At 72.0% G+C, this 55426-nt stretch carries 51 protein-coding genes, 2 tRNA genes, 1 pseudogene and 1 riboswitch (1 of these 55 cut by a window edge); of the genes and pseudogenes, 26 read left to right on the top strand and 28 right to left on the bottom strand.

The genetic code is table 11. The annotated features are described in order from the left end of the window. The first annotated feature begins 97 nt into the window (after nt 1–97). Nucleotides 98–583 (top strand): ester cyclase, encoded by a 486-nt coding sequence (locus tag ACIGWZ_RS14470; RefSeq protein ID WP_400064247.1) that lies wholly within the window; start codon nt 98–100, stop codon nt 581–583. A gap of 59 nt (nt 584–642) precedes the next feature. Here the strand turns inward: ACIGWZ_RS14470 and ACIGWZ_RS14465 are convergent, their stop codons facing one another. Then, complete coding sequence (locus ACIGWZ_RS14465) at nt 643–2004, bottom strand: MDR family MFS transporter (protein ID WP_400064245.1); 1362 nt, start codon at nt 2002–2004, stop codon at nt 643–645. A gap of 209 nt (nt 2005–2213) precedes the next feature. On the opposite strand from ACIGWZ_RS14465, the gene ACIGWZ_RS14460 reads away from it, so the two are divergent. Then, the gene (locus ACIGWZ_RS14460; RefSeq protein WP_400064243.1) at nt 2214–2975 is read left to right on the top strand and encodes a phosphoglyceromutase; all 762 of its coding nucleotides are present in this window, start codon (nt 2214–2216) and stop codon (nt 2973–2975) included. A 29-nt stretch (nt 2976–3004) separates the two neighbouring features. On the opposite strand, the gene ACIGWZ_RS14455 is transcribed toward ACIGWZ_RS14460, so the two are convergent. After that, on the bottom strand, nt 3005–3214 hold the full coding sequence (locus tag ACIGWZ_RS14455) for a hypothetical protein (RefSeq protein WP_400064241.1): 210 nt from the start codon (nt 3212–3214) through the stop codon (nt 3005–3007). A 485-nt stretch (nt 3215–3699) separates the two neighbouring features. Further along, complete coding sequence (phoU, locus tag ACIGWZ_RS14450; RefSeq protein ID WP_400064239.1) at nt 3700–4377, bottom strand: phosphate signaling complex protein PhoU; 678 nt, start codon at nt 4375–4377, stop codon at nt 3700–3702. Nucleotides 4378–4853: 476 nt separating this feature from the next. Here phoU and ACIGWZ_RS14445 point away from each other — a divergent pair, with 476 nt between their 5' ends. Beyond that, nucleotides 4854–6125, top strand: coding sequence for a sensor histidine kinase (locus ACIGWZ_RS14445; RefSeq protein WP_400064237.1), 1272 nt, complete (start codon nt 4854–4856; stop codon nt 6123–6125). Then, a complete protein-coding gene (locus tag ACIGWZ_RS14440; protein ID WP_006603892.1) occupies nt 6122–6802 on the top strand; it encodes a response regulator transcription factor in 681 nt (226 codons plus the stop codon). Before ACIGWZ_RS14445 ends, ACIGWZ_RS14440 begins: the two co-directional genes overlap by 4 nt. A 171-nt stretch (nt 6803–6973) precedes the next feature. On the opposite strand, the gene ACIGWZ_RS14435 is transcribed toward ACIGWZ_RS14440, so the two are convergent. Beyond that, on the bottom strand, nt 6974–7630 hold the full coding sequence (locus ACIGWZ_RS14435; protein ID WP_400064235.1) for a DUF461 domain-containing protein: 657 nt from the start codon (nt 7628–7630) through the stop codon (nt 6974–6976). Between the two features lie 1202 nt (nt 7631–8832). Between ACIGWZ_RS14435 and ACIGWZ_RS14430 the strand changes: the two genes are divergently transcribed. The 7 genes from ACIGWZ_RS14430 to ACIGWZ_RS14400 all read left to right on the top strand — a co-directional run bounded on the left by ACIGWZ_RS14430 (nt 8833) and on the right by ACIGWZ_RS14400 (nt 16030). Beyond that, on the top strand, nt 8833–9315 hold the full coding sequence (locus ACIGWZ_RS14430) for a CarD family transcriptional regulator (RefSeq protein ID WP_003953493.1): 483 nt from the start codon (nt 8833–8835) through the stop codon (nt 9313–9315). A gap of 423 nt (nt 9316–9738) precedes the next feature. Further along, nucleotides 9739–10485, top strand: a complete 747-nt coding sequence (gene ispD / locus ACIGWZ_RS14425) for a 2-C-methyl-D-erythritol 4-phosphate cytidylyltransferase (protein WP_400064233.1) — start codon at nt 9739–9741, stop codon at nt 10483–10485. Continuing rightward, nucleotides 10472–11005: a 2-C-methyl-D-erythritol 2,4-cyclodiphosphate synthase gene (gene ispF, locus ACIGWZ_RS14420; RefSeq protein WP_400064231.1), complete on the top strand. Its 534-nt coding sequence runs from the start codon at nt 10472–10474 to the stop codon at nt 11003–11005. Before ispD ends, ispF begins: the two co-directional genes overlap by 14 nt. A 195-nt stretch (nt 11006–11200) precedes the next feature. After that, nucleotides 11201–11605, top strand: coding sequence for a PPOX class F420-dependent oxidoreductase (locus tag ACIGWZ_RS14415; RefSeq protein WP_400064229.1), 405 nt, complete (start codon nt 11201–11203; stop codon nt 11603–11605). A gap of 134 nt (nt 11606–11739) precedes the next feature. Further along, complete coding sequence (cysS, locus tag ACIGWZ_RS14410; protein WP_400064227.1) at nt 11740–13131, top strand: cysteine--tRNA ligase; 1392 nt, start codon at nt 11740–11742, stop codon at nt 13129–13131. 152 nt (nt 13132–13283) lie between these two features. After that, the gene (gene rlmB, locus ACIGWZ_RS14405; RefSeq protein WP_400064225.1) at nt 13284–14234 is read left to right on the top strand and encodes a 23S rRNA (guanosine(2251)-2'-O)-methyltransferase RlmB; all 951 of its coding nucleotides are present in this window, start codon (nt 13284–13286) and stop codon (nt 14232–14234) included. 164 nt (nt 14235–14398) lie between these two features. After that, complete coding sequence (locus tag ACIGWZ_RS14400; RefSeq protein ID WP_400064223.1) at nt 14399–16030, top strand: DoxX family protein; 1632 nt, start codon at nt 14399–14401, stop codon at nt 16028–16030. 177 nt (nt 16031–16207) lie between these two features. On the opposite strand, the gene ACIGWZ_RS14395 is transcribed toward ACIGWZ_RS14400, so the two are convergent. From ACIGWZ_RS14395 to ACIGWZ_RS14385, 3 genes are all read right to left on the bottom strand, one after another. Beyond that, nucleotides 16208–16936, bottom strand: coding sequence for an NDP-sugar synthase (locus ACIGWZ_RS14395; RefSeq protein WP_400064221.1), 729 nt, complete (start codon nt 16934–16936; stop codon nt 16208–16210). Between the two features lie 30 nt (nt 16937–16966). After that, nucleotides 16967–17392: a hypothetical protein gene (locus ACIGWZ_RS14390; protein ID WP_400064219.1), complete on the bottom strand. Its 426-nt coding sequence runs from the start codon at nt 17390–17392 to the stop codon at nt 16967–16969. Nucleotides 17393–17657: 265 nt separating this feature from the next. Beyond that, on the bottom strand, nt 17658–18794 hold the full coding sequence (locus ACIGWZ_RS14385) for an ABC transporter ATP-binding protein (protein WP_400064217.1): 1137 nt from the start codon (nt 18792–18794) through the stop codon (nt 17658–17660). 206 nt (nt 18795–19000) lie between these two features. Here ACIGWZ_RS14385 and ACIGWZ_RS14380 point away from each other — a divergent pair. Further along, a tRNA-Thr gene (locus ACIGWZ_RS14380) sits at nt 19001–19074 on the top strand. 68 nt (nt 19075–19142) lie between these two features. Here the strand turns inward: ACIGWZ_RS14380 and xerC are convergent. Continuing rightward, a pseudogene (gene xerC, locus ACIGWZ_RS14375) lies at nt 19143–20158 on the bottom strand (tyrosine recombinase XerC). 119 nt (nt 20159–20277) lie between these two features. On the opposite strand from xerC, the gene ACIGWZ_RS14370 reads away from it, so the two are divergent. Then, complete coding sequence (locus tag ACIGWZ_RS14370; RefSeq protein ID WP_400064215.1) at nt 20278–20499, top strand: hypothetical protein; 222 nt, start codon at nt 20278–20280, stop codon at nt 20497–20499. Between the two features lie 350 nt (nt 20500–20849). Next, a tRNA-Tyr gene (locus ACIGWZ_RS14365) sits at nt 20850–20933 on the top strand. A gap of 155 nt (nt 20934–21088) precedes the next feature. Here ACIGWZ_RS14365 and ACIGWZ_RS14360 read toward each other — a convergent pair. The 8 genes from ACIGWZ_RS14360 to ACIGWZ_RS14325 all read right to left on the bottom strand — a co-directional run bounded on the left by ACIGWZ_RS14360 (nt 21089) and on the right by ACIGWZ_RS14325 (nt 30213). Continuing rightward, nucleotides 21089–22339 carry a beta-ketoacyl-[acyl-carrier-protein] synthase family protein gene (locus tag ACIGWZ_RS14360; RefSeq protein ID WP_400064212.1) on the bottom strand — a complete coding sequence of 417 codons (1251 nt, stop codon included), beginning with the start codon at nt 22337–22339 and terminating at the stop codon, nt 21089–21091. Next, on the bottom strand, nt 22336–22605 hold the full coding sequence (locus ACIGWZ_RS14355) for an acyl carrier protein (protein WP_400064211.1): 270 nt from the start codon (nt 22603–22605) through the stop codon (nt 22336–22338). The genes ACIGWZ_RS14360 and ACIGWZ_RS14355 overlap by 4 nt, the downstream gene beginning before the upstream one ends. Further along, nucleotides 22578–23678, bottom strand: a complete 1101-nt coding sequence (locus ACIGWZ_RS14350) for a beta-ketoacyl-ACP synthase III (RefSeq protein ID WP_400064209.1) — start codon at nt 23676–23678, stop codon at nt 22578–22580. The genes ACIGWZ_RS14355 and ACIGWZ_RS14350 overlap by 28 nt, the downstream gene beginning before the upstream one ends. A gap of 29 nt (nt 23679–23707) precedes the next feature. Next, a complete protein-coding gene (locus ACIGWZ_RS14345) occupies nt 23708–24598 on the bottom strand; it encodes an SDR family NAD(P)-dependent oxidoreductase (protein ID WP_400064208.1) in 891 nt (296 codons plus the stop codon). Further along, complete coding sequence (locus ACIGWZ_RS14340) at nt 24595–25701, bottom strand: 3-oxoacyl-ACP synthase III family protein (RefSeq protein WP_400064206.1); 1107 nt, start codon at nt 25699–25701, stop codon at nt 24595–24597. Before ACIGWZ_RS14340 ends, ACIGWZ_RS14345 begins: the two co-directional genes overlap by 4 nt. Then, nucleotides 25698–27569 carry an acyl-CoA dehydrogenase gene (locus ACIGWZ_RS14335; protein ID WP_400064204.1) on the bottom strand — a complete coding sequence of 624 codons (1872 nt, stop codon included), beginning with the start codon at nt 27567–27569 and terminating at the stop codon, nt 25698–25700. The genes ACIGWZ_RS14340 and ACIGWZ_RS14335 overlap by 4 nt, the downstream gene beginning before the upstream one ends. After that, nucleotides 27566–28621: an ACP S-malonyltransferase gene (locus ACIGWZ_RS14330; RefSeq protein WP_400064202.1), complete on the bottom strand. Its 1056-nt coding sequence runs from the start codon at nt 28619–28621 to the stop codon at nt 27566–27568. Before ACIGWZ_RS14330 ends, ACIGWZ_RS14335 begins: the two co-directional genes overlap by 4 nt. A gap of 170 nt (nt 28622–28791) precedes the next feature. Then, nucleotides 28792–30213 carry a hypothetical protein gene (locus ACIGWZ_RS14325; RefSeq protein ID WP_400064200.1) on the bottom strand — a complete coding sequence of 474 codons (1422 nt, stop codon included), beginning with the start codon at nt 30211–30213 and terminating at the stop codon, nt 28792–28794. A gap of 653 nt (nt 30214–30866) precedes the next feature. On the opposite strand from ACIGWZ_RS14325, the gene ACIGWZ_RS14320 reads away from it, so the two are divergent. Together ACIGWZ_RS14320 and ACIGWZ_RS14315 are read left to right on the top strand one after the other, a co-directional pair. After that, nucleotides 30867–32243 carry a hypothetical protein gene (locus ACIGWZ_RS14320; protein ID WP_400064198.1) on the top strand — a complete coding sequence of 459 codons (1377 nt, stop codon included), beginning with the start codon at nt 30867–30869 and terminating at the stop codon, nt 32241–32243. Between the two features lie 447 nt (nt 32244–32690). Next, nucleotides 32691–33794, top strand: a complete 1104-nt coding sequence (locus ACIGWZ_RS14315; protein ID WP_400064459.1) for an aminopeptidase P family protein — start codon at nt 32691–32693, stop codon at nt 33792–33794. A gap of 187 nt (nt 33795–33981) precedes the next feature. On the opposite strand, the gene ACIGWZ_RS14310 is transcribed toward ACIGWZ_RS14315, so the two are convergent. After that, nucleotides 33982–34995 (bottom strand): zinc-binding dehydrogenase, encoded by a 1014-nt coding sequence (locus tag ACIGWZ_RS14310; protein ID WP_400064196.1) that lies wholly within the window; start codon nt 34993–34995, stop codon nt 33982–33984. Nucleotides 34996–35237: 242 nt separating this feature from the next. Here ACIGWZ_RS14310 and ACIGWZ_RS14305 point away from each other — a divergent pair, with 242 nt between their 5' ends. Continuing rightward, nucleotides 35238–35882 (top strand): pentapeptide repeat-containing protein, encoded by a 645-nt coding sequence (locus ACIGWZ_RS14305; RefSeq protein ID WP_400064457.1) that lies wholly within the window; start codon nt 35238–35240, stop codon nt 35880–35882. Between the two features lie 27 nt (nt 35883–35909). On the opposite strand, the gene ACIGWZ_RS14300 is transcribed toward ACIGWZ_RS14305, so the two are convergent. The 3 genes from ACIGWZ_RS14300 to ACIGWZ_RS14290 all read right to left on the bottom strand — a co-directional run bounded on the left by ACIGWZ_RS14300 (nt 35910) and on the right by ACIGWZ_RS14290 (nt 38431). Further along, nucleotides 35910–36407, bottom strand: a complete 498-nt coding sequence (locus ACIGWZ_RS14300; protein ID WP_400064194.1) for a hypothetical protein — start codon at nt 36405–36407, stop codon at nt 35910–35912. A gap of 144 nt (nt 36408–36551) precedes the next feature. Further along, the gene (locus ACIGWZ_RS14295) at nt 36552–37256 is read right to left on the bottom strand and encodes a response regulator (RefSeq protein ID WP_400064192.1); all 705 of its coding nucleotides are present in this window, start codon (nt 37254–37256) and stop codon (nt 36552–36554) included. Continuing rightward, nucleotides 37253–38431, bottom strand: a complete 1179-nt coding sequence (locus ACIGWZ_RS14290) for a sensor histidine kinase (RefSeq protein ID WP_400064455.1) — start codon at nt 38429–38431, stop codon at nt 37253–37255. Before ACIGWZ_RS14290 ends, ACIGWZ_RS14295 begins: the two co-directional genes overlap by 4 nt. Before the next feature lie 288 nt (nt 38432–38719). On the opposite strand from ACIGWZ_RS14290, the gene ACIGWZ_RS14285 reads away from it, so the two are divergent. Further along, on the top strand, nt 38720–39301 hold the full coding sequence (locus tag ACIGWZ_RS14285) for a heme-binding protein (protein ID WP_400064191.1): 582 nt from the start codon (nt 38720–38722) through the stop codon (nt 39299–39301). Between the two features lie 134 nt (nt 39302–39435). On the opposite strand, the gene map is transcribed toward ACIGWZ_RS14285, so the two are convergent. Next, nucleotides 39436–40203, bottom strand: coding sequence for a type I methionyl aminopeptidase (gene map / locus ACIGWZ_RS14280; protein WP_400064453.1), 768 nt, complete (start codon nt 40201–40203; stop codon nt 39436–39438). A gap of 138 nt (nt 40204–40341) precedes the next feature. Here map and ACIGWZ_RS14275 point away from each other — a divergent pair, with 138 nt between their 5' ends. Then, a complete protein-coding gene (locus ACIGWZ_RS14275) occupies nt 40342–40623 on the top strand; it encodes a helix-turn-helix domain-containing protein (RefSeq protein WP_400064189.1) in 282 nt (93 codons plus the stop codon). Between the two features lie 133 nt (nt 40624–40756). On the opposite strand, the gene ACIGWZ_RS14270 is transcribed toward ACIGWZ_RS14275, so the two are convergent. Then, the gene (locus tag ACIGWZ_RS14270) at nt 40757–41332 is read right to left on the bottom strand and encodes a TerD family protein (RefSeq protein WP_400064187.1); all 576 of its coding nucleotides are present in this window, start codon (nt 41330–41332) and stop codon (nt 40757–40759) included. A 204-nt stretch (nt 41333–41536) separates the two neighbouring features. On the opposite strand from ACIGWZ_RS14270, the gene arfB reads away from it, so the two are divergent. Continuing rightward, entirely contained in the window at nt 41537–41965 is a 429-nt protein-coding gene (arfB, locus tag ACIGWZ_RS14265) for an alternative ribosome rescue aminoacyl-tRNA hydrolase ArfB (RefSeq protein ID WP_400064185.1), read from the top strand. A 134-nt stretch (nt 41966–42099) separates the two neighbouring features. Here arfB and ACIGWZ_RS14260 read toward each other — a convergent pair whose 3' ends face one another. Further along, entirely contained in the window at nt 42100–42717 is a 618-nt protein-coding gene (locus tag ACIGWZ_RS14260) for a flavin reductase family protein (protein ID WP_400064183.1), read from the bottom strand. Between the two features lie 411 nt (nt 42718–43128). On the opposite strand from ACIGWZ_RS14260, the gene cdgB reads away from it, so the two are divergent. Both cdgB and ACIGWZ_RS14250 read left to right on the top strand, forming a co-directional pair. Continuing rightward, nucleotides 43129–44781 carry a diguanylate cyclase CdgB gene (gene cdgB, locus ACIGWZ_RS14255; protein WP_400064181.1) on the top strand — a complete coding sequence of 551 codons (1653 nt, stop codon included), beginning with the start codon at nt 43129–43131 and terminating at the stop codon, nt 44779–44781. A gap of 332 nt (nt 44782–45113) precedes the next feature. Beyond that, nucleotides 45114–46031, top strand: coding sequence for a carbohydrate-binding protein (locus tag ACIGWZ_RS14250; RefSeq protein ID WP_400064179.1), 918 nt, complete (start codon nt 45114–45116; stop codon nt 46029–46031). Nucleotides 46032–46071: 40 nt separating this feature from the next. On the opposite strand, the gene ACIGWZ_RS14245 is transcribed toward ACIGWZ_RS14250, so the two are convergent. The 3 genes from ACIGWZ_RS14245 to ACIGWZ_RS14235 all read right to left on the bottom strand — a co-directional run bounded on the left by ACIGWZ_RS14245 (nt 46072) and on the right by ACIGWZ_RS14235 (nt 49414). Continuing rightward, nucleotides 46072–47001 carry a 1-phosphofructokinase family hexose kinase gene (locus tag ACIGWZ_RS14245; RefSeq protein ID WP_400064177.1) on the bottom strand — a complete coding sequence of 310 codons (930 nt, stop codon included), beginning with the start codon at nt 46999–47001 and terminating at the stop codon, nt 46072–46074. 257 nt (nt 47002–47258) lie between these two features. Further along, a complete protein-coding gene (gene nagA, locus ACIGWZ_RS14240) occupies nt 47259–48482 on the bottom strand; it encodes an N-acetylglucosamine-6-phosphate deacetylase (RefSeq protein WP_400064175.1) in 1224 nt (407 codons plus the stop codon). Next, nucleotides 48482–49414 carry an ROK family protein gene (locus ACIGWZ_RS14235; RefSeq protein WP_400064173.1) on the bottom strand — a complete coding sequence of 311 codons (933 nt, stop codon included), beginning with the start codon at nt 49412–49414 and terminating at the stop codon, nt 48482–48484. The genes nagA and ACIGWZ_RS14235 overlap by 1 nt, the downstream gene beginning before the upstream one ends. Before the next feature lie 307 nt (nt 49415–49721). Here ACIGWZ_RS14235 and ACIGWZ_RS14230 point away from each other — a divergent pair, with 307 nt between their 5' ends. The 3 genes from ACIGWZ_RS14230 to otsB all read left to right on the top strand — a co-directional run bounded on the left by ACIGWZ_RS14230 (nt 49722) and on the right by otsB (nt 52293). Further along, entirely contained in the window at nt 49722–50948 is a 1227-nt protein-coding gene (locus ACIGWZ_RS14230; protein WP_400064171.1) for an extracellular solute-binding protein, read from the top strand. Nucleotides 50949–51015: 67 nt separating this feature from the next. Further along, entirely contained in the window at nt 51016–51339 is a 324-nt protein-coding gene (locus ACIGWZ_RS14225; RefSeq protein ID WP_400064451.1) for a DUF3263 domain-containing protein, read from the top strand. A 78-nt stretch (nt 51340–51417) separates the two neighbouring features. Beyond that, nucleotides 51418–52293 carry a trehalose-phosphatase gene (gene otsB, locus ACIGWZ_RS14220; protein ID WP_400064169.1) on the top strand — a complete coding sequence of 292 codons (876 nt, stop codon included), beginning with the start codon at nt 51418–51420 and terminating at the stop codon, nt 52291–52293. A 7-nt stretch (nt 52294–52300) separates the two neighbouring features. Here the strand turns inward: otsB and ACIGWZ_RS14215 are convergent, their stop codons facing one another. After that, nucleotides 52301–53806 (bottom strand): trehalose-6-phosphate synthase, encoded by a 1506-nt coding sequence (locus ACIGWZ_RS14215; RefSeq protein WP_400064167.1) that lies wholly within the window; start codon nt 53804–53806, stop codon nt 52301–52303. 63 nt (nt 53807–53869) lie between these two features. Further along, complete coding sequence (locus ACIGWZ_RS14210; RefSeq protein ID WP_400064166.1) at nt 53870–54832, bottom strand: glucosyl-3-phosphoglycerate synthase; 963 nt, start codon at nt 54830–54832, stop codon at nt 53870–53872. 183 nt (nt 54833–55015) lie between these two features. Then, a riboswitch (SAM riboswitch) is annotated at nt 55016–55172 on the top strand. Nucleotides 55173–55189: 17 nt separating this feature from the next. Here ACIGWZ_RS14210 and thrC point away from each other — a divergent pair. Beyond that, nucleotides 55190–55426: the beginning of a threonine synthase gene (gene thrC / locus ACIGWZ_RS14205; RefSeq protein WP_400064165.1), read on the top strand. It continues 1050 nt past the right edge of the window; only the first 237 of its 1287 coding nucleotides appear in the window; its start codon is at nt 55190–55192; its stop codon lies off the right edge, out of view.

The raw sequence follows: 55426 nt of genomic DNA, 5'->3' as shown, positions 1-55426 counted from the left end.
CCTCGTGCCCCATCCACCGTCGCCCTTGATTTTCTTACGCCGTAAGTCCAATCTAACGGCCAAGAGATTCTTACGTCGTAAGACAGGGGTGGGACGCATGCCGACGCAGGCACACATGACCGCGAATGCCGTGAACGACGTGAACGAAGCGGTCGCCGCAATGGCCGCGAACAAAAAGGTCGTTGACGGGTTCGTCGCCGCCGTCAATGAGCGCCGGATCGACGATTTCCCCGACTTTCTGGCGCGGGACGTCATCGACCACAACAAGATCATTCACGGCGAGGAGGACCGGCCCGGCGCCGCCTTCGAGGGCTTCCGACAACAGCTGGCGGCCTTCGGCGAGTTCGTGGTGGTCGCCGATGAGCTGATCGCCGAGGGCGACGCCGTGGTCGCCCGTCTGACCGTCAGTGGCGTGCACACCGGCGCCCATCCCCGTATGCCGGAGCCCACCCACCGGGCGTTCTCGGTCGAACAGATCTGGGTCTTCACCCTGCGCGAGGGCAGGATCGCCGAGATCCGCGCGGTGAGCGACCGGCTCGGCATGTTCCTCCAGCTGGGCTGGGACTGGCCGACGGCCGACTGAGCGACGGCCCCTGGGGGCGCGGCGCACCGGGCTTCCGCGCGCGCGGCCGCCCGGCGCGGCTACGCCACCGGTTCCGCAGGCGCCGGAGCCACCCCCGCGTCCGCCGCGCTCCCTGCGCGCGCCGCGTCCGCCGCCCTGGGCCGCTGTCCGGCGACCGCCTCCGTACGGTCCTGGTCCGGCATCCGCCGCAGCAGCACCCCGTACCCCACCGCCGCCACGGTGCCGACTGCCGCGCAGGCGCCCCACAGCGCATCGGCCCCGAAGCGGTCGATCACGACGCCGCCGAGCAGCGGGGCCGCCAGCGAGGCGATGGACCAGGAGAGGGCGTACATGCCCTGGTAGCGGCCGCGGCCGTGGAGCGGGGACAGGCGGACCACCAGGCCCATCTGGGTGGGGGAGTTGATGATCTCGCCGAGGGTCCAGACGGCCACCGCGACCGCGTACATCGCCACCGAGCCGGCCAGCGCGGTCAGCCCGAACCCGTAACCGGCCAGCAGGGACGAACCGACCAGCAGCATCGCGGGGCTGCGGTGTTCTATGAAGCGGGTGACCGGGATCTGGAGCAGGACGACGAGCACGCCGTTGACCGCGATCACCAGGCCGAAGTCCGCGCTGGAGAAGCCGTCCTGACCCATCGACACCGGCATCGAGACGTACGCCTGCTGGAAGAGGAGGGCGAGGAGGAGGTTGAGGCCGACGACGGTCATGAAGCGGCCGTCGCGCAGGACGGTCAGCATCGAGACCTGAGCGGGGCCGGATCCCGAGGGCGTGCCGGGGGATTGCGGGGCCGCTTCCGGCCGGGACTCGGGGAGCTTGAAGAAGACCACCAGGGCGCAGGTCAGGACGAGGGCGGACTCGCCGAGGAAGAGTGCCAGGTAGCCGTGTTCGGCGATGAGCCCGGCGGCGGTGGAGGAGATGGCGAAGCCGAGGTTGATGGCCCAGTAGTTGAGGGAGAAGGCCCGCACCCGGTCCTCGGGGGCGACGATGTCGGCCATCATCGCCTGCACGGCGGGGCGGGAGGCGTTGGTCGCCATGCCGACCACGCCCGCCACCGCGGCGATGGCGACCGGGTTCTCCATGAAGCCGAGCAACGCCACGGACGCCGCCGTCGACAGCTGTGCGATCAGCATGGTGGGCCGGCGGCCGAGCCGGTCGGTCAGCACCCCGGCGCCGATCGACGAGACGACGCCGCCGAGGCCGTAGAGCGCGCCGACCAGGCCCGCGTAGGAGGCGGAGTAGCCGCGTTCGACGGTCAGATACAGCGCCAGGAACGTGGCGACGAAGGCGCCGAGCCGGTTGATCAGGGTGCTGGTCCACAGCCACCAGAACTGGCGGGGGAGACCGGAGACGCTCTCCGCCGCGGCTCGTCCGAGGCGGGCGAAGGGGCGGGAGGGAGGACGGGCGGGTGTGGGCGCGGACATGACAGATCCCCCGGTGAGGTGCCGCCCGTGAGGCGGGCGGCGGGTGAAAGTGGCGCTGGCGTATGTAAGTGGTGCAGCGTGCTTTCGCAACCTACATAGTGGAGCGGTGCGGCCGCTACCCAATTGACGGGAAGAGTCAAGAGTCACCGAGAAGCCCAGGTCCTGGACCCCGGCCGGGCCGTATCCGGAAGTGGATTACGCTCAAGGCCATGGCCGACGCGACGTACAAGCTGATCCTCCTCCGCCATGGCGAGAGCGAGTGGAATGCGAAGAACCTGTTCACCGGCTGGGTGGACGTCAACCTGAACGAGAAGGGCGAGAAGGAGGCGGTCCGCGGCGGAGAGCTGCTCAAGGACGCCGGCCTGCTCCCCGATGTGCTGCACACCTCCCTGCAGAAGCGCGCCATCCGCACGGCGCAGCTGGCCCTCGAGGCCGCCGACCGCCACTGGATCCCGGTCCACCGCAGCTGGCGCCTGAACGAGCGGCACTACGGGGCGCTCCAGGGCAAGGACAAGGCGCAGACCCTCGCCGAGTTCGGCGAGGAGCAGTTCATGCTGTGGCGTCGCTCGTACGACACCCCGCCGCCCGCCCTCGAGGACGGCTCCGAGTTCTCCCAGAGCGACGACCCGCGCTACGCGTCCATCCCGCCGGAGCTGCGCCCGAAGACCGAGTGCCTCAAGGACGTCGTCGTCCGCATGCTGCCGTACTGGTACGACGGCATCGTGCCGGACCTCGTCGCCGGCCGTACGGCTCTGGTCGCCGCGCACGGCAACAGCCTGCGGGCCCTGGTCAAGCACCTCGACGGGATCTCCGACGCGGACATCGCCGGCCTGAACATCCCCACCGGCATCCCGCTCGCCTACGAGCTCGACGCCGACTTCCGCCCGGTCAACCCCGGCGGCACCTACCTCGACCCGGAGGCCGCCAAGGCCGCCATCGAGGCAGTGAAGAACCAGGGCAAGAAGAAGTAACAGCGGCGAGCGCCGCCTCCGCGAGCCCTCTACCTGCGGTTTCTCCGTGGGTGGAGGGCTTTTGGCGTGTTCCGGCCGGTTTCCGAGGCCGCCAGTTCGCGGCACCAGGGGCAGTCGGCCGCCACATGGTCCCGGTCGGGGGTGTCGAGCCAGTAGGCGCCGAGGAGCTCGGGATTGATGCCGGCGCGGTATTCGTCGCGTGCGGGCGGTTCCGTGGGGGAGCGGTGCGAAGGCTTCATGCTCGGGCCAACGCTTCGGGGGCGCCGCCCGCTATGGGCGACGGCCGCTTCGCGATGCATTTGTGACAAAAGGGACCGATTGCGGCGTTTCGAGCGGGGAACGTGTGCTCGGATCGCGAGCGGACGGCTCCTGCGGTGAGCGACGCGGCGGCCCCGGCCGGCAGGGATGCCGACCGGGGCCGCGGTGTACATCGCGGTGGCTAACCGCAGCCCCCGCCGCACTGGCAGGGCCCGCCGGCCTGGCAGCCGCACTGGCAGCCAGGGCCACAGCCGCAGGCGCCGAGCAGCGGGAGCCGCGGGCGCTCGACGGCCGGCGGCGCGTCGCGCTGTGGCGTCGGGTTGGGGGAGTCCGCCATGAGTGCCATGTATTGCCTCCTAGGGGTCACCTTGGTGCCCATTGCAAGCCCCGGCGGCGAGGCGCGTCAACGGCGCGTGGAGGCACGCGTCAATGGCGCACGGTGGCGAACGGTGGCCCGGCGGGGCCGTTATGCGCCCTCCACCGGCGTCGGCGGGGCGATCTCGTCGGCGTGCTCGCCGGTGACCAGATAGACGACGCGCTTGGCCACGGAGACCGCGTGGTCCGCGAAACGCTCGTAGTAGCGGCCCAGCAGGGTCACGTCCACGGCTGTCTCGATGCCGTGCTTCCAGCGGTCGTCCATCAGGTGCTGGAAGAGGGCGCGGTGCAGGCGGTCCATCGCGTCGTCGTCCTGCTCCAGCTGGAGCGCCAGATCGACGTCCTTGGTGATGATGACCTCGCCGGCCTTGGCCATCAGGCGCTGCGCCAGCTGCCCCATCTCCAGGATGGTGGCGTGCAGATCGCGCGGCACGGCCGTCTCCGGGAAGCGCAGCCGGGCCAGCTTGGCCACATGCTGGGCCAGGTCACCGGAGCGCTCCAGGTCGGCGCTCATCCGCAGGGACGTGACGACGATCCGCAGGTCGGTGGCGACCGGCTGCTGCCGTGCCAGAAGGGCGATCGCCCGGGCCTCCAGGTCGCGCTGAAGGTCGTCGACCTTCTCGTCGGCGGCGATCACGCTCTCGGCCAGCTTGAGGTCCGCGTCGAGTATCGCCGTGGTGGCGCGCCCGATCGCGGAGCCGACGAGCCGGGCCATCTCGACCAGGCCCTCGCCGATCGAATCAAGCTCCTCGTGGTACGCGTCCCGCATCAGTGACCTTCTCTCACATCGAGTGGTATCGGGTGGTGGGGGGGGCTGCGGGGGGAACGAACGACCCTTACGTTCGGTTCCCACACTCCCACGCTCCGTGCCCGCACGGCCCGCGCTCCACCGAGCCCGACCGCCACGCGCCGGTGCGGGATCGATTCCTCACCCGCCACTCTCACCGTGCGGCCAGATCGCGACCTGCGCTCCCACCCAGAGTGAATCGCCGCCGTCGTGAAGGTGAATTCTGGGCGACATCGTCGCCGCCGCGCATCCGGCAGTACGGTACGGCGGACGGCGCCAGGGTCCTGCCCGGCGGTCGCATCGGTCTCACCAGGGGAGTCCGACGTATCCGTATGCGCCCCCTTTCGGCCCTCCGGAGTGAACCACCACCGACGCCACAGTGAACTCTGGGCGACGGGTGTTCGAGCAGACGCTCGCCGGGCTGGGGAAGTGTCCGACCTGCCGCATACGCTGGAGTCATGAACGTGGACGCGGCCGTTGCCGCAGTGGCAGCGATCGCCGGGTTGTGCACCGGTGTCTTCGCCATGCTGGCGTTCCGCTGGAGCGAGCGGGACCAGGCGAAGCCCACGCGTACGTCTTTGCACACCGACGCCGTGCTGCCGCCCGGCGTCGACACCGTCCTCTCGGTGCTCCGCTCCTCCGCCGTCGTCCTCGACGAGGCCGACGCCGTTGTCAAGGCCAGCTCCGCCGCGTACGCCCTCGGGCTGGTCCGCGGCGGCAAGCTCGCCGTCGAACCGATGATGCAGATGGCCCGCGACACCCGCCGGGACGGCGAGATACGCCAGGTCGAGCTGGACCTGCCGCGCCGCGGCACGGGCCGCGGCGACGCCCTCGCGGTCTCCGCCAGAGTCGCCCCGCTCGGCTCCCGCCTGGTCCTCCTCCTGGTCGAGGACCTCACGGAGGCCCGCCGTATAGAGGCGGTCCGGCGCGACTTCGTGGCCAACGTCAGCCATGAGCTCAAGACCCCCGTCGGCGCCCTCTCCCTCCTGTCCGAGGCCGTGATGGACGCCAGCGACGACCCGGAGGCCGTCGAGCGCTTCGCCGGCCGGATGCAGAACGAAGCCACCCGTCTGACCAACCTCGTCCAGGAGCTCATCGACCTCTCCCGGGTCCAGAACGACGACCCGCTGGAGGACGCCGAGCCGGTCCGGGTCGACGAGCTGGTCGCCGAGGCGATCGACCGCTGCCGCCAGCAGGCCGGTACGAAACAGATCACCATGGCCGCCGGCGGCACGGCCGACCTGCATGTATGGGGCAATCGCGGGCAGCTCGCCGCGGCCCTCGGCAATCTCGTCGAGAACGCCGTCAACTACTCCCCGGCACACACCCGCGTCGGCATCGCCGGCCGCCGGGTCACGGCGCCCGGGGGCGACCTGATCGAGATCGCGGTGACCGACCAGGGCATCGGGATCTCCGAGAAGGACCGGGACCGCGTCTTCGAGCGGTTCTACCGAGTGGACCCGGCGCGCTCGCGCGCCACCGGCGGGACCGGCCTCGGCCTCGCCATCGTCAAGCACGTGGCCGCCTCCCACGGCGGAGAGGTCACGGTGTGGAGCGCTGAGGGACAGGGCTCCACCTTCACCCTGCGTCTCCCCGAAGCCGGCGCCGTACGCGACCGCGAACGGCCCGCAGATCTCGATACCGCGGAGGGCCTCGACGACGAGGACCGCCCGTACGAGACCTTCAACGAACCGCTCCCTGCTCACCCCGCCCCGGAGGTCCTTCCGTGACCCGAGTGCTTGTCGTCGAGGACGAGGAATCGTTCAGCGATGCACTGTCGTACATGCTCCGCAAGGAGGGTTTCGAGGTCGCCATCGCGGCTACGGGCCCCGACGGACTGGACGAGTTCGAGCGCAACGGCGCCGACCTGGTCCTGCTGGACCTGATGCTGCCGGGTCTGCCCGGCACCGAGGTCTGCCGCCAGCTGCGTGGCCGCTCCAACGTCCCGGTCATCATGGTGACCGCCAAGGACAGCGAGATCGACAAGGTCGTCGGCCTGGAAATAGGAGCCGACGACTACGTCACCAAGCCCTTCTCCTCCCGCGAACTGGTCGCCCGCATCCGCGCGGTGCTGCGCCGCCGCGGCGAGCCGGAGGAGGTCACCCCGCAGGCCCTGGAGGCCGGCCCGGTCCGGATGGACGTGGACCGCCACGTCGTCACGGTCTCCGGCGGCAAGGTGGACCTGCCGCTCAAGGAGTTCGACCTCCTGGAGATGCTGCTGCGCAATGCGGGCCGGGTGCTGACCCGTATGCAGCTCATCGACCGGGTCTGGGGCGCCGACTACGTGGGCGACACCAAGACCCTGGACGTGCACGTCAAGCGGCTGCGCGCCAAGATCGAGCCGGACCCGGGCGCGCCGCGGTATCTGGTCACGGTCCGCGGCCTGGGCTACAAGTTCGAGCCGTAGGCCATGCCCGGCAACAACAGCGGATTAGCCGGTGACGCGTCAGGGCGCCCCTCCAGACCGGAGGGGCGCCCTGCTACGTACTGCGGCGGTCGGCCACGTACTGCGGCCGCTCGACGGCTCGGCCCGGCCGAGGTGATCGGGCCGCTGCCGTGATGCTTTGACCGGCGTGGCTCAGTGACCGGCGTGCGCCGACTGCGAGGCCTCGCCGGACGGCGTGCCCGACTCCGAGGGCGTGCCCGACTCGGACGGGTTCGCGGAGGTGGAGGGCTTGCCGGACTCCGAGGGGGATGCCGAGGTGGAAGGCTTGGGCATCTGGGTGGGGCCGTAGCCCTCGAAGTAGTTCTTCGCCGGGACGACAAAGGCGCCGATCTGCACCTTGCCGGTGGAGCTGAGGCTGAACGTCAGCTGCTGGAGGTTCCCGTCCTGGACGGACTCGCGCCCGCTCGCCAGGACGGCCGAGGCGTTGCCCGCGCCGCCGATCACGACGGAACCGCCGGCCGGCACGGTGATCGGGCCCGCCGCACCCTTGGCGGGCGCCAGCTTGGCCGCGGTGCCGCTGCCGTTGAGGGTGATCGCGGTCAGCTTCTGGTCCTCGCTGCCGCTGTTGAACAGGGTCGCGCTGATCACGGCCGGGCCCTTGGCGTTCACGTCGGGCTGCGTGATCACATTCGCGTTCTGGATCTTGATGTCGCCGACGGAGGTCGCGGCGTTGTCCGGCTTGACCTGCAGCGTCTGCGCGTCGCCCCCGGCCCCGCAGGCGGACAGCGAGACGACGGACAGCGAGAGGACGGTAGCGGCGAGGACGCCGCGTCGAAGGCTGCGGCTCACGGCGGCGGCATCTCCTTGACGAGCTACGGCGGCCGAACTTCGTGCCCGGTCGCGGATGGGCGGCTGGGGCGGCGTTGCGTGCGCGTCATGGCGACGGGCACGTAAAGCCCCCCTAAGGGTGTGTCAGCGCCGCTAGGTTACCGAGCCGTCCTCGCGCCGCCGCACCCGACCCGCCCCCAGCGCGATCACGCTCCCCGCTAAGGGCTGTCCCGTAATCCCTGGCGGGCGCACGACGACAGCTACGGCACCTCGCCGCGTTGTCGGAACGTCCGGATACGCCCAGTATCCGGACGTCCCTCCGCCTTGCGATGCACCGCATCTGACGCCGTGCACTGATCCACCAGGGATTACGGGACAGCCCTTAGGGGTTCCGTGCACCATTCCGTGGGCCGCACCGGAGGCGTTTCCGCGCCTCGCCCGCGGGATCCGCCCCACGCCCCGTCCCGCCGCCTCCCGCGCCCCCGCCCCGCCCCCTTTCCGGGGAAGCCCTCGAGAAGCCCGAGGAACCGCCACGGAGGCGCCAGGGCGGCCCCTGACGAAGTCCCTGGTGAAGATCCCGGCGAAGTCCCTGGTGAAGTCCCCGGTAATGAGCACGCGAAGGGTCACCCGGCGGAACACGGCCGATCACGCGACGGATCGGCCGACAGGTCAACGGAACAGATCAACACGACCGACCGACGGCGCGGATCCGGATCCCTTCCCGGCGTGTCCCGAGAACTCTCTTTGAATATTCCTCAAGCGGACCCGACACCAAGACTCGACCAAGAGACCACCAAGATCCGAGCGGGTGGCGACGGCTCTGTTTCCCCCTGTTTCCCCCGGTGAAAAGCGGTATTCGCAGGGAATGCGGACACGCCCCGTAAATTGATCACCGCGCCCCGCCGCCGGTCGAAGATCAATTCAAAGAATCGAGCCGGGGCCGTCCGCGAGCAACCGAACGGAGTAGCTGAAGTCGCTCATACGGATCGCCGCAAAACGGGACGTTCGGCTTGTTGATCGCCGTGTTCCGGGTGTGCGACGGGCGCGTTTCCGCTCACCTGTGAAGCCCCTCCCACCTGCGGATACCCGCACAACGGGACCCCTCGCAGCACGTTCCGACCGCTGTTGTCAAGCCCCGAGATATGCCCTGACCTGCGAAAACGCCATTCAGAACGGCCCGTTCCCGTGTTAGCATGGATAGCCACGGAAGGGGTACCTGTCACATGACGTTCAAGGTTGGCGACACCGTGGTCTATCCCCATCACGGGGCCGCGCTGATCGAGGCCATCGAAACTCGCCAGATCAAAGGCGTGGACAAGACCTACTTGGTGCTGAAGGTCGCCCAGGGCGACTTGACTGTTCGTGTGCCAGCGGACAATGCGGAGTTCGTCGGCGTACGCGACGTGGTTGGTCAAGACGGGCTGGACCGGGTCTTCGAGGTGCTGCGTGCACCGTATGCCGAAGAGCCGACGAACTGGTCTCGTCGCTACAAGGCAAATCTCGAGAAGCTCGCTTCGGGCGATGTCATCAAGGTCGCCGAGGTGGTTCGCGACCTGTGGCGTCGTGAGCGCGAGCGCGGGCTCTCCGCCGGTGAGAAGAGGATGCTTGCGAAGGCGCGCCAGATTCTGGTGAGTGAGCTCGCCCTCGCGGAGAACACCAACGAAGACAAGGCCGAGGCTCTGCTCGACGAGGTCCTCGCGTCCTGAAGACGCACAAGGTACAAGCACGCAACGTCAATCAAGAGCAGCGCCCTATCGGTCTTGATATGACGTGATGCGACGTAGCAATGCCGCGGTGCCCGAGTGACGACCGTCTCCCCGATGGAGAGGTCTGTTGCCGGGCGCTGCGGCATATCTACGGCAATTCTGCGACGTACAGCAAGACGTACAGCAATTTCTGCGACGTACGAACCGGATGGGAAGTGGCGGAAGCCCGTCGTACGCACCTGTGGCGTCGACGGCTCGGGCAGTCGCCTCGACCGCTGTCACGGAAGGGTCCGGTCAAGGCGTCGCACCCGGCACTCCCCCGGCCCTGCGAGCGGGGGGTACCTCCAGGCCATACCCACCTCGGCCGAGGAAACAAACCTGTCTGCGCCAATTCCGGGCTCGCCCCGGACTCCGGAGCCATCGATGTCAGATCCCTCCCGCCCGATCCGCACCGCCGCCGTGATCCCCGCCGCCGGCCGTGGCGTCCGGCTCGGCCCCGGCGCCCCCAAGGCGCTGCGCGCACTGGGCGGCACCCCCATGCTGGTGCACGCCGTCCGCGCGATGGCCGCCTCGCGCGCCGTCTCCGTCGTCGTGGTGGTCGCCCCGCCCGACGGCGCGCCCCAGGTCCGCCACCTCCTCGACGAGCACCCGCTCAGCGACCGCACCGACCTGGTGGTGGTCCCCGGCGGTGAGACCCGCCAGGAGTCCGTACGGCTCGGGCTCGCGGCCCTTCCGGACGCCATCGACGTGGTGCTGGTGCACGACGCGGCGCGCCCGCTGGTCCCCGTCGAGACGGTCGACGCGGTGATCGCGGCCGTCCGTGCCGGCGCGCCCGCCGTCGTCCCCGCGCTGCCGCTCTCGGACACCGTCAAGCAGGTCGAGCCGCAGCCGCAGGGCACCCCCGAGCCCGTCGTCGGCACCCCGGAGCGGGCCCTGCTGCGGGCCGTGCAGACTCCGCAGGGCTTCGACCGGGAGACCCTGCGCAAGGCGCATGACACCGTCGTCGAGGGCGAGGGCGCCACCGACGACGCCGGGCTGGTCGAACGGCTGGGGCAGCCGGTCGTGGTCGTCCCCGGTCATGAGGAAGCGTTCAAGGTGACCCGGCCGCTGGACCTGGTCCTGGCCGAGGCCGTACTCGCCCGTAGGAGGGCCACCGATGGCTACGTCTGAGTCGGCCCCCCACGCCACGGCCCCCGAGGCCGGCGGCCTCCCCGGCCTCCCCCTCGTGGGCATCGGTACGGATGTGCACGCCTTCGAGCGCGGCCGCGAGCTGTGGTGCGCCGGGCTGCTCTGGGAGGGCGAGGAGTACGGCCTGGCGGGGCACAGCGACGGGGACGTGGCCGCGCACGCCGCCTGCGACGCGCTGTTCTCCGCGGCCGGCGTCGGCGACCTCGGCGCGCACTTCGGCACCGACCGCCCCGAGTGGTCCGGCGCCTCCGGGGTGACGCTGCTGGCCGAGGCCGCGCGCATCGTACGGGCCGAGGGCTTCGCGATCGGCAATGTCGCGGTGCAGGTCATCGGCGTACGGCCGAAGGTCGGCAAGCGGCGGGACGAGGCGCAGAAGGCGTTGTCGGCGGCGGTCGGGGCGCCGGTCTCGGTGTCCGGGACGACGTCTGACGGGCTGGGGCTGACCGGCCGCGCCGAGGGCCTGGCGGCGGTCGCCACGGCGCTGGTGGTCCGTACGGGCTGAAGCGGCGGACGCCCCGCGCGCCCTTTGCCGGGCGCGCGGGGCCGCCGGGCCGGTTCCGAAAGACGTCGGCCGCGGCGGGAATGCCGCGCCCCGTACGGGTGTTGATGCGGGCGACGGAGTATGTGCACCCCGTGGTCCGGCCGGGCGCCGGATCGGCGGGGCGCAACGGAACGGCCCCGTAGGAAGGACGTGCTCGTGACTGCCACCCTCTCCGACGACCTCAAGAAGCTCCTCGACACGCCGGTTTTCGTGACCGTGGCGACGATCCAGCCCGACGGCAGCCCTCAGATCTCCCCGGTCTGGGTGAAGCGGGACGGCGACGAACTGCTGATCTCGACGACCGTCGGACGCCGCAAGGAAGCCAACATCCGGCGCGACCCGCGCGTCTCGGTCGTCGTCCAGCCCTTCGACGCGCCGTACACCTATGCCGAGGTGCGCGGCGCCGCCTCGCTCACCACGGAGGGCGGGCAGGAGCTGATAGACGAGCTGTCGCGGAAGTACACCGGCAAGCCGTACGCCGAGTTCAACCCGGCGGCGGGCGAGGACGGCGAGCGGGTCGTCGTACGGATCACCCCGCGCAAGGTGGTCGGCCGGGTATGAGCGGCGGCCGCGGATGAGCCGGAACCGGCCGGCGGGCCGCTGATACTTCCGGCAAAACGGGGCAGTGTCACGGTTCTGTGTCCCCGTGGCCGACGGGTCACGGGGCACTCCTTCCTTCCGACTACCCTGGTTCCGTGACGATTCGCCTGTACGACACCAGCGCCCGGCAGATTCGCGATTTCATCCCGCTCACGCCGGGCTGTGTCTCGATCTACCTGTGTGGTGCCACCGTGCAGGCCGCCCCGCACATCGGGCACATCAGGTCGGGACTGAACTTCGACATCATGCGCCGCTGGTTCGCCTACCGCGGCTATGACGTCACCTTCGTGCGCAATGTGACGGACATCGACGACAAGATCATCCAGAAGTCGGCCGAGCAGGGCCGCCCCTGGTGGTCGATCGGCTACGACAACGAGGTCGCCTTCAACGCGGGGTACGACGCCCTCGGCTGCCTGCGCCCGACGTACGAGCCGCGCGCCACCGGCCACATCCCCGAGATGATCGAGATGATGCGCGGCCTGATCGAGCGCGGTCACGCCTATGCAGCCGACGGCAACGTCTACTTCGACGTGAAGTCCTTCCCCGGCTATCTGGACCTGTCCAACCAGGACCTGGACCACCTCAGGCAGCCGTCCGGCGAGGGCGAGACCGGCAAGCGCGACTCCCGCGACTTCGCGATGTGGAAGGCCGCCAAGGAGGGCGAGCCCAGCTGGGAGACCCCCTGGGGACGGGGCCGGCCCGGCTGGCACCTGGAGTGCTCGGCGATGGCCCACAAGTACCTGGGCGAGGCGTTCGACATCCACGGCGGCGGCATCGACCTGATCTTCCCGCACCACGAGAACGAGATCGCGCAAGCCAAGGCCTTCGGCGACGGCTTCGCCCAGTACTGGACCCACAACGCCTGGGTGACCATGGGCGGCGAGAAGATGTCCAAGTCGCTGGGCAACTCCCTGCTCGTGAGCGAGATGGTCAAGCGGTGGCGCCCCATCGTGCTGCGCTACTACCTCGGCACCCCGCACTACCGCTCCATGATCGAGTACAGCGAGGAAGCGCTGCGCGAGGCCGAGTCCGCGTTCGCCCGTATCGAGGGCTTCGTCCAGCGGGTCGTCGAGAAGGCCGGCGTCGTCGAGCCCGCGGCCGAGGTGCCGCCGGCGTTCGCCGAGGCGATGGACGACGACCTGGGCGTCCCGCAGGCGCTGGCGATCGTGCACACCACCGTCCGGCAGGGCAACTCCGCGCTCACCGCCGACGACAAGGACTCCGCGGTGGCCCGGCTGGCCGAGCTGCGGGCGATGCTCGGGGTGCTCGGCCTGGACCCGCTCGACGAGCGCTGGTCCGGCGGCGCGGAGCGCGGCGAGGACCTGCACGGCGTGGTGGACTCCCTCGTACGGCTCGTCCTCGACCAGCGGCAGTCGGCCCGCGCCCGCAAGGACTACGCGACCGCCGACGCCATCCGCGACCAGCTCCAGCACTCCGGCCTCGCCATCGAGGACACCCCCTCCGGGCCCCGCTGGTCGCTGTCCTGAAACGCGTCCCACGGCGCGTCCCGAAGCCTGTCGCAACCCCCGGCCACCAGCCGGATTCGCCCTTCCCGGTGGCCGCGGGCGACACTCAATCCATACGTACGTACCCACTCCACGTCGCGAGACGTCGAGAGCAGTGAAGAAACAGGTGACCCATGGCCGGCAACAGCCAGCGCAGGAACCGCCGCACGTCCAACAAGAAGGGCGCGCAGGTCGGCAGCGGCGGCAAGCGGCGCCGGGGCCTGGAGGGCAAGGGCCCGACCCCGCCCGCCTCCGCACGCAAGGGGCACGTCAAGAACCGCGTCGCCAACGCCAAGGCGAAGCACTCCGCCAAGCGCCCGGCCCCGCGCCGCGGCGGCGCCAAGGGCACCGCCGAGCTGGTGGTCGGCCGTAACCCGGTCGTCGAGGCGCTGCGCGAGGGCGTGCCCGCCACGACGCTCTACGTCCAGCAGTTCATCGACAGCGACGAGCGGGTGCGCGAGGCGCTGCAGCTCGCCGCCGACCTCGGGCTGAACCTCATGGAGGCGCCGCGGCCCGAGCTGGACCGCATGACCAACGGCCTCAACCACCAGGGCCTGGTCGCGCAGATCCCGCCGTACGACTACGCGCACCCGGAGGACCTCGCCGCCGCGGCCTTCGACGAGGGCGAGGACCCGCTGATCGTCGCGCTGGACGGCGTCACCGACCCGCGCAACCTGGGCGCGGTCGTCCGCTCCGTCTCCGCCTTCGGCGGCCACGGCGTGGTCGTGCCGGAGCGCCGGGCGGCCGGAATGACGGCCGGTGCCTGGAAGACCTCGGCGGGCACCGCGGCCCGTACGCCGGTCGCCCGCGCCACCAACATGACCCGGGCCCTGGAGGCGTACCAGAAGGCGGGTCTGACGGTTGTCGGCCTGGCCGCGGACGGGGAGCTGGAGCTTCAGGACGTCGAGGCGCTGGACGGCCCGGTCGTCATCGTCGTCGGCAGCGAGGGCAAGGGCCTGTCGCGGCTGGTCGGGGAGACCTGTGACGTACGGGTGCGGATCCCGATGCCGGGCGGCGCGGAGTCGCTGAACGCCGGTGTCGCGGCCGGTGTCGTCCTGTGGGAGGCGGCGCGCCGCCGCGGCTGAGCGAGGGCTGTCCCGGGCGGGAAGGCATCACGCCGCAGCCCGGGGCAAAGCCTGACCCTCCGTATGAATTCCGGGTGACTTTCGCGAATCCCCCGCGTCCTTGACGGGTCTCGGACAGAGATAACCGGTCAAGGCAGTGTCTTAACCGCGGGTCACTCGGTTAGATGAGCGTGGACACCAGAACACCCCGCACGCCTACGGGGGGACGCTCGCCGGGCTACGAGGACGAGCCCATCCTGAGCTCGGTCAAGGTGCCGTGCGATCCCGCGCAGGTCATTGTCAACCACGCCAGTTTCCGAGTGCAGCTCGCCGGACCCGTATCGGGCGCGGTGGGCAACACCATGGCCGACACCGCGCGCATCCCCGTCATCCGGGGGTCGTCCGCCCCTGCCAGACGGCGGGCGCCCGTGGTGTGGAGCGGCCGTACGACACCCGGCGGCGCGGCCGGCGCCACCACCCAGCTCCTGCACGCGGTGCGCAACGCGGGCATCGGCCTGGACAGCGGCCAGGGCGAGGACGTCGGGACGACCCAGGTCCTGCCCCGGGTCCGCGTCGACGACGCCCGCGCCTCGACCGTGGTCGGCCAGCGCAGCCCCCTCGAATCCAACGACACCCTGCTGCGCGGCGTACGCCCCGTGGGCAGCGCCTACGGCGACACCGCATACAACGACGGCGGTCGCGCCGACGACGATTACGACGACGACGGCTACGACGACGACCACTTCGAGGCCCGGGACCGCTACGACGGCAAGCGGCGCGGCGCCGACTCCGTACGCCACGCCTACTACCCCGGCCGCCGGATGAACCTCGGCGTCGTCCTGCTGCCGCTGCGTATCTTCCTCGGCCTGATCTCCGTCTACGCCGGCATGGGCAAGCTCTGCGACCCCGTCTACTTCGACGGCGGCGAGCGGGGCTCGATGGTCAAGTGGCTGCTGTCGCTGGACCCCTGGGCGCTGGCCGTGCCGCTGCGCGACTTCGCCGTCTCGCACCCGGTCGGCGCCGGTCTGACCGTGGCCTTCCTCCAGGTCGTCGTCGGCGTCCTGACCATCTGCGGGCTGTGGCAGCGGGTCGCCGCGTCCATCGGGACGCTGCTGTCCGCGGCGCTGCTGATGACCGTCAGCTGGCGCACGGTCCCGGCGTACGACGCCCCCGACATCATCTACCTCGCCGCCTGGAGCCCGCTGATCATCGCGGGTGCTCCGGTCTACTCCATGGACGGGCGGCTGGCCGGCGAGGCCTGGCGGCGGCTCGGCCCGCGGGTCGAGGTCGGCGAGCTGCGGCGCCGGGTGCTGCGGCGCGGCGCCGCGATGACCGCGGTGGTGGCCGGGCTGACCCTGCTCATCGGGTCGCTGCTCGGCGGCGCCGTACGGTCCGCGACGGTCGCGCCGGTACCGCGTCCCGGCGAGCCCGCGATCAACAACCTGCCCGGTTCGCCGCTGCCCCGCACCGGCAAGAAGGCCACCCGGCCCGGCCAGCACCGCACCGGCACGGGCATCCCGCGGCGCCGCGGCACGCCCTCCGCCGACGCCTCGCACAAGGCGGGCAAGCGGAACCGGCCGTCCGCCTCGACCGCGCCCACCGCCGGCACCACCAGCGGCATCGTCCAGCCCGGCGGCGCGACCACCAGCGGCCCGCCGCAGCAGACCGTCCCGTCCCGCACCTCCGCCCCCCGCCACATCACGCCGAGCTCCGGCGGAACGGGCGGCGGCACCACGGGCGGCGATACGAGCAGCAGCCCCTCGGGCTCCGGCAGCGACTCCGGCCGCGGCAGCACGCTGGGCGGCCTCCTGGGCTGACCCACCCGGACCGACCGCACCGGACATGCGCCCGTCCCCGATCACCGCAAGGGTGGTCGGGGACGGGCGTGTGTACGGACCGGAATGCACCGGAATACGGGGCGGGGTGCGCCACGAGCCACGTTCGCAGGCCCGGATCTCGACCCGGGCCTCAACCCCGGGGGCGGGCCTGGGGGTTCAGCCCGGCTGGGTCCCCAGCTCCTTGGCGGCCTCGGCGAGGTCCTTGGCGGTGTCGATGGCGCGCCAGTAGGCCCCGTGCGGGAGCGGATAGCCGGCCAGGCGGCGCTCGCGGGCCAGACGGGGGAAGGTGGTGCGCTCGTGGTCGCCGCGGTCCGGCAGCAGGTCCCTGAAGGCCGCGGAGAAGGCGTAGACGCCCGCGTTGATGAGATACGGGGAGGGCGGGGCCTCGATGAAGTCCAGGACGTGTCCGAAGGCGTCGGTCTCGACGGCGCCCCAGGGGATCCGCGGGCGGGCCAGTGCGAGGGTGGCCTCGGCGTCGCGCTCGTGGTGGAAGGCGGCCATCTCACGGAGCGGGAAGCGGGTCCAGATATCGCCGTTGGTGGCGTACCAGGGCTCTTCCGGGCGGGGGAGGAAGGCGGCGGCGTACTTGAGTCCGCCGCCGCGGCCCAGCGGCTCGGTCTCGACAACGGTCGTGACGCGCAAGGGCAGTTCGGACCGGTCCAGCCAGACCTGGAGCACTTCGGCGAAGTGGCCGCAGGAGATCACCGCGTCGGTGACGCCTTCTTCGGCCAGCCAGTTCAGCTGGTGGCCGATGATCGGGGTCCCGGTCCCGGGGATCTCGACCATCGGCTTGGGCCGGTCGTCGGTGTACGGGCGAAGTCGCGAGCCCTGGCCTCCGGCCAGGATCACGGCCTGCGTGGGAAGGGGATGGGGGGCGTCTGCCATGGTTCGCACCCTATGCGGTGCGGGCCGGGGTCACTGGGCGGCGGCGACGCCGGTGGCGAAGGAGGTGTCGCAGACCGGACGGGAGTACTCCTGGGCGCGGTGTGCGGCACCGTACTTGGCGACCGCGGCGCGGCCGAGGAAGCGGGCGATGGAGGCGCAGTGCTTGGCCAGCGAGGGCCGGGCGTTCATCTCCTCCTGGAGGTGGGTGAGGGCGACGCCGGGGTTCTTCTCCTGGAGGTCCAGCAGGAGGCGGTCGCGGAGGATGTCCTGGGGCGCGCGGGCGGCCTGCGGGGCGGCCGCGACGGCGGCCTTACCGGAGGACGCGGTGAGCACCTGCGATTCGGCGGCCTTCGACGCCCACGGGACGCGGGTGACCGCGAGAGTCCCGGAGAGTACGAGGACGACGGGCAGGACAAGGGCGAGGGTTCGGCCGATGCGGCGGGCTGCGGAGTTCACGGTGGTGATGGTAGCGAGGAGTGATGATTTGGCGACATTTGGTCACCTTATCGGGGGACGAAATGGCTCGTCGGTGCGGTTATGAGGTTGACGCATCGGTGCGAAAAGCCGGTTCTGTCGGGGTATTTGTCGACGGGTTCGGGCGTGGCGGGTGTACGAGGTCCGGTGGCGGGGCAGGGCCGCGCCGGGCGTCACCCTCCGCTACGGACAACGGCGGCGGTACCGGGTACGGACCCCGGTACCGCCGCCGTCGATGCGCTCCGTGCTAGTCGCTGAGCCGCTCACCCGTGGATGTCGAGAAGACATGCGTCTCACCCGGCGTCGGCACCACGTGCAGCTGGGTGCCCTTCGCCGGGACCTGGCGGCCGTTGACCCGTACGACCAGGTCCTTGACCTCGCCGCCGACCTCCGCGGTGCCGTAGACATAGCCGTCGGCGCCCAGCTCCTCGACGACGTTGACCGTGACGGCCAGACCCGCCGGCGCGTCCGCGGACTCCTTGGACAGCGCCTTCGCCGCGGCGCCGTTCTGCTCCACGATCGCGAAGTGCTCGGGCCGTACGCCCACGGTCACCGTACGGTCGCCCTTGTCGCTCGCCGCGGCCAGCGCCTCCCGGTTGACCGGCACGACGCTGTTGCCGAACTTCACGCCGCCGTCGGTGATCGGCACCTCCACCAGGTTCATCGCCGGCGACCCGATGAATCCGGCGACGAAGAGGTTGGCCGGACGGTCGTACATGTTCCGCGGCGAGTCGATCTGCTGCAGCAGCCCGTCCTTGAGGACGGCCACCCGGTCGCCCATCGTCATGGCCTCGACCTGGTCGTGGGTGACGTACACCGTCGTGATCCCCAGGCGCCGCTGCAGCCCCGCGATCTGCGTACGGGTCTGGACGCGGAGCTTGGCGTCCAGGTTGGACAGCGGCTCGTCCATCAGGAACACCTGCGGCTCCCGGACGATCGCCCGGCCCATCGCGACCCGCTGCCGCTGACCACCGGAGAGCGCCTTGGGCTTGCGCCCCAGGTACTCCGTGAGGTCCAGGATCTTCGCCGCGTCCTCGACCTTCTGCCGGATCTCCGCCTTCGGCACCCCGGCGATCTTGAGCGCGAAGCCCATGTTGTCGGCGACCGTCATATGCGGGTACAGCGCGTAGTTCTGGAACACCATCGCGATGTCCCGGTCCTTCGGCGGCAGATGGGTGACGTCGCGGTCCCCGATGCGGATGGCGCCTCCGTCGACGTCCTCCAGCCCCGCGAGCATCCGCAGAGAAGTGGACTTGCCGCATCCGGAGGGGCCGACGAGGACGAGGAATTCGCCGTCCTCGATAGCGATGTCGAGCTTGTCGACGGCGGGCTTGTCGGTACCCGGGTAGATACGGGTTGCCTGGTCGTACGTGACCGTAGCCATGATGATGAATCCCTTCACCGGCAGGAACGTGCCGGACGATCCGAGTAAAAGGAGTGGAGTAGTCCACCGCGGCGGACTGGCCGTGACGCTACCCGCGGCGGGGCCCGGTGTCAGTAGCCCCGAGGTCACGAAATCTCCCCGCCCCCCGAGGCCGGCGAAATAGGGCGACAGGCATCCGGGAGGCCTGGGTACACTTCTTCCGGCACGCCTCCTTAGCTCAGCTGGCCAGAGCACCGCTCTTGTAAAGCGAAGGTCGTCGGTTCGAATCCGACAGGGGGCTCTGAGCGTGAACAGGGACGAAGCCCCGGGCGAGTGATCGTCTGGGGCTTCTGACATCTACGGCTGACATCAACGCGGACGGTCACGCACGAGCGATCCGCCCCGCCGCTTCAGTAGCCGGTCCATGTGGCTGATCGCTTCCCGCTGGGTGTCTTGCGCCGCGTGTGTGTAGACGTCCATGGTCAGGCTGATCTGGCTGTGGCCGAGGATCTCCATCAGGACGCGGGGGCGACGGCGGCCGCGGTGAGCAGGGTGGCGCAGCCGTGCCGGGCGTCGTGGAGACGGATCGGGCGGAGGCCGGCCGAGGCGGTGAGTCGGGAGAACGAGCGGTTCAGGTTCCGCGGCTCGATGGGGCGACCGGAACGGGTGGTGAAGACGAGCCCGGCCGGGTCCGGCTTGGTGCCGCGCTTCTCGGCGTCGTGGGCGATGCGCTGGACCTGGTTGCTGATGCGGATCACGCGGGCGTCGAGGTCTACGTCCGACCAGCGCAGTCCGAGGACCTCACCGCGGCGGAGGTCCATCGCGATGGCGAGGACGAAGGCCGCGTAGAGCGGATCACGGCGGGCCTCTTCCAGAAAGGTCAGCGTCTCGTCCAGCGTCCTGGGTGTTGTCTCGCGGCTGACGACCTTGGGGGCCTCTACGGGCGAGGCGACGTTGCGGGTGATCAGCTCCTCGCGGGTGGCCGCTGTCAGGGCCGTACGGAGCACTTGGTGAGCTTCCTTGGCTGTTGCGGGGGAGGACTTGCGGGCGACGTCGGCGAGGAACACCCGGACGTGGCGTGGTCCAAGGGTCTCCAGTCGCTTCGTGCCGAGCAGAGGCACGAGGTAGAGCCGCACGTGCATGGCGTACTTGCTGTACGTGCTGCGCTTCCGGTTCGGCTTGATCACGTTGTCCAGCCAGTACGGCAGCCATTCGGAGAGCTTGGCGGAGCGGGTGGGCACGGGGATTCCTTCGTCGACCTTGGCGAGGAGTTCGCGGCGTTTGGTGTCGCATTCGGTCCAGGTCTTGCCGTAGGCGAACGTGCGGGTGCGGGTGCCGTCGGGCTGGAGGACGTAGACGGCGGCTTGGCAGTGGCCGTCATGCAGCCGGCAAGGTAGCCCACCTGCCTCGCTCCCCGAGCGGTTCCTGCCGTCCGGGGCGGTGCCGAGCTTCGGACGTGGACCGGCACAGCCAACGGGATCCACGTAGGCGCATACTGGGGGCAATGACAAAGCCCGCTGCACCCAAGCGTCATTTGCCTACCAGCCCCTTCAAGGCCTCGGTCTCGTCGGCTCCCGAGCACTTCGCCATGGGCGACCAGGTCACACACGACATGTACGGCCTCGGCCGGGTGATCGGCGTCGAGGACGGAATCGCGGCGCTCGTGGATTTCGGCTCGGCGCAAATGCGGATCTTGAGCCCGTACGCCAAGATGACCAAGCTGTAGGACCGCTGTGCCCGGTCACGGCATGACAGGCCCCTTCGGGGACCTTGCAACGAAAGGAAGATCTCTCATCGATCTGACGTCGCTGTTCTCCGCCCCGGAAGGGCAACCCCGCTGTTCCACTGCGGCATCGCCGCCTCCGACGACAAACCCCTTCCAGGCCCCGGACTTCGGGGAAGACGAGACCTTCCTACCCGAAGAGGTAGGGCCCGCCTCGTAATGCCTGGGGCAGCCTGCTGAGCTGTACAGCAGTGGAGTACAGCAACCGCGGCGGCTTCAATCGGCTGTCATCACCCCTGAAGGCCAGTTGGTCAGACGGGATGACCTCGGTACGACACGAAGTGGATCTGTTCGCCCTCATGGAAGTTGGCGACCCCGGCGATCCTCTGATCGGGCTTGTAAAGCGAAGGTCGTCGGTTCGAATCCGACAGGGGGCTCTGAGTAGGAGCGTCCGAGGTGCGGAGTTTTCGCGGCGGGCGTGGTGATCGGCCCCGGACCCGGTGTCCGGGGCCTTTTGCGTGGGTGGGGTGTGGGCGGATGCGGGGCCGTGGTGTGAGGAGGGGCGTGCCCGTACGGCGTTCGGGGGCCTTGGCTAGGTGGTTGGGCGGAAGGCGAGGACGGTGTTGTGGCCGCCGAAGCCCGAGGAGTTGCTCAGGGCGAGGCGGATGCGGTGTCTGCGGGGGGTTTCGGTCACCAGGTCCAGGTCGAGGTCGCTCAGTTCCGGATCGGGGTGTCGGAAATTGGCGGTGGGTGGGGCGAGTTGGTGCTCGACGGTCAGGACGGTGAGGGCGGCTTCGATCGCGCCGGCGGCGCCCATGGTGTGTCCTGTGACGCCCTTGGTCGAGGTGACGGAGGGGCGCGCGGGGCCGAAGACCTGGTGGAGTACGCGGGCTTCGGTGCGGTCGTTGAGGGGGGTGCTGGTGCCGTGGGCGTTGATGTGGTCGACGTCGAGCGGGGTGGCGTCGGCCGTGCGCAGCGCCTCGTAGAGGGCCAGCCGTAGTCCGTGGCCCCCGGGGTCGGGCGCCACGGGCCGGTGTGCGTCGGCGGAGGCGCCGTAACCGGCGAACCGGGCGTGGAGCGGAGCGCCCCGGCTCAGGGCGTCGGTGTGCCGTTCCAGGACGAGTACGCCGGCGCCTTCCGCCAGGACGAAGCCGTCGCGGTCGGCGTCGAAGGGGCGGGAGGCGGTGGCGGGGTCGTCCCGGCGCCGGGAGAGCGCGCCCATTCTGGCGAACGCGGTGGCGCACATGGGGGTGACCATGGCGTCGGCGCCGCCGGCGATCGCGATGTCGCATGCGCCGCTGTGCAGGAGCAGCGCCGCGGTGATCAGCGCGGTGGCACCGGACGCGCAGGCCGTGGCCGTGTGCAGTACGGGGCCCTTGGCGTGCAGGGCGATCGCCAGCTGCCCGGCGGCCATGTTGGGCAGGAAGGCGGGCAGCGTCAGCGGGGAGACGGTGCGGGCTCCGGTGTCCAGGAACTTGCGGTGCTGGTCCTCGTACATGCCGACCCCGCCGGCCGCCGAACCGAGGATCACCGCGACCCGGCTGCCGATCCAGGCGGTGGGGTCCAGGCCTGCGTCGTCCACCGCTTCCTGGGCCGCGGCCAGCGCGAACTGGGTGAAGCGGTCGTGCCGCCACGGCCGGGAACCGCGTACGTGCACGCGGGGGTCGAAGCCGGGTACCCGGCAGGACAGGGAGACCGGGAGCCCGGCGAGCGCGGGGTCGAGGGCCGCGGTCGGCTCGCCGGCGCAGACGCGGGCCCAGGTCTCCTTGCTGCCGATGCCCGCCGGGGTGACCAGGCCGATGCCGGTGACGGCGAGGGCGTCCCGCCGGGGGAAGCCGATCACCGGTCGGCCCTCGGCTCCGTTGCGTTCCGCTCGGCCGGGAGCTGCGCGGCTACGGCCCCGGCGAACTGCCCCAGCGTCATCTCGGCGGCGGATTCGTCCTCTTCCAGCGGGACTCCCCAGTGCTCTTGGAGGGTCACATACAGCTCGACGATCGCGAGGGAGTCCAGTTCCAGGTCGCCGAGCGGGACGGCGGGGTCGAGCTGGTCCTCGGTGACCTCGAATTTGTCGGTGAGGACGGTCACGAGGTGGTCGTAGACAGTTTCCATGGGGTCCTCCGGTGCGGGGGTGGGGTTGCGGAGACGGGGGCCCGGGTTTCGGGGGCCAGGGTGTGCGGCCGGGTGTCGGGCCATCGCAGGGCGACCGATCCCCAGGTCAGGCCGCCGCCGAAAGCGGTGAGCAGGGTGCGCCCGCCGGGGCGGACGGCCTTGCGGGCCGCGGTGGCGGCCAGGGCCAGGGGGATGGACGCCGCGGCGGTGTTGCCGACCTCGCGGATGTTGCCGAAGCGGTACTGGGGGGCGACGCCGATCCGGTCGGCCACCGAGTCGAGGATGCGCTGGTTGGCCTGGTGGCCGATGAAGGCCGCGAGGGTGTCGGCGCCCCAGCCGGCCCGCTCGAGTGCGGCGTTGGAGGATTCGGTCATCCGGCGGACGGCCTGGCCGTACACCTCGCGTCCGCTCATGCGGAAGTAGCGGGAGTCGCGGTTCAGCCGCGCCGAGGTGTCGGGCTGCCGGGAGCCGCCCGCGCTGATGGCGATCAGGTCGCTGCCCGCGCCGTCCGCTCCCAGGTCGACGGCCACCACCGCGCCGGGCTCGTGGCCTTCGCCGGCGCGCAGCAGCACGGCACCGGCGCCGTCGCCGAAGATCACCGCGGTGTCCCGGTCCAGGGGGTCGATGATGGTGGAGTACGTCTCGGCCCCGATCACCAGCGGTCGGGCGCAGACGCCGGTGCGGACCAGCGAGGTGGCGAGGGCCAGGCCGTAGACGAAGCCGGAGCACACGGCGGCGAGGTCGAAGGCCGGCACCGGCCCCAGGCCCAGCCGGTGCGCCACGTCCGGCGCGGTGCCGGGGCAGCGCCGGTCGGGTGTGGTGGTCGCCAGCAGGACCAGGTCCGCCGGGGCGCGGGCGGACCTCAGGGCGGCCCGGCCCGCGGCCACCGCGAGGTCGCCGGTGCTCGTACCGGGCTCGGCCTGGCGCCGGCGGGCGATGCCGGTACGGGAGCGGATCCAGGCGTCGGTGGTGTCCAGGACGCCCCGGCGCGCCACGTCGTCGTTCGACAGGATGCGGGGCGGCAGGCAGGAACCGATTCCGCTGATCACGGCGGTGGGGGTGGGCTCGGTCATCGCGTGTGTCCTCGGCTCTCGGGATGCGGTCAGGCCCCGGCGAAGGGGGAGGGCGGTTTCGGGATCCCGGCGAGTCCCCCGTCGGGGACGGATGCGCCGCCGTCGAGGAGCAGGGCGTGCCCGGTGAGGAAGGACGCGGCGGGGGCGGCGAGGAAGAGGGCGGCGGCGGCGACCTCGTGCGGTTCCGCCCAGCGGCCCAGGGGCACGTGCGCCATCAGCCAGTCGGACAGCGGGCCCGTGGCGGCGGCGAAGCTCGTCATGTCGGTGCGCGTCCAGCCGGGGCACAGGGCGTTGACCCGGATCCCGTCCCGCGCCCAGCCGGCCGCGAGGCTGCGGACCAGGGAGATCTGCGCCGCCTTGGTCGCGGCGTACGCCTCCATCCGGGGCGTGCCGGCCACCCCGGCGAGCGAGGACATCAGCACCAGGCAGGCCCGGTCCGAGGCGGCGAGATGGCGGTGGGCGCGCCGGCACAGGGCCGCGGTGGCGTTGAGGTTGACCGACACCACCGCGTCCCAGTCCCGCTGCGCGGAGTCCTGGAGGGGGACCATCGTGGGACTGCCGTCGGGCCGGGTCGGCAGGATGCCCGCGTTGTGGACGACGATGTCGAGACCGCCGAGCGCGGTGGCGGCCTCGTCCACCACGGCCTCCGCCGTCCCCGCGACGGTGAGGTCGCCCGGTGTGAGGACGGCCGTGCGGCCCTCCTTCATCACGCTCTCCGCGGTCTCGGTGAGGGCGGCGGCGGAGCGGGCGGACAGCGCGAGGTCGGCGCCGGCCTGGGCCAGTGCCCTGGCGACGGCCTGGCCGATGCCGCGGGAGGCGCCGGTCACCAGCGCCCGCGCCCCGTCGAGCCGGAACGCCTCCAGCACATTGCCGGGTTCCCTCGGGCGGTCGGGGATGCCGACGGGGATGCCGTCGTTCATGAGGTGCTCCTTTGCACTGCGGGGGTGGGGTGAGGGGAAGGGACGGTGCGGGTCGGGCGCGTCGGGCCCAGTCGGATGACGGAGGCGCCCGTCCAGGTCAGCAGCGCGCTGCCCCAGGTCACGCCCGCTCCGAAGGCGGCGATCAGGACCCGGCTGCCGGGCTCCAGCAGGCCGGACGCGGCGGCGCCGGCCAGCGCGTACGGGGTGCTTGCCGCGCCGATGTTGCCGACCTCGCCGCCGACGATGACCAGGCGTTCGCGGGGGATGCCGATGCGGTCGCCGAGGTTGCGCAGCAGGACGGGGTTGGGCTGATGGGTGATGAACACGTCGATGTCCCGGAGCCGTAGCCGGTTGCGGGTCAGGCTCTCGTCGACGACCCGGGGAAAGATCTCGGTGATGAAGTCGCGTACCGCCCGGCCGTCCATGTGGATGTCGTGCCGGTGGCCGGCCAGCGTGTTCGGGCTCGCCGGGGCGCGGCTGCCGCCGGCCGGGATGAGGACGTGGTGCGCGCCGGTGCCGTCGGACCCGAGAGCGAAATCGCGGAAGCCGCCGTGGCCGCCGTCGTCCCGTACGGGACCGAGTACGGAGGCGGCCGCACCGTCGGCGAACAGGACGGCCGTGCCGCGGTCGGTCGGATCGAGGAATTTGGAGTACGCCTCGACGCCGACCACCGCCGCATAGCGCGTGCACGGGTCGTTGCTGAGCCAGTCGTGGGCGACGCGGGCGGCGAACAGCCAGCCCGAGCAGGCGGCGCTGACGTCCAGGGCGACGGCATTGCGCGCCCCGGTGAGGGCCTGGACCCGGCAGGCCGTGGAGGGCCCCAGTTCGTCGGGGGTCGAGGTGGCGAGGATCAGGACGTCCAGCTGGTCGATGTCGATGCCGGCCGCGGCGGTCGCGGCGCGTACCGCGGCCGCGGCCAGGTCGGAGGCCGCTTCGCCGGGGGCGGCCACATGCCGCATGTGCACGCCGGTGCGTTCGGCGATCCATTGCGGGGTCACCCCCACGTCCGCGGCGACGTCCTCGTTGGTACGCCGGGAGCGGGGGAGGTACGTACCCATCCCCAGCACGCCGATCCGGGGCGCGGTCATCGTTGTGGGGCTCATGACAGCCTTTCGGTGGGCCAGTTGACGGATGCGGTCAGCGCCGCCGCGTAGTCGTCCGCGCCGAGCGGGGTGGGCAGCGCGCCGACCGGCGCACCCATGGCTTCTTCCAGCAGCGGCAGCTGCGGCAGCAGCCGGTCGCAGAGCTCATCCATCGCGGCGGGCAGCGCACGCACCGTGGCCGCGCCGAGCACGCCCGTGGTCAGCAGCCGGCCGGCCAGGCGCCGGGCCTCGGCCACCCCGTAGAGGGCCGCCAGGGGCCGGAGCGCCGCCTGCAGGGCGGGATCGTCCACCGTCGCCAGGGTCCTGGCCAGGCTCTCGGCCGCCAGGCGGCTCGCGTACGCCTCGCCCAGTTCCCGGGCCGCGTCCAGCAGCGGGTTCCACAGCTCCAGCCCCTCAAGTCCCTTACCGGAGCGCTCGTTCAGGGCACGGTGGAGGCCGGTGGCCAGCAGGTGCTCGTGCACCCGGGTGAGCGCCGGCCACCAGTGAGGGGCGTCCGGCAGCGCCTCGCGGGGCACCGCGGCGGCGCCGCCGCGGCGGCCGGCCTCCTCCGCGAGGGCCCGCCCCGCATCGAGCAGGATCAGCTGACTGTCGCCGCCCGCGCTGTCGAAGGCGTGGGCGAAGCCGTGGTACCCGCTCAGCCGGTTGGGTTCCAGGAATCCGGCGAGTCCGCAACGGTGCTGGCACTGGGCGGCCACCCGGGCGGCGGCGCGCACCGCGAAGGCCTTGAGCACCGCGAGCGGACGGTCGACCGCGGCCCAGGGCGAGAACGTCATCCCCGCGCCGGCCCGCTCCCGCGCGGCGCAACGGCCGGGGGCCGCCAGCGACTCCGCCCAGATCTCCCGCGCGGTGTTTCCGGCGCAGGTCAGGGCGAAGGCCTCGGCCAGGCCGGCCAGGAGCGCATGCTGCTGCGAACGGTAGGACAGCACCGCCGCCCCCGGCGCGAGACGGCCGTGCGCCCGGCGGTGCGCGGAATGCCGCAGCGCCCGCACCGCGCTCTCCCGGGCCATGGCGGCCATCGCCGACGGCAGGGTCGCCCACAGGGCCTGGCCCACGCCCAGCGTCCGGGACAGCCGCGCGTCCGCCGTCCCGAGGGGATCGTGGAACCGCCCCTGCGCGTCGAGGGACGCCCCGTCGCTCAGCCACTGGTCCGGCGCGAGCCGCACTCCGTGGAAGCGCACCAGCGCGTAATCCAGTGGCAGGTCCGCCACCGCGAGGCCGCTGGAGATCTCCACACCCGGCGCCGGACCGTGCTCGTCGCTGAGGTCCACGACGAACGAGAACACCCCCCGGTCGGTACCGGCGACCCGCAGCCGCGCGCACACCACGGCGGTCTGCCGCACTCCGGTGGCGCCGACGCCCGAGAACTTCGCGGCCCCCGCGTCCGGCGTGCCGAGCACGAACCCGCCGGTGCGCGGGTCGAATGCGGCCGTGGTGCGGACGCCCAGGTGGCTGCTGCCGTCCCCGATCTCGGTGACCAGGAAGACGCCCTTGGAGCGGCCCGCCGACAGGGCGTCCCAGCGTGCCCCGAGCCGCGCCGGATCGGGGGACAGGGCGACGATCGACCCCAGACAGAGCGCGTAGTGCGACAGCACGGCCATATAGAACGGCGGATCCGTGACGGCGGCGCACTCGCTCAACGCGGCCAGCGCATGCGGGTCGCGGCACAGTTCGTCGGCCGGCGGGAGGGCCTGCGCGAGGCGGCGCAGGCGGTGACCGTACCGGCGGGCCCGCGGCGTGGCACCCGGCGCGCCCGCGGCCGCGGGGGAGTCCTCCGCCAGGAGCGCCAGCAGGCGGGGGCGGAGGGTGTCCGGGCCGGGGCCGTCGACGAGCCGTCGCAGCGCGGTGGCGGGTGGCGTCTGCGTGGTCACCGGGACGCCTCCGTGGGAGGGAGGGCCGAGGGTACGAGGAGGGCGTCGCGGTGCGTGCCGCCGCGGCGCGCCCAGGAGAAGCCGGGTTCGCCGAGCGGAGCGAGGGCACGGGCGGCCGAAGGCGGCACGGTGCGCCGGACGTTGCGGGTCAGGGCCCGTCCGGTGCCCGCCTCCAGCAGCAGGGCCGGCGACGGCGTCGTCACCTGGTGCAGGACGTTGGGCAGCCGGGCGGGACGGACGAGGCAGTCGGCCAGCCCCCGGTGCAGGTCGTCCCCCGGCCGGTACGGGCCGCCCCGTACGGCGGAATGGACGGGAAACCGGCACCGGCGCGCCGGGACGGGGCGGATGGCCGCCGCGAAGGCCTCGGACGGTCCGGCCAAGGACGGGTGGTGGGACGAGAACGGCAGCCGCAACCGGGTCACGGACAGGCCCTGCCGCTGCGCGCGTTCCTCCGCGGCCCGCATCTCCGGCAGCGGACCGCTCAGCACCGTCTCGCCGGGATCGTTCACACACGCCACCACCACTGCGGCCGAACCGGTCTCACGGAGCAGGGAGTTGGCCCGTGCCTCGCCGGCGCCCAGCAGCGTCAGGGCGCCCTCGCACCGCTGGAGGTGGTGCGCCAGCAGGCAGGCGATCCGGGCCCCGCCCGGAACGTCGAACGCACCGGCCGCGGTGAGCGCCGCGATCTCACCGAAGCTCACCCCCACCGCCCGGTCGGGCGCTCTGCCGATGCCGCACAGCGCGCGGTGCACGGCCACCGAGGAGCAGAACAGGGCCAGTTGCGCGGTGCCGACCGGCCCTTGGGCCAGCTCGCGGCCGCCGGGCGGCGTATCGCTCAGCAGCGCGTCGGCCAGCGGCGGGATCCCGAACTCCGCGGCGACGTCCTCGGCCTGTCCGAACACCTCGGCGACGGCCGCCCGCACACGGGGTACCGTGCGGGCGGTGCGTACCAGCGGGCCGACGGAGAAATCCCCTTGCCCGGGGAAAAGATGGACGACCGTACGCGGCGGATTCTCCCGGAAATCTCGACGAACCGAATCCACGTCTGCCATTGATGCATTCCTTCCCTGGGGCCGGGCATCCCTCGCCGAATGGCCGGTAACTCGCCACTGCGGAACCGGATTCTGCTCCGAAACCGATTCAACAGCGCCCGCCGTCGCAATGGACGATCCGGTGCCCCGGGCATTGTTGAAAGGTGTGAAAGCGTCGAACGGGGCCCCGGTCAGCGCCGTTTACCGGCGGGTGCCACCGCGGCCAGCCGGGCGAGCAGAACGGCCGCCGCGGGGAGGTGACGGAACGGAATGAGGATCTTGCGTGAACGGGTCACGGCGGCTTTGGCCGCGCCCGATCGCACATGGGAGTACTGGTCGAGAAAGGAGTGCCAGGACGCGCAGGCCTCTTCCACATGACCGGCGCCCGCCAGCATTTCGGCCCGTTGCGCATAACTGAGCGCCAGCCCCCGGTGGTCCTCGGGCGAGCGGTGCGCGAGCGAGCGGTTCATCGCCGCGCGGGCACCCGCGATGTCTCCCACCTTCCGCAGGGTCTCGGCTCTCTGGTATTCGAATGCGGCCCGCGAATACGCATCGAAGGGGCCGGCGGTACGGCCCTCGGGTCCGCCCGCGGCCATGGCCAGCTCGGCCCGTCCCAGCGAGTCCAGCGCCGCCGCGCGCAGGCCGCAGGCGGCCTGCGCCACCGCGAGCTGGGCGAGCAGGAACGTTCCGGTCGGGCCGCCCGCCCCCCGGGCCGCCGCGGCCGCGGCCTCGGCGGCCTGCAAGGACGCCTGACGATGCCCCAGCGCCAGGCCCTGCGCACTCAGCCCGCGCAGCACCACGGCCCCCGCCACCCGGTCCCCCGACTCCTCGGCAAGGCTCAGGGCGGCGAGGAAATGGCGCTGGGCCAGACCCTGGACGGAGCTGTCCTCGTACATCCGGGCCAGGAGGAAGGAGAGGCGGGAGGCTTCCACCAGAAGAGTGCGGTGGACCGGCGCCGGCTGCGGTGCGCGCAGCCGCGGCAGCACATCGTCGGCGAGGTACGCCGCCAGGGCGGAGCGTGCGTTGCGTCCGCCGTGCGCGTTGAAGGCGGCGGCGTAGAAGCGCACGGCGGAACGCATCAGCGCCAGCTCCGTCGCGGTGTCGCCGTCGTGGGGGCCGGGCGGCTCGCGGCCGCCCGGCGGATCAGGGGGAGCGGGCGGCGCGGGCGGGCCGGGCGCCGGAATGCCGCCCTCCGGCGGGTCCCCGCACACCCGCGTCAGCTCCGTGACCCGGTACGGCTGCGCCTGCGCGGGCAGCCGCCGGACCGGGTCGCTCTCCGTGCGGCACAACTCCGCCAACGACGCCTCGGGCCGCAGCGCGGCACCGGGCCCCGCCCCGGGCGCCGGCGGCTCCCCTTCGGCCGCGAGGCCCGCCTCGCTCGCGGTCACCAGCCGCTCCAGACGCCGGGTCAGGGCCTCCGCGACGAGTTGCGGGACCGGGGGCTGGGGCTGCGTCCCGCTCAGCCAGTGCGCCACCGCGGTCCGGTCGTAGTCGAGTTCGAGGCCGACCTCGGCGGCGACGATGTTCACGGCGCGGGCGAGCGAGCCCTGCGTCCAGCGCGCCTCGGCGAGCAGGGCCCTGAGCAAGGTGTTGGGGCGGCGGGGCGACGGCACTACGTCTCCTGGGGCGGTTCTGACGGGACTTACTGTGGTGACGGGGCGCCGCCTGTGGGAAATACGCCCGGCCGCCATTCCCTTCGGCGCCCGGGGTATTTCGTTCCCGCGTCCCTCCGGAACACGGCGCAGGACGATAAGAGCGTGTACGTCACACCCCGGACGGCCGCGGTAAGGTGATACGTCTCGGGGCCGGCGTTTTTGAGACAATTATTCGGTGGGAATTCCCCGCGCCACGGCATCGCGGAATCCCGGCGCAAGGACTCAAGGACTCAGGGAATCAAGGGCACTTGGGTGCACGGGGCGACCCCGGCGTCCTCGACCGGCCCTGTGCAACGGCATCTTTGCCTGGCCGGGAACCGCCATCGGTACGCCCCACGAGATGGCCACCGGAAAGCAATGCCGGTGCGCACCAAGGCTGCCCGTCGGCCGAATGAACGCGTCCGCGGCCGATTCCTCCGCGGGGCCGCCGAGATGCTTCACCGGCTTCTGGCCGACATCAATCCCTCTGCATGGTGAAGCGTTGCCGGCGGCGTCTCCTCACAGAATCATGTATCGGGTGCCGACGGAAGCCCGCTTCGTCCCCGAAGGCGTGAATGCGTTGAACGCGCAACGGGTGTGACGGCAGCGAACTCGGCCCCGAGAGAAGGATCATGGCGCGCAAGATGCCCAACGACGCGCTCAGGGCGTTGCTGACGGAAGCCGGTTGGTCCGCCGCCGAGCTCGCCCGCGCCGTCAACGCCCTGGGAACGGGCAACGGCCTGCGGCTGCGCTACGACCGGACCTCCGTCGCCCACTGGCTCGACGGGGCCCGCCCTCGCGGCGCCGCCGCCGACCTGGTGACCCAGGTGCTGAGCCGTCGTATCGGCCGGCCCCTCACCCAACGGGACGCGGGGCTTGACGAACCGGAACAGGGGGGAGATCCCGTGGCGGACATCCTGCAGGCGGCCGACCCTCTCCAGCGCCTCAGCTCCCTGTGCCGGGCGGACAGCGACCCCGCACGCCGGGCGCCGCTCACCCGCGCGGTGCTGCCCGCCACCCTGCCCCGGCCATGGGAGAAGCGGCCTCCGTGGACGCCGCCGAGGACCACTCACGGCAGCCCCGCCACCGACGCGGACGTCGCGCGGCTCGCCGACGTGGCCCGCTGGAGCGCGCCGGCCACCGAGAAGCACGGCGGTGCGCACGCGCGCTCCACCCTCGCCCACTACCTCTCGGAGGACGTGTCCCGGCTGCTCGCCGCGCCGGCCACCCCGACGGTGCGGCACGGCCTGCTGAGCGGCGCCGCACAGCTGACGCACCTGCTGGCGAACATGACCGCGGACGTGGGGTACGGGGGCCTGGCGCAGCATTACTACGGCATCGGGCTGGAGTTGGCCCATGCGGCCGGTGACCGCGCCACCTACGCGGTGACCCTCCGGAGCATGAGCGTCCAGGCGCACCGGCTCGGCGACCGGCGGCGGGCCCTCGCCCTGGCGGAAGCCGCGTGGGACACCGCAGGACCCGCCGCACGCCCCGCCACCCGTGCCTTTCTCCACGCCGGGCGTGCGGTGGGGTATGCGGCCGTCGGGCGGGGCGGTCCGGCGCACGCCGACCTTGCGGCGGCCGAGGAGGCCCTGGACCGTTCAACGGAGCCCGAGGGCCCCTTCAGCAGCTACTCGTACGCCGCGCTGCTGTATCAACGCGCCGAGGTCCTGGCCCTTTTGGGAGACCTCAAGAGGGCGCTCGCCGCATGGGAGTCCTCCCTGCACCGCAGGCCCGCCGGGCACTGCAAGGCCCGTGCCCTCATCCATGCCCGGATGGCGCAGGCGCTGCTGGCCGTGGAGCAGCGGGATGCGGCTCTGGTGCAGTGCCACCTCTTCCTCGACAACTACGGACAACTGGCCGTCGGCTCCGTGCAGGGAGCGCTGAGCCGGATCCTCCGTGACCTCAGTCCCTATCGCACAAGCCCAGGTGTCAGGGACTTCTGGGCGCGCCTTCGCGCGGCGTCGCCCCCGGCACACGGCACCGGAGAGGCGCCTCTCCCAGGCTGAGCCGCCCGCCGGTACCTCGTCCGTCCCCGACCGGTTCCCGCCTCCCTGAACTTCCGCCGCTCCTCCGGTCCGATGTGATCACCGCAACATCAATAGGATCCGTCATAACCGGATGTATACGTCGAGGACCGACGGCTAACCCCATGTCCACCTGTCTGGCCCCGGGCCCCGGCCGTGCCTCGTACCGCACGACGATCCGTGCGACACCCCGCACGGCGGCCGGTACGGCGACACCCTCCCTCGGACGGGGAGGGGTTGGACCGGGACCACCCCGCTCTCGCCCGCATCCGTGCCGCCCGCTTCACACGGGAGGCGGAGGGCGCCGCCGGGACGGCCGGTCGTGTCGGCGGCGCTCGGGTGACGGCGGAGGAAGGGGCGGGGACGGACGGGGATTTGGACGCGGCGTAGCGGGCCTCGCGGCGTAGATTCGCCGGCATGGTGACTTCGATGACACGGGACGACCACGAGCGGCGGATGGCGCGGGCGGCGGATGCCGCCGCCCATTTCGGGATGTCCGGGCTGATCGTGACGCCCGGACCGGATCTGGTGTGGCTGTGCGGGTACCGGCCCCCCGCGGCCACCGAGCGACTGACCGCCCTGGTGGTCGCGCCGGGGCGGCGGCCGCGGCTGCTGGTGCCCGTACTGGAGCAGCCGGACGCGGAGCGGGCCGCCGGGACCGGGGCGATGGACGTGGCGGGATGGACCGATGGTGCGGACCCGTACGAGGAGCTGGCCAAGTGGCTGGACCCGGAGGGACGTTACGGAATCTCGGACGCGACCTGGGCGCTGCATCTGCTCGGACTGCAGCGGTCGCTGCCCGGGAGCGCCTACCGGGCACTGACGGAGGCGCTGCCGATGCTGCGCGCCGTCAAGGACGCGCACGAGGTGGCGCGGCTGGCGGCGGCCGCGGAGGCCGCGGATGCGACGTACGAGAAGATCCTGGGCGTACGGTTCGCCGGGCGCCGGGAGTCCGAGGTGGCGGCGGATCTCGCGCGGCTGATGATCGAGCACGGGCACAGCCAGGTGGACTTCACGGTCGTGGGGTCCGGCCCCAATGGCGCCGATCCGCACCATGAGGCGGGGGAGCGGGTCATCGAGGACGGCGACATGGTCGTGCTCGACTTCGGCGGGCTCAAGGACGGCTACGGGTCGGACACCACCCGCACCGTGCACGTGGGGGAGCCGGGCGCCGAGGAGCGCAAGGTGCACGACATCGTGCGGGAGGCGCAGCAGGCGGCGTTCGACGCGGTCCGGCCCGGGGTCGCGTGCCAGGACATCGACCGGGTGGCCAGGAGGGTCATCAAGGCGGCCGGGTACGGCGAGTACTTCATCCACCGGACCGGGCACGGGATCGGGGTGACCACGCACGAGCCGCCGTATCTGGTCGAGGGCGAGCATCTGCCGTTGGCGGCGGGCATGTGCTTCTCCATCGAACCGGGCATCTATCTGCCCGGGCGCTTCGGGGTGCGGATCGAGGACATCGTGACGTGCACGGAGACCGGCGGGCGGCGGCTGAACGAGACGGAGCGGGGGATGGCGGTGGTGCAGTAGGGGGAGTCGGCCGGCCCGCTCCCAGCGGTGCCGGGCCCGCCCCTCGTGGTGAACGGCGCGCTGGTCCCCGTGCGGGCGGCGCGCCGTTCGCGTGGGTGGAGGTGCGGGGGAGAGGCGGGCCGGCTCGGCGGCCGCTTCGGTGTGCGGGGCGGGGGTGAGGAGGTCTAGGGCGCTTCTGGCCGCCCGGTCACGGCACCAGGACGACCTTGCCCATCGTGGCGCGGGTCTCCAGGGCGCGGTGCGCGGCGGCTGCCTCGGCCAGCGGGAAGCGCTGGACCTGGGGGACGAGCCGGCCGGCCGCCGCCTCGGCGAGCGCCTCGGTTTCCAGGGTGCGCATCGGGTTGTCACCGCCCGCCTTGGCCAGCATGGGCGGCCCGAGGACCGGCTGGGACGTGATGCCGCGGGCCGCCAGCTCGCCGTCGGCGAACTCCAGCGGACCGCCGGTGAGGAGTCCGCCCGCGGACCAGCCGAAGACCAGGTGGCGGCCCCCAGGAGCCAGAAGGCCGACGGCGGCCCGGCCGGGGGCGCCGCCGACCGAGTCGAAGACCAGGGTGGCGCCGGGCGTGCCGCGGCCGTCGAGGAAGGCGCGTACCAGGGCGGGCCAGTCGTCGTCGGTGTAGTCGACGGCGAGGTCGGCGCCCAGTTCGCGGACCCGCGCCGTCTTGGCCGGGCCGCCGGCCAGGCCGATGGCCGTGGCGCCGGTGTTCTTGACGTGCTGGACGAGGAGCGAGCCGATGCCGCCGGCGGCCGCCGGGACGATCGCGATGTCGTCGGCGGTGAGGTCGGCGAAGCGCAGGATGCCCATGGTGGTGCGGCCGGTGCCGATCATGGCGACGGCCTGGCCCGCGTCGAGTCCGTCGGGGACGGGATGCAGGCGGTCGGCGGCGACCACGGCCAGTTCGGCGTAGCCGCCGGGGGCCATGCCCAGGTGGGCGACGACGCGCCGGCCGAGCCAGGTGGGGTCGGTGCCCTCGCCGAGCGCCTCGACCGTGCCGGCGACCTCGCGGCCGGGCACGGTCGGCAACTCGGGCAGCGGCGCCGGCCCGCCCTTCAGCCCCTCGCGCAGGGCCGTGTCCAGGAGGTGAACGCCGGCCGCCGCCACGGCGATACGGACCTCACCGGGGCCCGGCCGGGGGTCGTCGACGGACTCGTAGCGGAGGTTTTCGGCCGGGCCGAAGGCGTGCAGACGTATCGCGTGCATGGCGGGCTGCTCCTTGAGGGAGGCGGGAAGACGGGGCGCGGGCGGGGTGATCGCCCGGCTGTCGCCACCCTCCTACCTCAAGTTTGGTCGAGGTCAAGAGCCTGCCGTCGGGAACCGGCTTTTCCGCAGGTCAGGGCGATTGTCAGTGGTGTGGTTCACGATGGGGTGTGCAGGCGTGGTGAGCGGTGACGCAACGAACGGCGAGAGGCGGTGATCGCGTGGCAGGGCGCGGTAAGGGGACGGTGCGGGCGGTGCGGCGGCCCGAGGTGCGGCTGCCGGAGCTGGTGCCGCACGACGGTGGAGAGCTGGAGCCCGAAGGGGACTACGACGGGCTGGAGTTCGCGGACGCCGACTGGGCGGGGCAGGCGGCGCGCGGCGCGCGTTTCATGGACTGCGCGGTGCGGCGGTGCGCGCTGGACGAGACGGTGCTCGGCCGGGCCCGGATCCTCGACAGCGTGCTGAGCGGGGTGCGCGGGGTCGGTACGGACCTTGCGCAGGCGACCCTGCGCGATGTGGAGGTGACGGACGCCCGGCTCGGCGGGACGCAGCTGCACGGCGCGGTGCTGGAGCGGGTCGTGGTGCGCGGCGGCAAGATCGACTTTCCGAATCTGCGCCAGGCCAAGCTGAGGGACGTCGCCTTCGAAGGGTGCGTGCTGGTCGAGGCGGATTTCTCGGGCGCGGAGCTGGAGCGGGTGACGTTCGACGACTGCACCCTGGCGCGGGTGGATTTCACCGAGGCCCGGATGAAGGACGTCGATCTGCGCGGTGCGGCCGCGGTGGACATCGCGCGGGGCATCGACCGGCTGTCGGGCGCGGTGATCAGCGCGCCCCAACTCCTCGATCTGGCCCCGGCGTTCGCGGCGCAGATAGGCGTACGGGTGGAGTGACGCGCCCCGGGGCTGCGGGCGGGCCGGTCAGACGCGGGGGAAGCGGCCCTGAAGGTCCCAGATGGCCGGGTTGTCGCCGAGGCCGTCGTGCAGATCGGTGAGGTCGGCGATCAGATCGTGCAGGAAGTCGCGGGCCTCGCGGCGCAGCGCGGCGTGGTTGAAGGTCAGCGGGGCCTCGTCGGCCGGCATCCAGTCGGCGGCGATGTCCACCCACCCGAAGCGGCGCTCGAAGAGCATCCGGTCGGCGGATTCGGTGAAGTCCAGCTCGGCATGGACGGGACGCGAGGAACGGCTGCCGCGGGGGTCGGTGTCGAGCCGTTCGACGATGTCGCACAGCGCCCAGGCGAAGTCCAGGACCGGCACCCAGCCCCAGGCGGTGGACAGCTCACGGTCCGCCTTGGTGTCGGCGATATAGACATCGCCGCAGAAGAGGTCGTGGCGCAGGGTGTGCACATCCGCGCCGCGGTAGTCCAGCTGCGGGGGGTCCGGAAAGCGGGGGGAGAGGGAGTAGCCGAGGTCGATCACATCATTGATGGTGTCACGCCGCTGGAACCGAGCGGGCGGTGGACCGTCCGACCGCGGACCGAAGGCCGGTGACGGCCATCCGGTCGGGAGGACGGTGCTTCACCGGTCGGCAACGCCGCAACGCCGCAAGGGCGTGGTACGCGCTCAGGGCAGCAGTCGCTGCTCCTTGGCGACCGCGACCGCGCCCGCGCGCGTGTCCACGCCGAGCTTGTCGTAGATGCGGCCCAGGTGCGTCTTGACGGTGGCCTCGCTGATGAACAGCGCGCGGGCGATCTCGCGGTTGCCCAGGCCCCGCGCGAGCTGGCCGAGGATGTCGCGCTCGCGGTCGGTGAGCGTGGGGCGGGGGCTGCGCATCTGGGCCAGTACGCGATGGGCGACCGGCGCGGAGAGCGTGCTGCGGCCCTGGGCGGCGGCACGGATGGCGGCGAAGAGTTCGTCGGGCCGTTCGGCCTTGAGGAGGTAGCCGGTGGCGCCGGCCTCGATGGCGCGGGTGATGTCGGCGTCGGTGTCGTAGGTGGTCAGGACCAGGACATGGGGGGCGGGGCCGAGACGGGTGATGCGGCGGGTGGCCTCGATGCCGTCGATGCCGGAGCCCAGCTGCAGATCCATCAGGACCACGTCGGGCCGGAGCTTGGCGGCCGTTGCCACGGCTTCCTCGCCGTTCCCGGCCTCGCCGACGACCTCGATACCGGGCGCGCTGCTGAGCAGGGCGAGCAGTCCGGCGCGTACGACGGCGTGGTCGTCGCAGAGCAGGATGCGTACGGACTCGGACTCGGACTCGGACTCGGACTCGGACTCGGACCCGGACTCCGACTCGGGGCCGGGTTCGGGCGCGGCGGGGCTGGTCATGGGGCGTGCTCCAGGGGGACGGCGGCGGACAGGACGGTGCCCTCGCCCGGCGCGGACTCGATGGTGAGGGTGCCGCCGAGCTGGCGCACCCGGGCATGCATCGCGGGCAGCCCGTGGCCTCGCTCGCGGCCGGTTGCGGGCGCGGCCGGATCGGTGGGGGTGAAGCCGCGCCCGTCGTCGGCGATGTCCAGGACGACCTGGTCGCCGAGGTAGGTGAGGGTCACCGCGGCGGTGGTCGCCCCGGCGTGCTCGCGGACGTTGGCGAGGGCGCCCTGGGCGATGCGCAGCAGGGCGGACTGCACCCGGTCGGGGAGCGGCGCGGGGGTGCCGTCCAGATGGAGGCGTACGCGGAGGGGCGCGGCGGCGCCGGCCCCGGAGGCCGACTCGCCGGTCCGGGTGGCGAGTCCGCGCAGGGCCTCGGGCAGCGAGGCGCCGTCGGCGAGGTCCGCGGGGGCGAGGTCGTGCACGAAGCGACGGGCCTCGGCCAGATTGCGGGCGGTGATCTCGGTGGCCGTACGGACATGGCCGCGAGCGGTGCCCGGGGCCGCGTCCCAGGTGCGCTCGGCCGCCTGCAACAGCATCTGCTGGCTCGACAGCCCCTGGGCGAGCGTGTCGTGGATCTCCATCGACAGTCGCTGCCGCTCGGCGAGCGTGCCCTCGCGCCGTTCCGTGGCGGCCAGTTCGCGCCGGGTACGGAGCAGATCGTCGATCAGCGCGCGCTGCCGGGCGGCCTGGCGTTCCATATGGACGAAGACGGCGGTGGCGAGGGCGGCGACGGCGGGCGGCGCGAGCAGCAGATTCGGGTCGAATGCGGTCGACAGCCGCAGTTGCGCCACGACGACGAACGCAGTGAGCACGCCGACGAGCAGCGACGCGGCGCCCGCGGGCAGGGTGCGCAGCCCCGTATAGAAGAGCGGTACCGCGCACCAGGCGAAGCTCGGCGCGAGCAGGACCAGGACGACCCAGATGGCGACGACCGCGCCGAGCCAGAGCAGGCGGCGCGCGGTGGGGCGGCGCTCGCCGTCCGTACGCGGTCCCAGTGCCGGGCCGAGGACGTAGAGGAGGCCGAGGGCGATGCTGAGGGCGATGATCCAGGGGGTGCGGGGTTCGCCGGGGTGCCGGAGCAGGAAGCGGGCGAGCGAGGCCGCCAGGAGCAGGAAGAACGCCGTGTGCATGACGGGGCCCAGCCAGCGGGCGTCGGGGTTCGGGTCCGGCGGCGCGGGCTGCTGGGTGGGATGCGGGGGGTGCACGGGGTCTGGATCTCCTAGTGGGGCTCTCCCGTAACGGTCTCCCGTAGTCGTAACCCGGGCGGAGAGCGTCCCGCATCAACCGATCGGCTGACACCGGTATCCCCCATCATGCACGGCGACGGCAGCCGGTACGTCGACCCGGGAGCGCCCCGTCCGCTCCGAGGATTAAGGCATACCGCCGAACTCCGGTCCCGTCCCGAAGGAGCCCCGACCATGCCGAAGCACACCGAGAACCAGCCCCGGAAGATGTCCCGCCGCAACCGGCTCGTCGCCGGTGCCGCCGTCGCCGCCGTGCTGGCCGGTGCGGGCGCCTTCGGCGCCGTGTCCGCGTCCGCCGCCCCGGCGCCGAGCGCCGCCCCCGCCGCGGCCGGCAGCGCCGACACCAAGAACCTCACCCGCACCACCCACCTCACCCTCGCCGCCGCCACCAAGGCCGCGCAGGCCGCCGTGGACGCCGCGGAGAAGGCGGGCCAGAAGATCTCGGTCGCCGTCGTGGACCGCAACGGCAACACGCTCGTCCAGCTGCGGGGCGACGGCGCCGGTCCGCAGTCGTACGAGTCGGCGGCGAAGAAGGCGTACACCGCCGTCTCCTGGAACGCCCCCACGTCCGAGCTGGTCAAGCGCCTCGACCAGGCGCCCACGCTCAAGGACATCCCGGGCACCCTGTTCCTGGCGGGCGGCGCCCCGGTGCAGTCGGAGGGCGCGCCGGTCGCCGGGATCGGGGTCGCGGGTGCCCCCAGCGGCGCCACGGACGAGCAGTTCGCACAGGCCGGCGCGCAGGCGCTCGGCAAGTAGCCGCGCCCCGGGCGGCCGCCCCGCAGAGACCGGACCCGGGCCGCCCCACGGCGGCCCGGCTCCTTTACCGCCGCGGCTCCCCACCGCCGCGGTTCCCCTACGGATACGGCTGCGGCCACGGCTCCCCGGCCGCCCTACTGCAGCGTCAGCACCCGCGGCCCGTCCTCCGTGATCGCGACGGTGTGCTCGAAGTGCGCGGCGCGGCCCCCGTCCGAGGTCCGCAGCGTCCAGCCGTCGTCGGCCACGTAATACGCGCCGCTGCCGCCGGAGAGCAGCATCGGCTCGATGGCGAGCACGAGGCCGTGGCGGAGGACGAAGCCGCGGCCGGGGCGGCCGTCGTTGGGGACCGGCGGGTCCTCGTGCATGGCGCGGCCGATGCCATGGCCGCCGAAGTCGTCGGGGATGCCGTAGCCGGCCGCCCGTCCGACGCTCCCGATGGCATGCGAGATATCACCGATCCGGGCGCCCACCACGGCCGCCGCGATGCCCGCCGCCAGCGCCCGCTCGGTGGTTTCCATCAGCCGTACGTCCTCGGGGCGGGGCGCGCCGACGGTGAAACTGACGGCCGCGTCGCCCGCCCAGCCGTCCACCACCGCGCCGCAGTCGAGGCTCACCAGGTCGCCGTCCCGCAGCCGCGAGGAGTCCGGGACGCCGTGCACGATCGCGTCGTTGACGGACGTGCAGAGGACGGCCGGGAACGGGGTGGCGGCGAACGAGGGGCGATAGCCGAGGAACGGCGAGGTGGCCCCCGCCTCGCGCAGCACCGTACGGGCGACCTCGTCCAGTTCGAGCAGCCGCACGCCGGGCGCGGCCGCCGCGCGCGCCGCCGCCAGCGCATCGGCGACCACCCGCCCGGCCACTCGCATCGCATCCAGCGAGGCATCCGTCTTGATCTCCACCATGAGTACGACCTCCGTGCTTGTCACGCCGACATCCAGCGCACCGATCCACGCGCGCACCGGCCGACGCGCACGCCGGTGAACCCACGCGGACCGGTAAACTAATACCGGTATTTGTTTACCGGTATTAGTATCACGGGCATGGTGCGAACCCCACTGACCCCTTGGGAGCGCGAGCGCGGCGAACGGCTGGGCGCGCTGCTCCGTACGGCGCGCGGCGAGCGCAGCATGGTCGAGGTCGCGGCGGCGTCGGGGCTGTCCGCCGAGACGCTGCGCAAGATCGAGACCGGCCGGGCGCCGACCCCGGCGTTCTTCACGGTCGCCGCGCTGGCCGGCGCGCTCGGCCTCTCGCTCGACGAGGTAGCGGCGCTGGCCGCACCACCCGACGCGCCACGCGAAGCGCCACACGAAGCGGTCGCCTGAGACTGCCGCGTGCCACGTGCCGTGAACGCGCCGCACAACGCACAGAGGGCCGGCCCCCGAACGGGAACCGACCCTCTGCCAGCAGCGCCTACCGGTGCCTATCGGCACCGATGACCTGCATCGACCTGCGTTCTCAGACGTTGACGCCGAAGTCCTGCGCAATGCCCACCAGGCCCGAGGCGTAGCCCTGGCCCACCGCGCGGAACTTCCACTCCGCGCCGTTGCGGTACAGCTCGCCGAAGACCATGGCGGTCTCGGTCGCGGCGTCCTCGCTCAGGTCGTAGCGGGCGATCTCGGCGCCGCCGGCCTGGTTGACGATGCGGATGAAGGCGTTGCGGACCTGGCCGAAGTTCTGGCTGCGGTTCTCCGCGTCGTAGATCGAGACCGGGAAGACGATCTTCTCGATGTCGGCCGGCAGGCCGGCCAGGTTGACGTTGATCTGCTCGTCGTCGCCCTCGCCCTGGCCGGTGACGTTGTCACCGGTGTGCACGATGGTCTGGTCCGGCGTCGCCTTGTTGTTGAAGAAGACGAAGTGCTGGTCCGAGAAGACCTTGCCGCTCGGGTTGACCGCGATCGCGCTGGCGTCCAGGTCGAAGTCCGTGCCGGTGGTGGTGCGGACGTCCCAGCCGAGGCCGACCGTGACGGCGGTCAGGCCCGGTGCCTCCTTGGTGAGGGAGACGTTGCCGCCCTTGGACAGGCTTACAGCCATGGGATGTCCCTTTCCTTTGTCGACTCGTCGAAGCGTCGGGCTTCGTACTGCGGACGAAGTTACCGTCACCCACCACAACGCCGTCAGGGGACCACGAGGTTCCAGCTGGCTTTACTTACTTTGCCGAATCCTGATGTGGACGTCCTGCGAGGGGAGCCGAAAAGCGGGTGACGGGGCCCGGGAAAGCACGGGATCATAGGAAGCATGTCCGGGCCCTATGTCATCCGCGGTTCGGTCGTCCTTCCAGAGGCCGAGCTCGTATGGCGTTTCTCGCGGTCCTCCGGTCCCGGCGGCCAGCACGTCAACACCAGCGACAGCCAAGTGGAGCTGCGCTTCGACCTCGCCAAGACGCAGGTGCTGCCCGAGGTGTGGAAGGAGCGCGCCCTGGAGCGCCTGGCGGGTCGCCTGGTCGACGGGGTGCTGTCCGTGCGGGCCTCCGACCACCGCTCCCAGTGGCGCAACCGCGAGACCGCGGCCGTCCGGCTGGCGTCGCTGCTCGCCCAGGCCACCGCCCCACCGCCCAAGCCGCGCCGCAAGTCGCGGATTCCGCGTGGCATCAACGAGCGACGGCTGCGCGAGAAGAAGCAGCGCGGCGAGACCAAGCGCGGCCGCACGGGTCGCGATTGGGGCTGAGCACTCCGGCAATAATTACGGAGCGTAGTTGATTCCCGTGGGCGTCTCATGCTCTGTTGTGCGTGGTGTGGCGGAGGCGGGTCGAGCTGAGCGGAGAGGGCCGTTCCCGACTCAGCCCAAGCGGTGGCACTCGCTCAGCCCAAGTGCCGGTACTTGCCGCGGAAGTACGTGAGGGGTCCCGCGCCCTCGCCCGGTGCCGACGCCGCCAGTACGCGTCCGATGACGAGCGTGTGATCGCCGGCCACCACGCGCTCCTCGGTGCGGCACTCCAGGGTCGCGAGGGCTCCGCCGATGAGCGGCGCGTCGGCCGCTTCACCCCGCACATACGGGATGTCCGCGAAGAGCAGCCGGTCGCTGATGCGGCCCTTCATCGCGAATCGACCGGCAATCTGCCGCTGGCTGTCCGCCAGCACCGAGACCGCCCACAGCGGCTGGTGCGCCAGCAGATCGTCCATCCGGGAGTCGTTGCGAACGCTCACCATCACCAGCGGCGGTTCGAGGGATACGGAAACGAATGCGGTGGCGGTCATGCCGACGTCCTCGCCGCGCGGCCCGTCGTCCGGGTCGTGGGCGGTGATCAGCACCACGCCGGCGGCGAGGTGGGACAGGGCGGCGCGGAACTCGTCGTCACTCACCCCCACAGCATGCGGGATCGGCGCGTCGCCCGGCGCGGACGCCAGGGCGACGACGGCGGGTGCGGCAGGGATGGCGGGTCCGGCGGCTGCGGCATCGGCGGGGGTTTTCGTGAACACGCCATGAACGCTAACGTCGCCCGACCCGGCGCCGCATCGGGCCCCGGGACCACGCACGTCCTAGGTCGGGCGACGGAGGCCCCTCGGCGGCATGGCGGGGCCGCGGTGAGGAGGGGGTGCCCGAGCGACGGGAGCGGTGTTCGAGTGGCGGGAGGGGCGGGGCGTGCCCGAATTTGCGTTCAGGAAGGGCGGGCGTCGCGTAGGAAAGGGCGCCGCGGCGCTCTCATCAGGCCCTCTTGGGGGTGGTGAACGCGCCTTCATGGCTTGTGACTTGAGTCACAGCGCGCGCTAATTGTTGACCCTGTGTACCGAGTGAACAGCTCACTGTGATTCAGTGAGCCAAGAAAGAGCGTGGAATCGGGCGATCGAATAATTCTGGAGTTGCTGTCGAGGTCTCAGGGAGAGCGAGCGATGGAGACCGAGTCGGAGCCATACGTCCGTCTTGCGACCCTGCGGCAGCTGCACCAAGTGGTCGCCGAACTGAACACCGCACGCAGCCTTGCGGACACCTTGCAGTCGGTTGCCGACGGCGCGATAGCCGGGCTCGGCTATGAGTTGTCGGCGGTCAATCTCGTCCGTCCGGACGGCGATCTCGTCGTCGCCGCGGTGGCCGGCAGCGCGGGCGCCGAGGCGCTGATGGCCGGGCGGGTCGGCTCCCGGTCGTCCTGGGACCGTCGGCTGTCGATGGGCGAACGCTGGGGCGACCTGTGCTTCATCCCGTACACCGAGGGCTGGGTGCTGGACGACGACGATGTCCCGCAGTGGCACACGGCGGGGCCCGCGCCGCGGTTTCCCGACGAGTGGCATCCCATGGACCGCCTGTTCGCGCCGATGTACGCCGCGGCCAATGGCGGCGGCGAGCTGCTCGGCGTGATCTCCGTCGACCGGCCGCGCAACGGCCGGCGCCCCGGCGCGTGGGGGCAGGAGGCGCTGCAGATGTACGCGTTCCAGGCCGCCATCGCGATCAGCAACGCCCGGCTGCGGGCCAATATGCAGCGCGCGCTGGTCCGCCTGGAGCGCGAGCAGCAGGCCCTGCGCGCCAGCGAGGAAAGCTTCCGGCAGGCCTTCGAGTACGCGCCGAGCGGGATGGCCGTCGCCGAAATGGGCGGTGACCAGCACGGACGGCTGCTCCGCACGAATGATGCGCTGTGCCGGTTGCTGGGGCGGCCGGCCTCCGCGATGCGCCGCTACTCCTTCTCCGATCTCGTCCACCCCGAGGACATCGGGACACTGCTGCGCACCTCGGCCGAGGGCGGCCGGGCCGAGCTGCGGCTGGCCCGGCGCGACGGGACCTATGTGTGGGTCTCGCTGCGCAACTCTGTGGTCGCCGACACCGCCGACGGGCCGCGTTTTCTGCTGACCCACGTCGAGGACATAGAGGAGCGCAAGCGGCACGAGCTCCAGCTCGCGCACCGCGCCAGTCACGACTCGCTGACCGGCCTGCCCAACAGCGCCGAGCTGCGGGCCCGGCTCGGCGCCCGGCTGTGCTCCCGCCCGCCGGGTTCGGAGGCCGATGCCTACGCCTCCTCGGCCACCGTCGCGGCGGACCCGGGCGATCCGCATGCCTTCCGGGCGGACGGCAAGGAGCCGTTCGGCGGCGGTTCGGTCGGCTACGACCACCATGTCCACACGGTTGCGCCCCCGGAGGGCGCGGAGGACGACGGTTCCAAGGGGCTGGCGGTCCTCTTCTGCGACCTCGACGGCTTCAAGTCGATCAATGACCGCTTCGGGCACCACACGGGCGACGCGGTGCTGATCGAGGTCGCCCGCCGGCTGACCAGCGGCGTCCGGGACGGCGATACGGTCGCCCGGCTCGGCGGCGACGAATTCGTGGTGCTCGCGGACGGTCTGGGCACGGCCGACGCCCAGGATCTCGCCGTGCGGCTGCGGAACGCGATCATTCCGCCGATCCGGGTCGACGGCCGGGCGGTGCGGGTCGGCGCCAGCTTCGGCATCGGCTGGGCGAGCTGCGGAATGACCGCCGAGGAGGTCCTGGCCTCCGCCGACCAGCGGATGTACGTCGAGAAGCGGTCCCGGTCGAAGGCGAACCGCCGGGCGGGCTGATCCGCGGCAGGCGGCAACCGACAAGAGGCAAGGGGCAGCCGGCAAGCAGCGGGAGCGGCGAGTGGTACGTGACCGAGCCGCCCCGGAGCTGTGCCCCGCCGTGGAATGCCGCGTATCTCACACTCATCGCATTCCACCCCGGCCCACCAGCCGTTCACCGTTCTGTAGCGATCTTGTGGCCTTCGGAGCACGGTGTGGCCTGGCCCCGAAGGGGTAGGCTGCGCCGATGCGGCGCGCTGCCGACGGGGGCCCGAAAGAGACAGTTCGCGCAGATGACGCGAACGCGTAGCGACGCAGACAGACGCGTACACATCGCTTGGGAGTGACACGGAATGACGGCCGGCAACAACGGCGCGGACACGCCGGAGAACGACGACCCGTTCGGCTACCTCTACCGCGCGGAAGGCGGCGAGGGTGGCGCACCGGGCTCGGCGGCCGGCGGCGGGGCGGCGCGGCAGCCGGGGGTTCCGAGAACCTCCTACAACCAGGTGCGTGCGGTCGGCGAGCGGCAGTACGGCGCCCAGCAGACCCAGCAGCAGGCGTACGGAAACCGGAACGCGCACTACGCCGCGCCCGAGACCCTGCCCGGCAGCGAGCGGACGCGTTCCGTCCCGGCCCAGGGCTACGGCCAGGAACCCCGCCGCCGTAACGGGCTGCTGATCGGGGCGGTCGCGGTGGTCGCGGTGGTGTGCATAGGCATCGGCGTCGCGATGCTCACCAATGGCAACAAGGACAAGGACAACACCGCGGACAAGACGGGCCCGACGGCCGGCGCATCGGTGGCTCCCAGCAAGGAGCCCACGGCCAAGCCCGCTCCCGGTGAGCTCCCCAAGCAGGACGCGGGCAGCCTGCGGCTCGACGGCGGCGCCACCACCGCCAAGGACGTGCCCGGCGCCCGCTCGGCGAACGGCACCTACGTCGCGGGCATGAACACCCCTGGCGCATCGGCCACTTGGACCGTGGACGTCGACAAGGCCGGCCCGTACAAGCTGTGGGTGGGATACGGCGTGCCCGGCAAGGACGCCAACCTCACGATGACCGTGAACAGCAAGGCCGATCCCCGGCCGATCAGCATGGACAACTTCGCGCACGCTCCGGAAGGCGCCTGGGACAAGGGCTGGACCCGGTCCTGGTCGCTGGTGACCCTCAACAAGGGCACCAACACGGTCAAGTTGTCCTGCGAGACCGGCAATCAGTGCGAGGTCAACCTCGACAAGGTCTGGCTGGCGCAGCCGGGCAAGAAGAAGTAACTCGCGCTCCAGCGCCGGTGTTTCACGTGAAACGTCCGGTTCACGCCGCCGCCGAATGATCCGTCACCACGACCCGAGGCAGCAGTTCCTCGTATGTCGCCGGATCGAACTCGCCCGCGGCCGCGGCCCGTACGGTTGCGGCCGACAGGGCCACCGCGCGGGTGAGCCGCTCCGGCCATGGCAGGTCCTCCACCAGGCCCGAGAGCAGACCGGCCACGGCCGAGTCGCCGGCGCCGGTCGGGTTGCCGGCGATGTGCCGCGGCGGGGCGGCCTGCCAGGTGCCGTCTGAAGTGACCGCGAGTATCCCCTTGGCGCCCAGTGAGGCGGCCACCGCATGGGCGCCCCGGCGGCGGGCGTCGCGGGCGGCGCGCAGCGGTTCGGTGCTGCCGGTGAGGGCGGCGAGTTCGTCGGCGTTGGGCTTGGCGAGGTCGGGGCGGGCGGCCAGGCCGCGGCGCAGCGGTTCGCCGCTGGTGTCGAGCAGGACCGGCACCCCGGCGGCACGGGCGGCGCGGGTGAGCCGGGCGTAGACGTCGACGGGGACGCCCGGGGGCAGGCTCCCGCAGAGGGCCACCGCTCGTGCGTCGCCGAGGAGTTCGCGGTAGGTGCCGAGGAAGGCATCCCATTCGGCGGGGGAGACGGTCGGGCCCGGCTCGTTGAGCTGGGTGGTGTCGCCGGTGGTCCCGTCGACGACGGCGATGGTGCGGCGGGTGGCGCCGCCGACCGGCACCAGGGCGTCGGTGACCTCGCTCTCCTGGGTGAGCAGGTCGCGCAGCGCCGCTCCGGTGCCGCCACCCGCGAAGCCGGTGGCGACCGTACGGTGGCCCAGCGCGGCCAGGACGCGGGCGACGTTCAGGCCCTTGCCGCCGGGGCGTTCGGCGACCTCGGTGACGCGGTTCGTGGTGTGCGTGCGGAGCCGGGGCAGACGATAGGTGAGGTCCAGGGCGGCGTTCAGCGTGACCGTGAGGATCATGGTTCCCCCTCCCGCGCCGTGCTCGGACGGCTGTGCCGGTGGGCGGCAGCCGTTGGCCGGGCAGTCGTTGGCCGTAGTACGGCCCAAGGTCGGGCAACCGCGTTCGGCGGTGGCATGCGGACAAGTGCGCGAGCGATCATGCCATCGCCGATGGTGGTTGGCCCAGACCCGGGTAGGGCAGTGTGCGGCGGGGAACCGGCCCCCAGGGGGTCGAGGACCGGTCACCGCCCGTTGGTGCGGCGTCCGCCGCGGGTTGGTCAGATGCCTTCGGGACGCACCAGCCAGGCGCCCTGGCGCATCACGCCCACCAGGTCGTATCCGGCATCCAGCACCACCAGGTCGGCGTCCTTGCCGACCGCCAGGGAACCCACCCGGTCGTCGATGCCGAGCAGTCGCGCCGGGTTGGCCGAAAGTGCCTGCACGGCCTGATCCACGGTCAGGTCGTCGACGGTGACGGCCCGCTTGAAGGCGCGGTCCAGGGTGAGGGTGGACCCGGCGATCGAGCCGGCCGTCGGCCCCTCGCTGATCCGGGCGACGCCGTCCTTGACCTCGACCTGCATCGGACCGAGCGGATACATCCCGTCGTTCATCCCGGCCGCGCCCATCGCGTCCGTGATGAACGCGACGCGCTCGGCGCCGGCGTCCCGGAAGGCCATCTGGAGGATCGCGGGGTGCAGATGGGTGCCGTCGTTGATCAGCTCGACGGTGATCCGCTCGTCCTCCAGGAGGGCCGCGATCGGGCCGGGCGCGCGGTGGCCGAGGCCGGGCATCGCGTTGAAGAGGTGGGTGGCCACGGTCGCGCCCGCGGCGATGGCCTCGCGGGTGGCGTCGTAGGAGGCGTCGGTGTGGCCGACGGCCGCGACGATGCCGGCGTCGCTGAGCATCCGTACGGACTCCAGGCCGCCGGGCAGCTCGGGGGCGACGGTCATCATCCGGGCGGTGCCGTGCGCGGCGTCGATCAGCTTGCGGACCGCGGTCGGGTCGGGGTCGCGCAGCAGGTCGGGCTGGTGGGCGCCGCAGCGGCCGGGGGAGATGAACGGGCCCTCGAAGTGGATGCCGGCCAGCTCGCCCTGCTGGACGAGCTCGGCGAGTACCGCGGCCTGCCGGGCGAGGTCGTCCAGGGTGCCGGTGACGGTGGAGGCGGCCATCGAGGTGGTGCCGTGCCGCCGGTGGGTGTCGATGACCCGCAGGCATTCCTCGGCGTCGGCGGAGGAGAAGGAACCGCCGCCTCCGCCGTGGAGGTGCATATCGACGAAGCCGGGGACGATGAGGTGGCCCGGGAGGTCGACGACCTCGGTGTCCCGGCTGTCGGGGAGGGGGCCGTTCGCATCGACGTCGCGGCTGCGGATGTCGGTGATCCGGCCGCCCTCGATAGTGATCCGGCCGCGGTCGGCCACTCCGGCCGACCGGGCGACACGGGCGCCGGCCAGGACGGTGCGCCGGGGCGCCGAGGGCCGTCCCGAGGAACGTTGCATTGCCATCAGGCGGTTACCTCCGTGGAGAGAAGATCCCAGGCGAGCAGTCCTGCGCCCAGGCACCCGGCCGCGTCCCCGAGGGCCGCCGGAACGATCGAGGGGAGCGGCTGGAACGTAACGCGCCGTCGGACGGCTTCCCGCAGAGGCACGAACAGCGTGTCGCCCGCCTCGGCGAGCCCGCCGCCGATGATCAGCATCTGCGGGTCGAGCAGGGTGAGGGCGGTGACCAGGCCGTCGGCGAGGGCGTCCACGGCGTTGTGCCAGACGGCGAGGGCGCGTTCGTCTCCCGCCGCCACGGCCTTGGCCGCGTCCGCCGCGCCGGCCTGGGGATCGCCGCAGGCCGCCGCCCAGTCGCGGCCGACCGCGGCGGCCGAGGCCAGCGTCTCCAGGCAGCCGCGCTGCCCGCAGGCGCACTCCCGCCCGCCCGGCCGTACGACGATGTGGCCGATCTCGCCGGCGCTGCCGTGTGCGCCCGCCTCGATCCGGCCGCCGATGCCGATGGCGCCCGCGATGCCCGTACCGAGGGGAACGAACAGGAACCGGTCGGCATCCTTGCCGGCGCCGATCCGGCCCTCGGCCAGGCCGCCGGTGCGTACGTCGTGGCCGAGCGCGACCGGCACCCCGCCGAGCCGCTCGGACAGCAGGGCACGCATCGGGACGTCCCGCCAGTCGAGGTTGGCGGAATAGACGGCGGTGCCTGACGCCTCGTCAACGGTGCCGGGGACGGCGACGCCGGCGGCCGCCGCCGGGGCGCCGAACCGCGCCCGGCCGAGTGCCTGCAGCTCGGCGGCGAAGGCGAGGATGGTCTCGATGACCGCGTCGGCCCCGCGCTCACGGCCGGTGGGGCGCCGCGCTTCGTACAGCACGGTGCCGTCCGCCCCTACGAGGGCGGCTTTCATTCCGGTGCCGCCCACATCCAGGGCGATGACGTTTCTCACGGCAACAGTTTTGCGCGATCCGACATAAAAGGTCTAGTCCACTCACCGTATCCGTGAGTTCTTGCGCCTGTTTGGCCTGGTCGGCGCCCGGTCCCGTGATCTCCGCGTGCCAAGGGCGATATCGAAGCGAAGCTTCCGGTGGTGTAGACCTTATGGAGAAGCGCGGGTAAAACTCGCAGTTCATGCCGGTGGAGGGTGACCCCCGACACCGAGATGGACCCGGCAGGCACAGATTTCGGGACAAGGGCGGTAAACAAAGGTGCAGCGGCGGTACTTGAGCCTGGCGGCGACGGGAATTGCCACCGTCATGACCCTCACCCTCACCGGCTGCGGCAGCGGCTCGGGCGACGGCGAAGTCACACTCAAGCTCATCGCGGCCGACTACGGCGACAGCGAGTCCAACAGTTCCCAGCATTACTGGGACGACCTCACCCGCGAGTTCGAGAAGAAGAACCCCGACATCAAGGTCGACGTCGAGGTCTACAGCTGGACGGACGTCGACAAGAAGGTCGAGGACCTGGTCAAGGCGGGCAAGGCCCCCGACCTGGCGCAGATAGGCGCGTACGCCGACTACGCCGCCCACGACCAGCTGTACAGCGTCGACGATCTGCTCTCGGTGCCCACCGAGGCCGACTTCACCCCCGCCCTCGCGGACGCCGGCGAATACCACCGCGTCCAGTACGGCATGCCCTTCGGAGCCAGCACCCGCCGCCTCTTCTACAACAAGAAGCTGTTCGCGGAAGCGGGCATCACCGACCCCCCGAAGACCTGGGACGACATCGCCCGCGACGCCCGGCTGCTGAAGAACCACGGCGTCAGGACGCCCTTCGCGCTCCCGCTCGGCCCCGAGGAGACCCAGGCCGAGACGCTGATGTGGATGCTCAGCGGTGGCGGCGGCTACACAGACAGCATCGGCAAGTACACGATCGACTCGCCGGAGAACGTCAAGACCTTCGAGTGGGTCCAGAAGGACCTCGTCGGCAAGGGCCTGACCGGCGGCGACCCCGCCGACCTCAACCGCGCCGACGCCTTCCAGGGCTTCGCCGACGGCAGCGTGGGGATGCTCAACGGCCACCCCACCCTGATGAAGCAGGCCGCCGCCAAGGGCATCGACTACGGCACCACCGAACTTCCCGGCATCCACGGCAAGGCCAAGGCCACCATGGGCGTCGCCGACTGGATGACGGCCTTCAAGCAGAACGGCCACCACACGCAGGCCGGCAAGTTCCTCGACTTCGTCTACAGCCGGAAGAACGTCCTGAAGTTCTCCAGCACGTACGGACTGCTCCCGGTCACCGCCTCCGCCACCCAGGCGATGTTGGAGGACGACAGGTACAGCAAGCTGCACGGCTTCCTCCAGCAGCTCGGCACCGCCGAGTTCTACCCGGCCGACAAGATTTCCTGGCCGCTGGTCTCCAAGACCCTCAAGGCCAAGATGGGCGCCGCCGTCGGGCCCGACGGCAACCCGTCCGCCGTACTCTCCGACATCCAGAACACGGCGGACTCGGCCGACAACGCCGCCGAGTACGAGTAGCGGCGACCGCGGCCGCGGGGGCGTTCGGCCGGGCGTTGTCCGACCGTGGGCTTATCGTGGAAACGTGATGACGGGCGGCGCGGACAGGGCGGGCGGGCGCGGGGGCACGGACACCCCGGACGGCTCGGCCGCCGGTGACCCTACGGACCCCGAGGGCCCGGCCGCCGCCCCGCTCTCCGCCCAGGACGAAGCGGTGCTCGCCGTCGAGCGCCGCTCCTGGCCCGGCCCCGGCGCCAAGGAGCGCGTCGTCCGCGAGCGGCTCGGCATCTCCCCGACCCGCTACTACCAGCTCCTGAACGCCCTGTTGGACGACCCCCGCGCGCTCGCCCACGACCCGGTCACCATCAACCGCCTGCGCCGGATACGCGACGCCCGCCGCGCCCGCCGCTGACCCCCGGCCCGCCTTCCCCCCGGCCCGTGCCCCCGTACACCCGGCATGCGCCCGCACCCCGCCGGTAGGGTCGGCGCCATGGGCAGCCCCCCGAACGCGCCGCACTCCCTCCCGACGCCGCAGACCCCGGCCGGCCGCGAAGGCCTCGCCGCTCTCCTCTCCCGTCCCGAACGCGCCGTCATCGCCCTCGACTACGACGGCACCCTCGCCGACATCGTCCCCGACCCGGAACAGGCCCGCGCCCACCCCGGCGCCACCGCCGCCCTGGGCCGCCTCGTACCGCACCTGCGCGCCGCCGCCGTGATCACCGGCCGCCCGGCCGTCGTCGCGGTCCGCCTCGGCGGCTTCGCCTCCGTCCCCGGCCTCGACCACCTCACCGTCCTCGGCCACTACGGCGCCGAGCGCTGGGAAGCGGCCACCGGCACCGTCCACGCCCCTGCGCCACACCCCGGCATCGCCGCCATACAGGCCGAACTCCCCGGCGTACTGGACGCCTCCGGCGTCTGGCGCGGCACCTGGGTGGAGACCGCCATCGAGACCAAGGGCGGCCGTGCCATCGCCGTCCACACCCGCCGCGCGGCCGACCCTCAGGGCGCCTTCGACCGGCTCCGCGGGCCGCTCGCCGCGCTCGCCGAACGCCACGGCCTGATCGTCGAACCGGGCCGCTTCGTCCTGGAACTCCGCCCGCCGGGCATGGACAAGGGCGTGGCCCTGGCCGACTGGATCCACGAAACCGGCGCCGCCACCGTCCTGTACGCCGGCGACGACCTCGGCGATCTGGCCGCCTTCGCCGCCGTGGAAAAGCTCCGCTCCGAAGGCCTCACCGGCGTCCTGGTCTGCAGCGGCAGCAACGAGGTCACCGAACTCGCGGAGCGGGCCGACCTGGTGGTGGACGGGCCGACGGGGGTGATCGGCCTCCTCGGCGCCCTGGCGGACCACCTGTCCGGGAACTGAGCCCCGCTCACTCCTGCAACGCGCGCAGCTGGTCCAGGAACCACTGGGCCGGCGGCAGCGCGGTGGCGGCCGCGACGAGCCGCTCGCAGCGCGCGCGCCGCTCGCCGTCGTCCATGGACAGCGCCTCGTGCAGCGCCGCCGCCGTGGCCGTGATGTCGTACGGATTGACGCCGATCGCGTCCTCGCCCAGCTCCTGGTAGGCGCCCGCCTCCCGGGAGAGCACCAGCGCGCAGCCGCGCTCGGAGACCACCGGCATCTCCTTGGCGACCAGATTCATGCCGTCCCGGATCGGATTGACCAGCGCCACATCCGCCAGCCGGTACGCGGCGAGCGACCGCGCGAAGTCGTCCTTGACGTGCAGCACCACCGGCTGCCAGCCGTCCGTCCCGTACTCGGCGTTGATCTCCTCGGCCAGCCGCCCGACCTGCGCGGTGTAGTCGCGGTAGACGGCCAGGTCCTGGCGCGAGGGATAGGCGAAGGCGAGGTGCACCACCCGCTCGCGCCATTCGGGCCGGTCGGCCAGCAGCCGGCGGTAGGCGAGCAGCCCCCGCACGATGTTCTTCGACAGCTCGGTGCGGTCGACCCGCACGATGGTCCGCCGGTCGCTCCCGCCGATCTGCTCGCGCAGCGCCGCCAGCCGTTCCTCCACATCCGGCCGGTGGGCCCGCTCCCGGAGGAATTCCGCGTCGGCGCCGAGCCCGTGCACCCCGATCCAGGTCCGGCGCGCCTTGAGCCCGGGCGGGAAGGTGACGAGCGATGGCGTCTCGTCCCGCGGCCGTTCCGCAGTGCAGGCCGTTCCCAGCGCCTGCCGGCAGCAGTCCATGAACGCCTGCGCCCACCGGTGGGTCAGGAAATTCGCCCGGTCCGCGCCGAGAATGCCCATGGCGAGCTTCTGCTGAATGTCGTCGGGCAGCATCGCAAAGTACTCCGCGGGCGCCCACGGCGTATGCGAGAAATGCGCGATCCGCAGGTCGGGGCGGGTTTCGCGGAGCATTCCGGGTACCAGCGCCAGGTGATAGTCCTGTACGAGGACGGCGGCCCCGGGCGCCGCGGCCTCGGCCAGCGCCTCCGCGAAGGCGGCGTTGTACGCCTCGTACGACGCCCATTGCGCCCGGAATTCCGTGTCGAAGGCCGGCTCGAGCGGCGTCTGATACAGCATGTGATGGACGAACCACAGCACGGAATTGGCAATTCCGTTGTAGGCGTCCGCATGCACATCCGCCGGAATATCCAGCATCCGGATCCGCTGCCCGCCGGTGTCCGCCGGATCCAGTGCGCCCCCGGTCCGCCGTACGGCCTCCCGGTCGCCCTCCCCGAGCGCCGCGCACACCCACACCGCGTCCGTGTCCGGACCGATGGCCGACAGCCCGGACACCAGCCCGCCGCCGCCCCGCTTGGCCGTCAGCGCGCCGTCTTCCGCGACGGCGTACGACACCGGACCACGATTGGACGCGAGGAGAACCTCGGCAACCGGCTGGACCGCACTGGGCACGGAGCCCTTCTCGGAGACCATGCCGCGACATTAACCGGCTGGCGATCCGCGCAAACGTACGGAAACCAGCCGACGTGGATCCGGTCAGGCCGCCCGGCGCTCCGCGTACTCCGGTATTTCGGCCATCGGGGGCCGCTCCTCGGTGTCCACGTCCGTGGTGCGTGCCACGAAGCCGTTCTCGCCGCGTTCGAACTGGGTGAGGCGGGGACGGATCAGATGGCCGCGGGTGAGACGGAGCTGAGCGGTGCGGTAGATGGCGGCGGCCATCCGGCCGAGCGCCCGGCCGTCCTGGTGGCGGTGTCTGCGTACGCCCACGTCCACCTGGGCGAGGGCGTCCAGGCCGACCGTGTGCAGGGCGTCGACCAGCAGGCCGAGCTCGACGCCGTAGCCGACCGGGAACGGCAGGCGTTCCAGGAGGGAGCGGCGGGCCGCGTACTCGCCCCCCAGCGGCTGGACGAAACCCGCCAGCTGGGGCCAGTGGAGATTGAGCAGCGGACGGGCGACCAGCTCCGTGACGCGGCCGCCCTGGCCAGGGCCGGCGCCTTCGCCACCCGTCTCCAGGGGGCGGTCGTACATCGCCTTGACGAAGTGGATGTCGGGGTCGGTCAGCAGCGGGCCGACGATGCCGGAGACGAAGGTGGACGAGAATTCGCGCAGGTCGGCGTCGATGAAGCAGACGATGTCGCCGGTGGTGGCGAGCAGGGAGCGCCACAGGACCTCGCCCTTGCCGGGGACGGCGGGAAGGCGGGGAAGGACGCTGTCCCGGTGGACGACCTTGGCGCCGGCCGCCGCCGCGACCTCTGCGGTACGGTCGGTGGAGCCGGAATCCAGCACCACCAGCTCGTCCACCAGAGGGACGGAATCGGTCATCAGGTCCCTGCGGATCGCCGCGACGATCGCGCCGACGGTGGCTTCCTCGTCGAGCGCGGGCAGCACGACGCTGACCGTACGGCCCGTCTGGCGCTTGGCCTCCAGCAGCCGCCCGAGCGGACGGTCGGCCGCCGACCAGGAGCGGCTGCTGAGCCAGCGCTCCACCTCTTCCAGCACGTCTACGACTCCTCGGTGGCCGCCGGATCGACGACCCGTGGGTGATCCATTTGTGATCCATCTCGCGGTTCGGACGACTATCTCAACCGTCAGTGCCTTCGGTTACAGTCTTGAACAACGCGGATGACCGTCGCATGTCGGGGTCACCGCCACAAACGCCTGGGTTTCGGCCCAGCGCCATACCGCTCATCCAGAGGGGCAGAGGGATACGGCCCGTTGAAGCCCCGGCAACCCTCCAGCCGGTCTCCGTCGCAGCAGCTAGCTGCCGCGCGCGAGGCTCCCGGCTAGGGAAGGTGCCAAATCCGTCTCGTGGCGAGATGCGTCGCGAGGAAGATGAGGAGAAAGGGCCTCGCCTCCATGGCTGTGCAAGTTACCGAAACCGCCGCAAACACCCCCACCGTCGCCCTGGGCCCGGCCGTCGGACTCTCCTGCCGCGAGTGCGGGCAGCGCTTTGCGCTCGGTCCGATCTTCGCGTGCCAGGAATGTTTCGGGCCGCTCGAAGTGGCCTACGACCTGCCGACCGGCGACCCCGAGGGCCTGAGGAAGCGGATCGAGGCCGGACCCGACAACATCTGGCGCTACGCCCCGCTGCTG

This window comes from Streptomyces sp. NPDC053427, assembly GCF_044544985.1.
Classification (GTDB): Bacteria; Actinomycetota; Actinomycetes; order Streptomycetales; family Streptomycetaceae; genus Streptomyces.
This window is presented reverse-complemented; position numbering and strand designations above follow the sequence as displayed.

Coding starts and splice junctions, on each gene's coding strand:
- ACIGWZ_RS14470 (WP_400064247.1), top strand. CDS start 98: ATGCCGACGCAGGCACACATGACCGCGAATGCCGTGAACGACGTGAAC.
- ACIGWZ_RS14465 (WP_400064245.1), bottom strand. CDS start 2,004: ATGTCCGCGCCCACACCCGCCCGTCCTCCCTCCCGCCCCTTCGCCCGC.
- ACIGWZ_RS14460 (WP_400064243.1), top strand. CDS start 2,214: ATGGCCGACGCGACGTACAAGCTGATCCTCCTCCGCCATGGCGAGAGC.
- ACIGWZ_RS14455 (WP_400064241.1), bottom strand. CDS start 3,214: ATGAAGCCTTCGCACCGCTCCCCCACGGAACCGCCCGCACGCGACGAA.
- phoU (WP_400064239.1), bottom strand. CDS start 4,377: ATGCGGGACGCGTACCACGAGGAGCTTGATTCGATCGGCGAGGGCCTG.
- ACIGWZ_RS14445 (WP_400064237.1), top strand. CDS start 4,854: ATGAACGTGGACGCGGCCGTTGCCGCAGTGGCAGCGATCGCCGGGTTG.
- ACIGWZ_RS14430 (WP_003953493.1), top strand. CDS start 8,833: ATGACGTTCAAGGTTGGCGACACCGTGGTCTATCCCCATCACGGGGCC.
- ispD (WP_400064233.1), top strand. CDS start 9,739: ATGTCAGATCCCTCCCGCCCGATCCGCACCGCCGCCGTGATCCCCGCC.
- ispF (WP_400064231.1), top strand. CDS start 10,472: ATGGCTACGTCTGAGTCGGCCCCCCACGCCACGGCCCCCGAGGCCGGC.
- rlmB (WP_400064225.1), top strand. CDS start 13,284: ATGGCCGGCAACAGCCAGCGCAGGAACCGCCGCACGTCCAACAAGAAG.
- ACIGWZ_RS14400 (WP_400064223.1), top strand. CDS start 14,399: ATGAGCGTGGACACCAGAACACCCCGCACGCCTACGGGGGGACGCTCG.
- ACIGWZ_RS14395 (WP_400064221.1), bottom strand. CDS start 16,936: ATGGCAGACGCCCCCCATCCCCTTCCCACGCAGGCCGTGATCCTGGCC.
- ACIGWZ_RS14385 (WP_400064217.1), bottom strand. CDS start 18,794: ATGGCTACGGTCACGTACGACCAGGCAACCCGTATCTACCCGGGTACC.
- ACIGWZ_RS14370 (WP_400064215.1), top strand. CDS start 20,278: ATGACAAAGCCCGCTGCACCCAAGCGTCATTTGCCTACCAGCCCCTTC.
- ACIGWZ_RS14355 (WP_400064211.1), bottom strand. CDS start 22,605: ATGGAAACTGTCTACGACCACCTCGTGACCGTCCTCACCGACAAATTC.
- ACIGWZ_RS14350 (WP_400064209.1), bottom strand. CDS start 23,678: ATGACCGAGCCCACCCCCACCGCCGTGATCAGCGGAATCGGTTCCTGC.
- ACIGWZ_RS14345 (WP_400064208.1), bottom strand. CDS start 24,598: ATGAACGACGGCATCCCCGTCGGCATCCCCGACCGCCCGAGGGAACCC.
- ACIGWZ_RS14340 (WP_400064206.1), bottom strand. CDS start 25,701: ATGAGCCCCACAACGATGACCGCGCCCCGGATCGGCGTGCTGGGGATG.
- ACIGWZ_RS14330 (WP_400064202.1), bottom strand. CDS start 28,621: ATGGCAGACGTGGATTCGGTTCGTCGAGATTTCCGGGAGAATCCGCCG.
- ACIGWZ_RS14320 (WP_400064198.1), top strand. CDS start 30,867: ATGGCGCGCAAGATGCCCAACGACGCGCTCAGGGCGTTGCTGACGGAA.
- ACIGWZ_RS14315 (WP_400064459.1), top strand. CDS start 32,691: ATGACACGGGACGACCACGAGCGGCGGATGGCGCGGGCGGCGGATGCC.
- ACIGWZ_RS14310 (WP_400064196.1), bottom strand. CDS start 34,995: ATGCACGCGATACGTCTGCACGCCTTCGGCCCGGCCGAAAACCTCCGC.
- ACIGWZ_RS14295 (WP_400064192.1), bottom strand. CDS start 37,256: ATGACCAGCCCCGCCGCGCCCGAACCCGGCCCCGAGTCGGAGTCCGGG.
- ACIGWZ_RS14290 (WP_400064455.1), bottom strand. CDS start 38,431: ATGCACACGGCGTTCTTCCTGCTCCTGGCGGCCTCGCTCGCCCGCTTC.
- ACIGWZ_RS14285 (WP_400064191.1), top strand. CDS start 38,720: ATGCCGAAGCACACCGAGAACCAGCCCCGGAAGATGTCCCGCCGCAAC.
- map (WP_400064453.1), bottom strand. CDS start 40,203: ATGGTGGAGATCAAGACGGATGCCTCGCTGGATGCGATGCGAGTGGCC.
- ACIGWZ_RS14275 (WP_400064189.1), top strand. CDS start 40,342: ATGGTGCGAACCCCACTGACCCCTTGGGAGCGCGAGCGCGGCGAACGG.
- ACIGWZ_RS14270 (WP_400064187.1), bottom strand. CDS start 41,332: ATGGCTGTAAGCCTGTCCAAGGGCGGCAACGTCTCCCTCACCAAGGAG.
- arfB (WP_400064185.1), top strand. CDS start 41,537: ATGTCCGGGCCCTATGTCATCCGCGGTTCGGTCGTCCTTCCAGAGGCC.
- cdgB (WP_400064181.1), top strand. CDS start 43,129: ATGGAGACCGAGTCGGAGCCATACGTCCGTCTTGCGACCCTGCGGCAG.
- ACIGWZ_RS14250 (WP_400064179.1), top strand. CDS start 45,114: ATGACGGCCGGCAACAACGGCGCGGACACGCCGGAGAACGACGACCCG.
- ACIGWZ_RS14245 (WP_400064177.1), bottom strand. CDS start 47,001: ATGATCCTCACGGTCACGCTGAACGCCGCCCTGGACCTCACCTATCGT.
- nagA (WP_400064175.1), bottom strand. CDS start 48,482: ATGGCAATGCAACGTTCCTCGGGACGGCCCTCGGCGCCCCGGCGCACC.
- ACIGWZ_RS14230 (WP_400064171.1), top strand. CDS start 49,722: ATGACCCTCACCCTCACCGGCTGCGGCAGCGGCTCGGGCGACGGCGAA.
- ACIGWZ_RS14225 (WP_400064451.1), top strand. CDS start 51,016: ATGACGGGCGGCGCGGACAGGGCGGGCGGGCGCGGGGGCACGGACACC.
- otsB (WP_400064169.1), top strand. CDS start 51,418: ATGGGCAGCCCCCCGAACGCGCCGCACTCCCTCCCGACGCCGCAGACC.
- ACIGWZ_RS14215 (WP_400064167.1), bottom strand. CDS start 53,806: ATGGTCTCCGAGAAGGGCTCCGTGCCCAGTGCGGTCCAGCCGGTTGCC.